General features: G+C 72.4%; 52 protein-coding genes and 3 pseudogenes (1 of these 55 running past the window's edge). 28 read left to right on the top strand and 27 right to left on the bottom strand.

Features of this window, described 5'->3' with window-relative positions:
• Together ABZW11_RS34090 and ABZW11_RS34085 are read right to left on the bottom strand one after the other, a co-directional pair.
• Positions 1–522: the start of a polysaccharide lyase family 8 super-sandwich domain-containing protein gene (locus ABZW11_RS34090; protein WP_355426288.1), read on the bottom strand. 2,004 nt of this gene lie to the left of the window's left edge; only the first 522 of its 2,526 coding nucleotides appear in the window; its start codon is at positions 520–522; its stop codon lies beyond the left edge, outside the window.
• Between the two features lie 93 nt (positions 523–615).
• Positions 616–774 carry a hypothetical protein gene (locus ABZW11_RS34085; protein WP_355426285.1) on the bottom strand — a complete coding sequence of 53 codons (159 nt, stop codon included), beginning with the start codon at positions 772–774 and terminating at the stop codon, positions 616–618.
• Positions 775–1,047: 273 nt separating this feature from the next.
• On the opposite strand from ABZW11_RS34085, the gene ABZW11_RS34080 reads away from it, so the two are divergent.
• Both ABZW11_RS34080 and ABZW11_RS34075 read left to right on the top strand, forming a co-directional pair.
• The gene (locus ABZW11_RS34080; protein ID WP_355426282.1) at positions 1,048–2,568 is read left to right on the top strand and encodes an alpha/beta fold hydrolase; all 1,521 of its coding nucleotides are present in this window, start codon (positions 1,048–1,050) and stop codon (positions 2,566–2,568) included.
• Positions 2,569–2,593: 25 nt separating this feature from the next.
• A complete protein-coding gene (locus ABZW11_RS34075) occupies positions 2,594–3,379 on the top strand; it encodes a serine protease (protein WP_355426279.1) in 786 nt (261 codons plus the stop codon).
• A 5-nt stretch (positions 3,380–3,384) separates the two neighbouring features.
• Here the strand turns inward: ABZW11_RS34075 and ABZW11_RS34070 are convergent, their stop codons facing one another.
• Positions 3,385–3,720 carry a bacteriocin fulvocin C-related protein gene (locus tag ABZW11_RS34070; protein WP_355426276.1) on the bottom strand — a complete coding sequence of 112 codons (336 nt, stop codon included), beginning with the start codon at positions 3,718–3,720 and terminating at the stop codon, positions 3,385–3,387.
• A 93-nt stretch (positions 3,721–3,813) separates the two neighbouring features.
• On the opposite strand from ABZW11_RS34070, the gene ABZW11_RS34065 reads away from it, so the two are divergent.
• From ABZW11_RS34065 to ABZW11_RS34055, 3 genes are read left to right on the top strand one after another with little or no spacing between them, the layout of a single operon-like run.
• Positions 3,814–4,800: a BtrH N-terminal domain-containing protein gene (locus ABZW11_RS34065; protein ID WP_355426273.1), complete on the top strand. Its 987-nt coding sequence runs from the start codon at positions 3,814–3,816 to the stop codon at positions 4,798–4,800.
• Between the two features lie 57 nt (positions 4,801–4,857).
• Complete coding sequence (locus tag ABZW11_RS34060) at positions 4,858–5,451, top strand: WHG domain-containing protein (protein ID WP_355426271.1); 594 nt, start codon at positions 4,858–4,860, stop codon at positions 5,449–5,451.
• Positions 5,448–6,404 carry an alpha/beta hydrolase gene (locus ABZW11_RS34055; RefSeq protein WP_355426268.1) on the top strand — a complete coding sequence of 319 codons (957 nt, stop codon included), beginning with the start codon at positions 5,448–5,450 and terminating at the stop codon, positions 6,402–6,404. The genes ABZW11_RS34060 and ABZW11_RS34055 overlap by 4 nt, the downstream gene beginning before the upstream one ends.
• 6 nt (positions 6,405–6,410) lie before the next feature.
• On the opposite strand, the gene ABZW11_RS34050 is transcribed toward ABZW11_RS34055, so the two are convergent.
• The 3 genes from ABZW11_RS34050 to ABZW11_RS34040 all read right to left on the bottom strand — a co-directional run bounded on the left by ABZW11_RS34050 (position 6,411) and on the right by ABZW11_RS34040 (position 9,793).
• Positions 6,411–7,382: a threo-3-hydroxy-L-aspartate ammonia-lyase gene (locus ABZW11_RS34050; protein WP_355426265.1), complete on the bottom strand. Its 972-nt coding sequence runs from the start codon at positions 7,380–7,382 to the stop codon at positions 6,411–6,413.
• A 41-nt stretch (positions 7,383–7,423) separates the two neighbouring features.
• Positions 7,424–8,710 (bottom strand): MATE family efflux transporter, encoded by a 1,287-nt coding sequence (locus ABZW11_RS34045; protein ID WP_355426263.1) that lies wholly within the window; start codon positions 8,708–8,710, stop codon positions 7,424–7,426.
• Between the two features lie 123 nt (positions 8,711–8,833).
• Positions 8,834–9,793, bottom strand: a complete 960-nt coding sequence (locus ABZW11_RS34040; protein WP_355426260.1) for a DUF523 and DUF1722 domain-containing protein — start codon at positions 9,791–9,793, stop codon at positions 8,834–8,836.
• 82 nt (positions 9,794–9,875) lie between these two features.
• On the opposite strand from ABZW11_RS34040, the gene ABZW11_RS34035 reads away from it, so the two are divergent.
• Entirely contained in the window at positions 9,876–10,400 is a 525-nt protein-coding gene (locus ABZW11_RS34035) for a CGNR zinc finger domain-containing protein (protein WP_355426258.1), read from the top strand.
• On the opposite strand, the pseudogene ABZW11_RS34030 reads toward ABZW11_RS34035, so the two are convergent.
• A pseudogene (locus ABZW11_RS34030) lies at positions 10,393–10,521 on the bottom strand (hypothetical protein); the annotation flags it as partial. The gene ABZW11_RS34035 and the pseudogene ABZW11_RS34030 overlap by 8 nt on opposite strands.
• A gap of 226 nt (positions 10,522–10,747) precedes the next feature.
• On the opposite strand from ABZW11_RS34030, the gene ABZW11_RS34025 reads away from it, so the two are divergent.
• Entirely contained in the window at positions 10,748–11,662 is a 915-nt protein-coding gene (locus ABZW11_RS34025) for an alpha/beta hydrolase (RefSeq protein WP_355426255.1), read from the top strand.
• Here the strand turns inward: ABZW11_RS34025 and ABZW11_RS34020 are convergent.
• Both ABZW11_RS34020 and ABZW11_RS34015 read right to left on the bottom strand, forming a co-directional pair.
• Positions 11,626–11,769, bottom strand: coding sequence for a hypothetical protein (locus ABZW11_RS34020; RefSeq protein WP_355426252.1), 144 nt, complete (start codon positions 11,767–11,769; stop codon positions 11,626–11,628). The genes ABZW11_RS34025 and ABZW11_RS34020 overlap by 37 nt on opposite strands.
• Positions 11,770–11,780: 11 nt before the next feature.
• A complete protein-coding gene (locus ABZW11_RS34015; RefSeq protein WP_355426320.1) occupies positions 11,781–12,695 on the bottom strand; it encodes a phosphotransferase in 915 nt (304 codons plus the stop codon).
• A gap of 147 nt (positions 12,696–12,842) precedes the next feature.
• On the opposite strand from ABZW11_RS34015, the gene ABZW11_RS34010 reads away from it, so the two are divergent.
• Together ABZW11_RS34010 and ABZW11_RS34005 are read left to right on the top strand one after the other, a co-directional pair.
• Entirely contained in the window at positions 12,843–13,238 is a 396-nt protein-coding gene (locus ABZW11_RS34010; protein WP_355426250.1) for a hypothetical protein, read from the top strand.
• Positions 13,235–14,155, top strand: coding sequence for a histidine kinase (locus tag ABZW11_RS34005; protein WP_355426248.1), 921 nt, complete (start codon positions 13,235–13,237; stop codon positions 14,153–14,155). Before ABZW11_RS34010 ends, ABZW11_RS34005 begins: the two co-directional genes overlap by 4 nt.
• Positions 14,156–14,411: 256 nt before the next feature.
• Here the strand turns inward: ABZW11_RS34005 and ABZW11_RS34000 are convergent, their stop codons facing one another.
• From ABZW11_RS34000 to ABZW11_RS33955, 10 genes are all read right to left on the bottom strand, one after another.
• Positions 14,412–14,645: a DUF6289 family protein gene (locus ABZW11_RS34000; protein ID WP_355426246.1), complete on the bottom strand. Its 234-nt coding sequence runs from the start codon at positions 14,643–14,645 to the stop codon at positions 14,412–14,414.
• A gap of 196 nt (positions 14,646–14,841) precedes the next feature.
• Positions 14,842–18,165, bottom strand: coding sequence for a family 16 glycoside hydrolase (locus tag ABZW11_RS33995; protein WP_355426243.1), 3,324 nt, complete (start codon positions 18,163–18,165; stop codon positions 14,842–14,844).
• Positions 18,166–18,377: 212 nt separating this feature from the next.
• Positions 18,378–19,535, bottom strand: a complete 1,158-nt coding sequence (locus tag ABZW11_RS33990; protein ID WP_355426317.1) for an MFS transporter — start codon at positions 19,533–19,535, stop codon at positions 18,378–18,380.
• A complete protein-coding gene (locus ABZW11_RS33985; RefSeq protein WP_355426240.1) occupies positions 19,529–20,740 on the bottom strand; it encodes an ATP-grasp domain-containing protein in 1,212 nt (403 codons plus the stop codon). The genes ABZW11_RS33990 and ABZW11_RS33985 overlap by 7 nt, the downstream gene beginning before the upstream one ends.
• Positions 20,737–22,098, bottom strand: coding sequence for an FAD-linked oxidase C-terminal domain-containing protein (locus tag ABZW11_RS33980; protein ID WP_355426238.1), 1,362 nt, complete (start codon positions 22,096–22,098; stop codon positions 20,737–20,739). The genes ABZW11_RS33985 and ABZW11_RS33980 overlap by 4 nt, the downstream gene beginning before the upstream one ends.
• Positions 22,095–23,657 (bottom strand): phenylalanine aminomutase (D-beta-phenylalanine forming), encoded by a 1,563-nt coding sequence (locus ABZW11_RS33975; protein WP_355426236.1) that lies wholly within the window; start codon positions 23,655–23,657, stop codon positions 22,095–22,097. Before ABZW11_RS33975 ends, ABZW11_RS33980 begins: the two co-directional genes overlap by 4 nt.
• Positions 23,654–24,715: a TauD/TfdA family dioxygenase gene (locus tag ABZW11_RS33970; RefSeq protein WP_355426233.1), complete on the bottom strand. Its 1,062-nt coding sequence runs from the start codon at positions 24,713–24,715 to the stop codon at positions 23,654–23,656. Before ABZW11_RS33970 ends, ABZW11_RS33975 begins: the two co-directional genes overlap by 4 nt.
• Before the next feature lie 62 nt (positions 24,716–24,777).
• Positions 24,778–25,701, bottom strand: a complete 924-nt coding sequence (locus ABZW11_RS33965) for a hypothetical protein (RefSeq protein WP_355426230.1) — start codon at positions 25,699–25,701, stop codon at positions 24,778–24,780.
• Positions 25,694–26,362 (bottom strand): alanyl-tRNA editing protein, encoded by a 669-nt coding sequence (locus ABZW11_RS33960; protein ID WP_355426228.1) that lies wholly within the window; start codon positions 26,360–26,362, stop codon positions 25,694–25,696. The genes ABZW11_RS33965 and ABZW11_RS33960 overlap by 8 nt, the downstream gene beginning before the upstream one ends.
• Before the next feature lie 55 nt (positions 26,363–26,417).
• The gene (locus ABZW11_RS33955) at positions 26,418–26,729 is read right to left on the bottom strand and encodes a helix-turn-helix domain-containing protein (protein WP_355426225.1); all 312 of its coding nucleotides are present in this window, start codon (positions 26,727–26,729) and stop codon (positions 26,418–26,420) included.
• A 158-nt stretch (positions 26,730–26,887) separates the two neighbouring features.
• Here ABZW11_RS33955 and ABZW11_RS33950 point away from each other — a divergent pair, with 158 nt between their 5' ends.
• The 3 genes from ABZW11_RS33950 (at position 26,888) to pta (ending at position 30,684) form a co-directional block, all read left to right on the top strand.
• Entirely contained in the window at positions 26,888–27,322 is a 435-nt protein-coding gene (locus tag ABZW11_RS33950; RefSeq protein ID WP_355426222.1) for an STAS domain-containing protein, read from the top strand.
• A 136-nt stretch (positions 27,323–27,458) separates the two neighbouring features.
• Entirely contained in the window at positions 27,459–28,463 is a 1,005-nt protein-coding gene (locus tag ABZW11_RS33945) for a LacI family DNA-binding transcriptional regulator (RefSeq protein WP_355426220.1), read from the top strand.
• Between the two features lie 79 nt (positions 28,464–28,542).
• Complete coding sequence (gene pta, locus ABZW11_RS33940; protein ID WP_355426217.1) at positions 28,543–30,684, top strand: phosphate acetyltransferase; 2,142 nt, start codon at positions 28,543–28,545, stop codon at positions 30,682–30,684.
• Positions 30,685–30,733: 49 nt separating this feature from the next.
• On the opposite strand, the gene ABZW11_RS33935 is transcribed toward pta, so the two are convergent.
• Positions 30,734–31,900, bottom strand: coding sequence for an acetate kinase (locus ABZW11_RS33935; protein ID WP_355426214.1), 1,167 nt, complete (start codon positions 31,898–31,900; stop codon positions 30,734–30,736).
• A gap of 256 nt (positions 31,901–32,156) precedes the next feature.
• Here ABZW11_RS33935 and ABZW11_RS33930 point away from each other — a divergent pair, with 256 nt between their 5' ends.
• Complete coding sequence (locus ABZW11_RS33930) at positions 32,157–33,590, top strand: cellulase family glycosylhydrolase (protein WP_355426211.1); 1,434 nt, start codon at positions 32,157–32,159, stop codon at positions 33,588–33,590.
• A 94-nt stretch (positions 33,591–33,684) separates the two neighbouring features.
• Here ABZW11_RS33930 and ABZW11_RS33925 read toward each other — a convergent pair whose 3' ends face one another.
• Complete coding sequence (locus ABZW11_RS33925) at positions 33,685–34,281, bottom strand: helix-turn-helix domain-containing protein (RefSeq protein ID WP_355426208.1); 597 nt, start codon at positions 34,279–34,281, stop codon at positions 33,685–33,687.
• Positions 34,282–34,388: 107 nt separating this feature from the next.
• Here ABZW11_RS33925 and ABZW11_RS33920 point away from each other — a divergent pair, with 107 nt between their 5' ends.
• Both ABZW11_RS33920 and ABZW11_RS33915 read left to right on the top strand, forming a co-directional pair.
• Positions 34,389–34,817, top strand: a complete 429-nt coding sequence (locus tag ABZW11_RS33920; protein WP_355426205.1) for a hypothetical protein — start codon at positions 34,389–34,391, stop codon at positions 34,815–34,817.
• Positions 34,814–35,308: a nitroreductase family deazaflavin-dependent oxidoreductase gene (locus tag ABZW11_RS33915; RefSeq protein ID WP_355426203.1), complete on the top strand. Its 495-nt coding sequence runs from the start codon at positions 34,814–34,816 to the stop codon at positions 35,306–35,308. The genes ABZW11_RS33920 and ABZW11_RS33915 overlap by 4 nt, the downstream gene beginning before the upstream one ends.
• A 46-nt stretch (positions 35,309–35,354) precedes the next feature.
• Here the strand turns inward: ABZW11_RS33915 and ABZW11_RS33910 are convergent, their stop codons facing one another.
• Positions 35,355–35,948, bottom strand: a complete 594-nt coding sequence (locus ABZW11_RS33910; protein WP_355426200.1) for a hypothetical protein — start codon at positions 35,946–35,948, stop codon at positions 35,355–35,357.
• A 115-nt stretch (positions 35,949–36,063) separates the two neighbouring features.
• Here ABZW11_RS33910 and ABZW11_RS33905 point away from each other — a divergent pair.
• The 5 genes and pseudogenes from ABZW11_RS33905 to ABZW11_RS33885 form a co-directional block, all read left to right on the top strand.
• Positions 36,064–36,219, top strand: a pseudogene (locus ABZW11_RS33905) (response regulator); the annotation flags it as partial.
• 11 nt (positions 36,220–36,230) lie between these two features.
• A complete protein-coding gene (locus tag ABZW11_RS33900; protein ID WP_355426197.1) occupies positions 36,231–36,737 on the top strand; it encodes an ATP-binding protein in 507 nt (168 codons plus the stop codon).
• 15 nt (positions 36,738–36,752) lie between these two features.
• Positions 36,753–36,968: pseudogene (locus ABZW11_RS33895) on the top strand (cytochrome ubiquinol oxidase subunit I); the annotation flags it as partial.
• 22 nt (positions 36,969–36,990) lie between these two features.
• Positions 36,991–37,287, top strand: a complete 297-nt coding sequence (locus ABZW11_RS33890) for a DUF3040 domain-containing protein (RefSeq protein ID WP_355426194.1) — start codon at positions 36,991–36,993, stop codon at positions 37,285–37,287.
• Between the two features lie 39 nt (positions 37,288–37,326).
• Entirely contained in the window at positions 37,327–37,635 is a 309-nt protein-coding gene (locus ABZW11_RS33885) for a MiAMP1 family antimicrobial peptide (protein ID WP_355426191.1), read from the top strand.
• A gap of 41 nt (positions 37,636–37,676) precedes the next feature.
• Here the strand turns inward: ABZW11_RS33885 and ABZW11_RS33880 are convergent, their stop codons facing one another.
• Complete coding sequence (locus tag ABZW11_RS33880) at positions 37,677–38,888, bottom strand: PP2C family protein-serine/threonine phosphatase (protein WP_355426188.1); 1,212 nt, start codon at positions 38,886–38,888, stop codon at positions 37,677–37,679.
• 180 nt (positions 38,889–39,068) lie between these two features.
• Between ABZW11_RS33880 and ABZW11_RS33875 the strand changes: the two genes are divergently transcribed.
• The 6 genes from ABZW11_RS33875 (at position 39,069) to ABZW11_RS33850 (ending at position 46,185) form a co-directional block, all read left to right on the top strand.
• Positions 39,069–40,073: a LacI family DNA-binding transcriptional regulator gene (locus ABZW11_RS33875; protein WP_355426185.1), complete on the top strand. Its 1,005-nt coding sequence runs from the start codon at positions 39,069–39,071 to the stop codon at positions 40,071–40,073.
• A gap of 17 nt (positions 40,074–40,090) precedes the next feature.
• Positions 40,091–41,659 (top strand): FAD-dependent oxidoreductase, encoded by a 1,569-nt coding sequence (locus ABZW11_RS33870; protein WP_355426183.1) that lies wholly within the window; start codon positions 40,091–40,093, stop codon positions 41,657–41,659.
• 12 nt (positions 41,660–41,671) lie between these two features.
• Positions 41,672–42,895 (top strand): sugar ABC transporter substrate-binding protein, encoded by a 1,224-nt coding sequence (locus ABZW11_RS33865; RefSeq protein ID WP_355426180.1) that lies wholly within the window; start codon positions 41,672–41,674, stop codon positions 42,893–42,895.
• A gap of 2 nt (positions 42,896–42,897) precedes the next feature.
• Complete coding sequence (locus ABZW11_RS33860; RefSeq protein ID WP_355426177.1) at positions 42,898–43,815, top strand: sugar ABC transporter permease; 918 nt, start codon at positions 42,898–42,900, stop codon at positions 43,813–43,815.
• A complete protein-coding gene (locus tag ABZW11_RS33855; RefSeq protein WP_355426174.1) occupies positions 43,805–44,623 on the top strand; it encodes a carbohydrate ABC transporter permease in 819 nt (272 codons plus the stop codon). The genes ABZW11_RS33860 and ABZW11_RS33855 overlap by 11 nt, the downstream gene beginning before the upstream one ends.
• A gap of 164 nt (positions 44,624–44,787) precedes the next feature.
• The gene (locus ABZW11_RS33850; protein WP_355426172.1) at positions 44,788–46,185 is read left to right on the top strand and encodes an acyltransferase; all 1,398 of its coding nucleotides are present in this window, start codon (positions 44,788–44,790) and stop codon (positions 46,183–46,185) included.
• Here the strand turns inward: ABZW11_RS33850 and ABZW11_RS33845 are convergent.
• On the bottom strand, positions 46,103–46,666 hold the full coding sequence (locus tag ABZW11_RS33845) for a TetR family transcriptional regulator (RefSeq protein ID WP_355426169.1): 564 nt from the start codon (positions 46,664–46,666) through the stop codon (positions 46,103–46,105). The two genes, ABZW11_RS33850 and ABZW11_RS33845, sit on opposite strands and share 83 nt — an antisense overlap.
• Positions 46,667–46,803: 137 nt before the next feature.
• Here ABZW11_RS33845 and ABZW11_RS33840 point away from each other — a divergent pair, with 137 nt between their 5' ends.
• Positions 46,804–47,847: an aldo/keto reductase gene (locus ABZW11_RS33840; RefSeq protein ID WP_355426166.1), complete on the top strand. Its 1,044-nt coding sequence runs from the start codon at positions 46,804–46,806 to the stop codon at positions 47,845–47,847.
• A 26-nt stretch (positions 47,848–47,873) separates the two neighbouring features.
• On the opposite strand, the gene ABZW11_RS33835 is transcribed toward ABZW11_RS33840, so the two are convergent.
• Positions 47,874–49,427: a pectate lyase gene (locus ABZW11_RS33835; protein WP_355426163.1), complete on the bottom strand. Its 1,554-nt coding sequence runs from the start codon at positions 49,425–49,427 to the stop codon at positions 47,874–47,876.
• Positions 49,428–49,864: 437 nt separating this feature from the next.
• On the opposite strand from ABZW11_RS33835, the gene ABZW11_RS33830 reads away from it, so the two are divergent.
• A complete protein-coding gene (locus tag ABZW11_RS33830) occupies positions 49,865–50,209 on the top strand; it encodes an STAS domain-containing protein (RefSeq protein ID WP_355426161.1) in 345 nt (114 codons plus the stop codon).
• Between the two features lie 66 nt (positions 50,210–50,275).
• Here the strand turns inward: ABZW11_RS33830 and ABZW11_RS33825 are convergent, their stop codons facing one another.
• On the bottom strand, positions 50,276–50,788 hold the full coding sequence (locus ABZW11_RS33825; RefSeq protein WP_355426158.1) for a hypothetical protein: 513 nt from the start codon (positions 50,786–50,788) through the stop codon (positions 50,276–50,278).
• On the bottom strand, positions 50,785–55,616 hold a 4,832-nt coding region (locus ABZW11_RS33820; protein WP_355426155.1), incomplete at its 5' end, for an NUDIX domain-containing protein. The genes ABZW11_RS33820 and ABZW11_RS33825, both read right to left, overlap by 4 nt.

Raw genomic sequence — 55,616 nt, 5'->3', positions numbered from 1 at the left:
GGTGGGGATGGCGATCTCCCAGTTGTGCCAGTTGCCGTAGTAGCCGGCCGACTGGTCGCCGAAGTACCGCTCGTGCAGCCAGGCCAGGCCGTCGGCGGTGCGCCGCGCGGCGGTGGCGTCGCCCTCCAGCGCGCTGCCGGGAGTGCGGGTGGCCAGCGCGATCTCGTACAGGTACTGGTAGGCCAGGCGGAGGTTGACGTCGTCGGTGCCGAGCGTCAGACCGGCGAACAGCTCGCCGTCGCCCGCCTGGTCCATGGCGGTCAGCCGCTGCCTGGCGGCGTTGACGATGGCGGTGAGCTTGCCCGCCACCTCGGGCCGGGCGTTGATTTCGGGGGTGCCGGCGAGGATGGCGACGGTGTTGGCGAGCAGGCGTCCGTGATCGACGGCCTGCACGGCTGCTGACGCGGCTTCTGACACGGCTCCTGACACGGCGGCTCGACCGGCTGTGGCGGCGCGGGCCGGGGCGGCCACGGCCAGCAGACCGGCGGCGGGGACGAGGGAGAGCACCTGACGGCGGGACATGTGCGGCACTGCTTACTCCAGGCCGTTAGGGGGATACGGCTGGGGCTCACCGTACATGATCGCCGATCGGCTTCACAGGAAGAGCCTCGCTCGTCACCACCAGTGCTGGAGCCCGAAGGCCGTCACGACGATCGCGAGCATCGCCATGAAGGTGATCACGATCGCGGCCGCCACGACCGACGCCCGGCGCAGCGCCCTGTTCACCCGCCGCTTGTGCCGGAGGGCGCGATGGACCGCTCGCTCAGCTCTCATCCGGGAGATGTCCGTACGATCCACAACGCCACTCTCTCGCCGGGCACCGGTCGCGCGCAAGCCTGGGCCGAGGGGCTCATGGCCTGGCGGATGGTTGCGCAGGCAACTATTCCGTCTTGTTGCTTGCGCAGCTAAATACAGGGATGTGATGCGAGCCCGCGCGGCGACCGATACACGATGGATGGGCAGGACGCCCAGGATGTGCCGAGTGCGCCGCACGGCGTGCCCCGCGTGCCGGGCGGCGCGCGGGCGGCACCACGGAAAGACACGACGATGCCCAGCACCAGAAACCTCGCCCACGCCGCGCTGGCGGGGGCGGCGGTCGCCTGCCTCACCGCCCCACCGGCGGCTGCCGGCACTGCTGCCGGTACTGCTGCCGGCTCGCCGCCAGCCGGTGTGAACGCCGCTCCTGGCCAGGGCGCGGAGGCGCTCACCTGGCGGCCGTGCGCCACGACGGCCAAGGACTGGCCGACGCCGGAGGACAGCAAGTCGGAATGTGCGCTGGTGACCGTTCCGATGGACTACGCGAAGCCGGACGGGCGGAAGATCAGGATCGCGGTGAGCCGGCTGAAGGCCGCAGACGCCGCGAAGCGGCGGGGCGTGCTCGTCATCAGCCCCGGCGGCCCCGGCATCTCCAACATCACGGCCCCGTCCAGCTACGCCGCCAACGGCCTGGCCCCGCTGGCCACCGACCACGACCTGATCGGGTTCGACCCGCGCGGCGTCGGCTACAGCGACAGGATCGACTGCGACGAGGGCACGTTCGAGCCGCCGGCGAACGCGTCGGCGAAGGCGCAGGCGAAGGCGCTCTTCGACCACATGGCCGCCGCCAACAAGCGGTGCACCGCCCTGGACCCTGCCTTCGCCAGGCAGCTCACCACCAGGAACATCGCCCGGGACGTCGACGCGATCAGGGCGGCGCTCGGCGTACCGAAGATCAGCTTCTACGGCGTCTCGTACGGCACCGCGGTCGGGCTCAACTACCGGTCGCTGTTCGACACCCGCGTCGAGCGGATGTGGCTGGACTCGGTGATGCCGCCGGTCATGGACCTCGCCGCGATGGACGCCGCCGTGGACGCGGTGGCCGAGCGCAACTTCGACGGCTTCGTCACCTGGCTGGCCGGGCACGACCCCGAGTACCACTTCGGCGCCACCCCGCAGCAGGCCCGCGAAGCCGTCTTCGCCCTGCGTGACAAGCTCACCAGGAAGCCGCGCCCGGCGGGCACGGGCGTCAGGCTGGACGGCGCGTGGGTCAGGAGCCTGCTCGGCCTCGACGCGACCGGCTGGGCCACCGCCGCCAGAGACCTGGCGACCGCGCGCGACGGCGGCGTTCCCCGCTCGGCGCGCCCGAGCTCCGGCACCGCCCCGGTGTACGGCTTCGATGACGCGCCGCTCGGCCTGAACTCCACCCAGTACAACGGGGTCTTCTGCAACGAGGGCACCGGCGGGCGCGACTTCGACCGGCTGTGGGCCGACGTGGAGGCCAGGCGGCGCACGTACCCGGCGACCGGGGGCGGCATCCAGTTCGGCAGCTGGTGCGCCGGCTGGCCGTGGCCCGCGCAGCCGTGGCGGCCGGTCAGGGGCGCGAGCCCGCTGCAGGTGTCAGGCCACGTCAACGAGGCCACCACGCCGTACGCGTGGGCCATGGACACGGTCAAGGCGGCCGGCGGCGCCCTGCTCACCGTCCAGGACGACGCGCACGCCTCGCTGGCCAAGCTGCCGTGCGCGGACAAGGCCGTCGAGTTCTTCCGCACCGGCCGCACCGCCACGGGCACCTGCCCCGGCATGCAGTGACCCCTCTCATAGAACGGACTCCCCGATGCGCATCCTCATGCTCCTCGCCGCCCTCCTCTCACCGGTGCCGGGCCTGGCCGGCGCCGCCGAGGTGAACGGCTGCTCGGGCGCCCTCGTACGCACCCAGACCAGCACCCCTGACGACCCCGCACTCGTCCTGACGAACGGGCACTGCTACGAAGGCGCCTGGCCGGTGCCCGGCGAAGTGCTGGTGGACCGGCCGTCCCACCGCCTGATCCGGCTGCTCGACGACGCCGGGCGACCGGCCGCCGCCGTGCACGCGCAAAGGGCCGCGTACGTCACGATGACCGGCACCGACGTCGCCCTCTACCGGCTCGGCACCACGTACCGGCGGCTGGAGCACGACCATCAGGTCCGCCCGCTCACCCTCGCGGCCGCCCGCCCCGCGCCAGGCACCCGGATCAAGGTGCTCTCCGGCGGTCTCAAGAAGGTCTTCACCTGCGCGATCGACCGGCTCGCCTACCGGGTGCTCGAGTCGGGATACGTCACCGAGGACGTGCTGCGCTACACCAAGGCGTGCCGGACCGGGCCGGGCAGCTCCGGCTCCCCGGTCGTGGACGTCAAGAGCGGCCAGGTCATCGGCATCAACAACACCAGCAACCGCGACGGCGGCGCCTGCACCCAGGACAACCCGTGCGAGATGGACCGCGACGGCGTCATCACCAAGCACAAGTCCATCGCGTACGGCACGCAGACGTATTGGCTGACCACCTGCCTCACCACCGGCAACCGCCTCGACCTCGACCGGCCGGGCTGCCTGCTGCCGAGGCCCGATCCGCAGCGCGCCTGAGCCGGTCAGGCGATGGAGCAGGCGTCGCCGTCGGGCGGCCCGAGGCCGGCCAGCAGCAGGAGGGCGGTGTCCTTGCCGAAGGCGGCGATCGCCGCCTCGCCCACCCGCTCGAGGCCGGGGGTGGGCGGGCTGCCCGGCTCGAACGTCGACGCGTCACGGATCAGCGCCTCGGCATCGTCCAGCACGCGGCGCTGCTCCGCCGTCAGCTCGGGGTTGCCGGCGCGGAAGCGGAGCAGCTGCTCAAGCCAGAGATCGCTGCGCTCCTGCGCGGACAGGTCCTGATAGAGCCGCCGCCTCTCGGCCATGGGGCGGGCGATGAACGCGTCGTACGTCTCGTCCATGGGGCTCCTGCCGCTCGGGACGGGTGGACTCTCCCCCCAGGGGAGACCTCATGCTACTCCTCAGCCCCACCACGCTCTGAGGAGATTTCGAGCATGACCATCGTGACCGGCGTCGAGCCCCGCGGCCTGCACCACTGCGAGACCACCGCGCTCGGGGTGCTGCTCCGCCACGAAGGGCTCGACCTGCCGGAGCCGCTGCTGTTCGGGCTCGGCGCCGGCCTGTCGTTCGTCTACTGGGACAGCAAGGCGATGCCGGTGCCGTTCGTCGGGGGCCGGGTCAAGCCGTTCGAGCTGACCAGGAACCTGGCCGCCAGGCTGGACCTGACGCTGACCGTCCAGGAGACCTCCTCACCGCGCCGGGCCTGGGCGAACGTGGCCGCGCCCCTTGACGCGGGCCGTCCCGTCGGCCTGCAGCTCGACTGCTACCACCTCGACTACTTCCGCTCGAAGGTGCACTTCGGCGGGCACGTCGTCGCCGTGTACGGCTACGACGACCACGACGCCTACCTGGTGGACACCGCACAGCAGGGCGGCGACGTGCGTACCGGGCTTTCCAGCCTCGCCCTGGCCCGTGCGGAACGCGGCCCCATGACCGCCAGGAACCGCTCCTTCACCCTCGCCCTGCCCGCGCACCCGGTCCGCTGGCAGGAGCACCTGGTTCCCGCCGTCAGGGACTGCGCCGCCGCCTTCCTCGCCGCACCCATCGCGAACCTCGGCCACCGCGGCATCGCCAAGGCCGCCGCGAAGGTGCCTGCCTGGTGGGACCGCGCCGAGGACCCGCGCCGCGACCTGCCGCAGGCCGCTCACCTCATGGAGCGGGGCGGTACCGGCGGCGGCCTGTTCCGCGTGCTCTACCGGGACTTCCTCGCCGCCTGCGCCGAGCTGGTGGGGGGTGCGGAGCTGCGTACAGGTCACCGGCTGTACGCCGAGGCCGCCGGCCTCTGGACCGACGTGTCCGCGCTGATCGCCAAGGCGGGGGAGGGCGGTGACCCCGGCCATCTCGCCCAGGCCGGGGCGCTCCTGCGCGACCTGTCCCGCATCGAACGCGAGGCCATGGAGTCACTGGTTACCCTTTCCTAGGGATATTAGGTATAACCTAGTGCAGTAAGTCCTCTGCCTAGGAAAGGTCGTCCAGCTATGGCACGTGCCGGGCTGACCGTGGAACGCGTGACGCTCACCGCCGCGGAACTGGCCGACGAGGTCGGGCTCGACCACGTCACCATGTCGGCGGTGGCGCGCCGGCTCGGCGTCAAGGACGCCAGCCTCTACGCACATGTACGCAACCTGGAGGACCTGCGCGGGCGGATCGCGCTGCTGGGCGCGGACGAGAAGACCATCCGCATCGCCGAGGCCACCGCGGGGCGGGCCGGCAAGGACGCGCTCGTCGCGTACGCCGACGCCTGGCGGTCCTACGCCCACGACCACCCGGGCCGCTACACCGCGACCCAGGTCCCGATCCCCATCGACCCCGAGCTGGCCGCCAAGGCGGCGGGGCCGCGGCGGGCGGTCGAGCTGACGTACAGCATGCTGCGGGCGTACCGGCTGGCGGAGCCGGACCTGACCGACGCCGTCCGCCTGATCCGCAGCGCGCTGCACGGCTTCGTCAGCATCGAGGCCGCAGGCGGCTTCGCCCACAACCGCCCAGCCACCGACTCCTGGCCCCGCTGCATCGAGGCCCTGCACAACGCCCTCGAACACTGGCCACCGCGCAAAGAGGAAACCCCCACATGACCACCCCCGACCGACCGCGGGTAGAAGGCACAACCCCGCCCACGCCACGACACGCGAACAGCACCACCCCGACGACGGGGCGGTTGCGCGTGGACGGCGCCACCCTGCACTACGAGGTGCGCGGCAGCGGGCCGCTCGTGTTGCTGATCCCCGGCGGGACGGGCGGCGCCGCCTCCTTCGACGCCGTCGCCGACCGGCTCGCCGCCGACTGCACGGTCGCCTCCTACGACCCGCGCGGCCTGGCCCGCAGCCCGCTCGACGACCCCGACGCGCCCCAGCGGGTCGAGCGGCACGCCGAGGACGCATACCGGCTACTGGACCTGCTCTCCCCGGACGCCCCCGCCCGCGTGGCAGGCTGCAGCTCCGGCGCGATCACCGCCCTCCACCTGCTCACCACCCACCCCGAGCGAGTGCAAAGAGTGGTGGCCCATGAGCCCCCGCTGGTAGAGGTCCTCCCAGACGCCCCCGAACACCGAGCCCTCCTCATCAGGGTCCAGGACACCCTGCAGAGGGAGGGCCTGATGCCCGCGGCGGCCATCTTCGCCGCCGGCCTCCAAGCCAAGCCCACCCCGCAGACGCCGACGCCTGGCGCCAGTGCGCAGGGCGGCCGCTCCACCCCTCCCACTCCCTCGGCCGCGCCGGTGGAGGCGGGTGGGTTGCCGCCCGAAGCGGCAGCCAGGGTGGAGCGGACTATGGGCGATATGCCGTACTTTCTCGGGCGGATCGTGCCGAGTTTCATGGGTTACGTGCCCGACCTCGATCGGCTTCAGGCCCTGTCCGAGCGGCTGGTGCTCGCGGGTGGCGCCGAGTCGCGGGGGGAGGTGCCCTACCGGCCGGCGGCGGTCATGGCGGAGCGGTTCGGCACGGAGCTGGTGCACTTTCCCGGTGGGCATACCGGGCTCAGCACGCACCCCGGCGAGTTCGGTGAGCTGCTGGCCGAGCTGCTGCGGTGACCGACGTCAGCTCGCGCTGAGCAGGTCGGTGAAGCGTTGTGCGTCGACGTTGCCGCCTGAGGCGATGAGGCCCACGCGGCGGGGTGCGGCGTCCAGGCGGCCGGAGAGCAGGGCGGCGAGCGGGGTGGCGCCGCTGGGCTCGATGACGACCTTCAGGTACTCGAACGCGAACCGCATCGCCTCCACGATCTCCGCGTCGCTCACCAGGACGATTCCGTCGGCAAGCCGCCGGTTGATCGCGAACGTCAGCTCGCCCGGCGTCGGCAGCGCCTGCCCGTCGGCGATCGTCCTGGGCACGGGGATGGTGACGCGCTCCCCGGCCTCCAGCGAGCGCTTGGTGTCGTCGCCGTTCTCCGGCTCGACGCCGATGACCCGGATGGCCGGATGCGCTGAAGTGGCGGCTATCGCGGTGCCGGCCAGCAGCCCGCCGCCGCCGACGGGCACGAGCAGGGCGTCCAGCTCGCCGCTCTCGGCCAGCAGCTCAAGGGCGGCGGTGCCCTGACCGGCGATGACGTCGGGATGGTCGTAGGGAGGGATGAGGGCCAGGCCGCGCTCGTCGGCCAGGGCGCGGGCGAGCGCGGTGCGGTCTTCGGTGTAGCGGTCGTACGTGACGACCTCGGCCCCGTAACCGGCCGCTGCCGCGCGCTTGGAGCGGGGCGCGTCCTCGGGCATGAGGATGACGGCCGAGGTGCCGAGCTCGCGCGCGGCCAGCGCGACGGCCTGGGCGTGGTTGCCCGAGGAGTAGGCGGCGACGCCCCGCGCCCGCTGCTCGGGGGAGAGCAGCGCGATGGCGTTGTACGCGCCGCGGAACTTGAACGCCCCGACGCGCTGGAGGTTCTCACACTTGACGAACACCTCGGCCCCGGCGCGCTCGTCGAGTATGCGGGAGGTGAGCACGGGCGTGCGGTGCGCGATGCCGTCGAGCCGGGCGGCGGCGGCGCGGACGTCGTCGATCGTGACGGACGTGGCGGTGTCCATGAGGTTCCTCGGGCGCGCGTGGATCTGCTTGATCTCCGATCCTAGGCGGCGGCGGGCTTGAGAGCGGCGCTGTGCCGGACGAAGCCGGTGATCTGCAGCGCCCAGGTGAGCGCGGCGGCCGCGATCATGGCGCCCCACACCCCGGCCAGCCCCCAGGCCGTGGCCGCCGGGACCATGGCGAGCGCGAGCAGGCCGTAACCGGTGCCGACCGCGGCCAGCTGCCAGGAGGAGCGCTTAAGCCCGACCAGCCCGTACGCGGTGACGATCGCGCAGTTGCTCACCAGTGAGAACGTCACGAGCAGCGGCGCCAGCCCAAGAGCGAGGGAGAACACGGCGGCGTCCTGCGTGAACAGCCGCAGCACCACGTCACCCGCGACGAGCACCACCACCGCGCCCGCGGCCACCCCGCCCGCCGCGACCGTGACGGCGGCGAGGATCAGCCGCCTGGCCGCGCGAGGGGACGACGCCCGCGCGACCTCCGGCGTCACCGCCTGCGCGGCGGCGAAGGCCGCGAGCCCCAGCAATCCGTCCAGGGACAGCAGGATCGCGTGCGCGGCGGCCTGGTGCACGCCGGTGCGCGCGGCGGCGTACGCGACCCCGCCCATCACCGTGAACTTGACGATCAGCGTGGCGGACAGGGGCAGGCCGACCCTGGCCATGCGCAGGATCCGCCGCCCGCGCGGCCGTCCCGGCCACCACGACTGCCCGGCCAGCTCGGGCAGCCGCAGCAGCAGCACGTTCGAGATCACGACCTGGACGGCGGTGGCGGTGACCATCGCGACGCCGGTGCCCTGGACGCCGTACGCGGGCACGAGCGCGAGCAGCAGGACGACCTGCGCCGCCGTACCGGAAAGGCCGGACCACAGCACCTTCCTGCTGTGCCGCAGCGCGATCAGCATGCCGCCCGCGCCGCTGCCCGCCGCCGACAGCAGCACCTGCCCGGCGAGGAGCGCGGGCAGCGCGCCCAGCTCGGCGATCGCCGCCTCGGGCGCCCCGCCGGCCCGCGCGATGAGGGGCACGGCCAGCACCACGCCGGCGCCCGCCGTCCCGAGGGCGAGCGTGAGCCAGCGGGCGTCCTTCAGGACGGCGAGCGCCTCGGCGGGACGGTCACGGCAGGCGGCAACGAACGGCGACATCCCGCGCAGACCGCCCGCCACGGCGGCCGTCACCGGGCTGAGCACGGCGCTCGCCAGCGTGAACGCGGCCAGCTCGGCGGTCGCCTGGCGGCCGAGCAGGGAGGTGCCGAGGAGTTGCGCGACGACGCCGGCGCTCATGGACAGCAGCAACGGCAGCGCCGCGCTCAGGACGACGCGAAGAGAAGAGGACATGAAAAGCAGAATCCCGGGCGGGCGACCGCTCGGGACATGATCATTCTATCGCATCCGCACCTCACACGACGTGGTTACGCGCGGCAGCGCTCCTCGGGGTGGGGCTGGAGGTGCGTCTGCGCCTCATACGACGTGGTTGCGCAGGCGGAGGTCCTCGGGGTAGGGCTGGAAGTACGTCTGCTCCGCCACGTACGTGGCCGCCGCGCCGCGCGCGTGGTGGAGCAGGAGGGCGAGCGGCACGCTCAGTGCCACCCGGCGTGCCTGGTAGGAGGCGATGACCTCGGCCACGTCGGCGCGGCGCACCGGATCGAGCCCGTCGCCGATCATGCCGAGGCAGTGCTGCAGCACGTTGACGTGCCGCCCGACCGTCGTCGGCGCCGCCATGGCGGTGCGGAACGCGATGCTGTAGGCGGCGGCCACCTCGTCGCGCGGCCGGGTGCCCGCCTGGGCGGCCAGGCGGCCGGTCTCGCGGTAGCCCTCGGTGGTGTGGGCCAGCAGCTGCATCTTGTGCCGGGCCTGGAAGGCCATCAGGTCGCGGGGCTGCCATGGGCTCTCCAGCAGCTCGCGCAGCCGGGCGTGGGCGAAGATCCGCTCGGTGAACGCCTCCCGCCGTACGGCGTCGTTGAGCCGGCCGTCGTCCTCCACGGGCAGCAGCGGGTGCGCCTCGATCACCGCGTCGGCGAACATGCCGCGCTGCTGCCTGGTCACCGCGTTCTCGCCGGCGTAGAGCGGGATGCCGTGGATGCCGCAGCTCGGGCTCTTGGCCTTGAACACGTACCCGTCGGCGGCCAGCTCCGCGGTGCGCTCGGCGGCCAGCTCGGCCATGGCGGGGGTGAGGTCGCGGCGGCTGCGGCGGGTCATCAGCCGGGGGCCTTCAGGGGAGCGTTCGAGGCGCAGCGCCTCGCGGGGCGCGCCGAGGCCGATCGCCATCTCGGGACAGAGCGGCAGCCAGTCCACGAACGGCGCGAGCTCGTCGGTGAGGTAGCGGCTGCGGCTGTGGCCGCCGTTGTGCCGTACCGGCTCGCCGAGCAGGCAGCTCGACACCGCCACCCGGGGCCTGCCGCATCGCTGACCTTCCTCCATGCTGGTCAGCTGCCCAGGAGCGCAGGTCGCACGCCTGCCCTTCGTAACCTGAAGATCGGCTTTTCGGGGTTACACTGGAGGAATGCCCGCCGTTCCCGTCCTCGACGTGAGACACGTGGTCGCGTTCGTCAACGAGTACGCCGACCCGCCGCGCGAGGCCGCGGGAGAGCAGGAGACACCGTATCCCGACGCGCACGATCTCCTGGCCTGGCCCCCCGGGCTCGCGCTGCCCGCGACCGGCGGCCGCGTCGCGGCGGCGAACGCCGTCTTCCCCGTCTTCGCCGCGGCGCGCCACGGCCGGGCCCTGGAGGAGCTGAACGCCCTGCTCCGCGCCGTGCGCCCGCTGCCCGTGGCGGCCCCCGACGGCCTGCGCTGGGCGGTCGGCGACGCCGCCGACCTGCTGGCCGCCGCGCTGGCCACCTGCCTGCTCGCCTGGCTCATGACGCACGAGCAGGCCCGGCTGGGCACCTGCCACGCCTCCCGGTGCGTCGACGTCTACACCGACGCGTCCCCGGCGGGCCAGCGCCGCTTCTGCTCCGCCACCTGCCTCAACCGGCACAAGGTGGCCGCCTACAGGAAGCGCGCGTCCGCCCGCAAGGTCACTTGACCTTGAGCGCCGACCGGCCGGCGTAGCGGGCCTCGGTGCCGAGCTCCTCCTCGATGCGGACGAGCTGGTTGTACTTGGCGATCCGCTCGGAGCGCGACAGGGAGCCGGTCTTGATCTGGCCGCCCCCGACGCCCGCGCCACCGTCGTCATCGTCGCCGACGCCCACCGGACGATCCGCCACGTGCTCTGCCCGGTCACCGACGCCACCGCCGCGCTGAAGGAGGCGCTCCGGCTGGCGGCCGGCGTGACCAGCCGCTTCGCCCGCTGAGCCGTTCGCCGGAATGCGATCACCGCGCGGCGTGTTGCGCGATGCGTCCCCGAAGGACGCACCGGATGAGAGGTCACCAATGAGCCGTCAGCAGCGCCAGGACCTGGACGACATGCTGCGCAACGCGCCCAAGACGGCGGGCGGCACCGTCGAGCGGGCCCGTACGGACTTCGCCACGCTCTTCGACGTGCCCGCCCCCGACGGCGTCACCGTCCGCGACACCATGCTCGGTGGCCGCCCCGCCCTGGAGCTCACGCCCGCCGGCGCGGACGGGGACACGGTGGTGCTGTTCCTGCACGGCGGCGGATACGTCGTCGGCTCCCCGCGTACGCACGCCGCCCTGGCCGGCGAACTGGCCCGCCGCGCCCGCACCAGAATCGTCTCGCTCGACTACCGGCTCGCCCCCGAGCACCGGTTCCCCGCGGCGGTCGACGACGGCCTGGCCGCCTACCGCGAGCTGCTGGAACGAGGCACCAGCCCGTCCGCGATCGCGCTGGCCGGCGACTCGGCGGGCGGCGGGCTGTCGGTCGCCACCCTGCTCGCGGCCCGCGAGGCGGGGCTGCCGATGCCGGCGGGCGCCGTGCTGTTCTCGCCATGGGCCGACCTGACGCTCACCGGGGCCAGCATGGAGGGCAAGCTGGGCGCCGACCCGGTCTTCGTCCGGGCCGACATCGAGGGCTACCGCACGCACTACCTCGGCGCAGGCGACCCGGCCGCGCCGCTGGCCAGCCCCGCGCTCGCCGACCTCACCGGCCTGCCGCCGCTGCTCGTCCAGGCCGGGTCGAACGAGCTGCTGCTGGACGACTCGGTACGCCTGGCCGCCGGGGCGGGCGCGGCCGGCGTGGACGTCACGCTGCGCGTCTGGGGCGGACTCCCGCACGTCTTCCAGCACCACACGGCGCTGGTGGAGGAGGCGGGACAGGCGCTCGACGACGCGGCGCTCTTCCTCGCCCACGCCTACCGCACGGCCGCCGCGGAACCGGCGACCGCCTGAGCCGGGCGGGTGCGCCAGCGGCAGCCGACGCCGATGACGTCGCGGCGGCCGTTGCGGTCGGGCTTGCCGCCGCCGGTGTGATCGGCGTGGCCGGCGCGGACGCTCACGGAAGGACGCGTCAGGCGCCCGCGCGGCGGAGGCGTTCGGCGGCCTGGGTGGCGACGGCGTCGCCGGAGACCGGCCGCTGGCCGTACAGGGCCTCGTAGCGGGCGTTGTGCGACGCCGTCCACAGGCTGGCCGCCCACGCGACCTCCAGCTCCACGTCCGTGAACACCCGTCCCCTGGCCTCCTGATACGCCTCCAGGAAGGCCGCCGAGCTCGCGACCGGCGCCAGCGTCGGCTGACCCGAGCTGGCGAACGCCCCGCTCGCCGCCCCCACCAGCGCCGCCTCCGGCTGCCAGGCCAGGCTGTCCCAGTCGTGCACCGTCCACAACCGCCCGTCACGCCAGCGCAGGTTCTGCGCCTCGAAGTCGGCGTGACCGAGCACGCGCGGCAGCCCGGCCGCCAGGATGCGCCTGCGCGCCCGCCCCGCAGTCTCGACGACGTGCACGGGCACCCGGCTCTGATCCTGCTCGTCCAGGTAGGGGATGGCCGGCCAGGTGCCGGCGCCGGCGTGGTCCCAGCGCGCCCAGCGCGGGCTCGGCAGCGGCGGCTCCACGCTCACCTCGGCCAGCTCCGCCATCAGCCGGGCGAAAATCACCGCGCAGCGCACGGCCACCTCCGGCGAGTCGCCTGCGAGCACCTCGCCACCCGGCCTGAACTCCTCGGCGTGCACGGCCAGCGACCCCACCTCGGTCACCGGCGTCAGCGGGCGCGCGCACGGGAACCCGCGCTCGGCCAGCCGGGCCTGCGCCGTCACGCACGACACCGCCCTGCCGCCGTCGGCACGCGCCTTGACCACCACGTCCGCACCGCCGGCCAGCCGCAGGCCGAACACCATCGAGGTCTGCTGCAACCGGAACAACACGCCCTCGGGCTCGCTGCCGAGCCGGCGCAGACACCAGGCCGGCAACCAGTCCGGCAGATCGTTCATAGACACGGGGAAGACTCTGCCAAAAGCGCTGTCCCCCATGCGAGCTACCCCCGAATGTCCTCCGTACGGTGACGATCGCCGCCCCCTCGATCTCTAGCGTTCTCCTCGTGGCCACAGCGGCCGCTCGGATCTCGTCAGGGAGTCATCATGCGACTGGTCAAGCAGCTCGTGGCCGTAGCGGCCGTGGCCTTCGCGGGCAACGCGCTCGCGGGAGCGATGTCGGGGAACGCGTTCTTCACGCTGTTCTTCGGGCTGGGCATGGCGGTGCTCGCCGTGTACGTGTACGGCCGGGTGGTGCGCTGGACCGAGAAGCGGGAGCCGGTCGAGGTCGCGCTGGAGGGAGCCCGGGGCGCGCTCGGACGCGGGGTGCTGATCGGCGTCGCGATGTTCGTCGCCGTCATCCTCAACGGTCACGAGGGGGGCCCGTACGCGGTGGTGTTCGGGCTGCTGCTGACCGGTGTGTTCCTGTACGTGGCGCGCAAGCGCGGCAACCTGGTCCCGCGCCGCCGGCGTACCGGCGAGACCCTCGTGCGGACCCCGTGAGCGAGGTCCGGCGCAGTCGCTCACCGTGGCGCGAGAAGGAGATCGTGGTGCTCTGCCTGATGCTGGCCGGCGCGTGGGGGCTCAGGGGCTGGCTCCGCCCCCACCGGCCCACCAGCGACAGGCCCACCAGCGACAGGCCCACCGTCCCCGCCCAGCGTCGCCCCGACACCGACCGGCACACCGGGAACGTTCGGCGCGCCGGCTCTGACACACCCCGGCCCGCCGAAGGGGCCGCATCCGTCGGCGAAGGGGATCCTGAGGCCGTTCCCGCCGCCGAGCGGGCCCGCATCGTCCGCGACCTGCACGACGTCGTGACCCACAACGTGGCGGCGATGATCGTGCAGGCGGAGGCGGCCCGCTACCTGACCGGCGCCCCCGACCGCCTCGACGCCACCCTGACCACCGTCACCGACACCGGCAGGCGCGCCATCGCCGACCTCCGCCACCTGCTCCACCTCCTCACCCCCGTCCCCGGCGGCCCCCTGGACGCCGCCGGGCCCGCCGCCACGGAGACGCCCTGCGCCGGTGACCTGCACGCGCTGGTCGCGGAGATGCGGCTGGCGGGGCAGCCGGTGGAGTTCGCCGAGGCGGGACAGGCGGAGCCGGCGTCCAGGGCCGCCGAGATCGTCGCGTACCGGGTCGTCCAGGCGGCCCTGACCGACGCGCTGCGGCACGCGCCGGGCAGCCGTACCGTGGTCGAGGTGCGGCACGCCGAGGGCGAGATCACCGTGCAGGTGCGCACCGACGGCGCGGTCTTCCACGCCGCCACCGGCGGCGACCTCGCGGAGGTGCGGGCGCGGGTGGAGGCGCTGGGCGGCGAGTTCCACCAGGAACGCCACCAGGACGGCACCTTCCTCATCCGCACCCTCATCCCGGCCGGCGCCCTTCGCGACCGGAGCGACCCGGCCGGCGGGTGACGCGAATGCGGCGGTGCGGGAGTGCGGACCCGCACCGCGTCGCGGTTCACCGGACGGTCACGCGACGGTGCCCGTCTGATACCGCACGTGAACGAAGTCGACATTGAGCGGGTTGGGCCCTCGTCATCCTGGACGATCTCGCCCACCCGGACGCCGGCCACGTCCGAGCACAGGTGGCCGGCACCGCGCCGGGCGGGTTGTACTGGCCGCACCGGTGACCGGGGCCGCCCTGGGAGTGACGGCCCCGGTCAGCGGGTCAGCAGGGGCTCTCGTAGAAGTCGATGTAGCCGCTGCGGACGCCCCACATGTCCACCGCTCCGTTGCAGTCCTCGTACTTCTCCCCGACCACGGTGGTGCGGGTGGAGTCGCTGTAGTAGATGGTGGCGCACGCGTGGTCGAACTTGCAGGCGCGGGCTTCGGCGGGGCTCGCGGTCACGACGGTGACGGCGGCCACGGCGAGCACGGTGGCGGGCAGCAGACGGCGGATCATGATGCCTCCGGAGGGGGTGGGGGGACGCTGCTTCGATGGTCGGCTCCCACAGCCGCTCGATCAAGAGCCCACCCGCCCCGACAAGCCCCGCCCCGACAAGCCCCGTCCCGACAAGCCCCGCCCCGCCTGACCCCGGCCGCCGAGGCGGCGGGGTGAGTGAGCCGCCCGGCCGGCTGGGACCGGGCGGCTTCTGCGGTCAGGTGATGGGTTGGAGCCAGATGTTGCGGAAGCGGGGGTTCTCGCCGGGGTCGCCGTGGTCCTGGAGGCGGATGCCGGCGGTGGCCGCGTTCTCCGGGATGCTGTCGCCGGTGCCGCCGTCGACGGCGACGTCGTCGTGCACCACCGTGCCGTTCCAGACGACGGTCACCCGCGCGTCGTCCACCTTGACGCCCGCGCTGGTGAACCGGGCCGCGCGGAACGTGATGTCGTACGTCTGCCACGTCCCGGGCGCGGTCGCCATGTTGCGGTCGGGCGCCCGCTTGGAGTAGATAGAGCCGGCTCCGTCGGCGGCCGGCGTGGTGTCGCCGTACGACTCCAGCACCTGCACCTCGTACCGTTCCTGGAGGTAGACGCCGCTGTTTCCGCGCTGCTGCCCGGTCACCTCGGGCGGATAGTCCGGCTCGTACCACTCGACGTGCAGCGTGAAGTCGCCGAACGCGCGCCGGGTGCGGATGTCGCCCCCGTACGACTCCATCGACCCGTTCGCGACCGGCCACGTCGCAGCCCCGCCTGACCGGCGCTCCCACGCCGCCAGGCTCGACCCGTCGAACAGCGTGATCCGCTCGGCCTTCGCGACCGTGACGTGGTCAAGACCGAAACCGCCGCCGTCGCCGGTGTCGTAGCGGTAGGTGACGGTGTTCGCGCCGCGTCGAAGGGGCAGCGCGTCGGTCTGCACCTCCCAGGCGTCCCGTCCGCCGGTGGCCGCCAGCCGTACCTGACGGATCTTCTTGCCGTTGACGTGCACGCTCACCGACGTGCCCGCCTCGGCCGCATAGCGCAGCCCGACGTTGTACGTGCCCGCCGCCTCGGCCCGCACGGAGAACGACGTGCTCGCGCCGGGTGCGGTGTACCCGTCGACGTAACCGGTGCCGGTGAAGCCCTGGTGGGCGGTGCCGACGGTGGCGCCGCCGCGCAGCGTGGCCCGCTCCGCCTCCAGCACCGGCCGGGCCGCCACGGTGATCGCGTCGAGGTTGACGTTGCCGAGGTCGCCGGAGTCGTACCGGTAGGCGATGGTGTTGACGCCCGCCTTGAGCGCCACCGGCTCCACCCGGGTCGCCCACAGGTCCCACGTGCCCGTGGACGGCAGCGGCACCTGCCTGACCTTGGTCCCGTTGACGTACACGCTGAGCGACTTGGTGCCGGGCGCGGGGTCGGGGCCGTTGGAGTAGCGCAGCCCCACGTGGTACGTGCCAGCCTCGCCCACCTGCACGGCGAAGCGCGTCGTGGCGCCCTGGGTCCAGTAGCCGTCCACGAACCCGGCACCCGAGGAGGAGGGGTGGTCGGTGTTCAGCTTCGCGCCGCCGCTCTGAGCCGCGCTCTCCGCCTCGTACACCGTCTCGGAGGAGGCGCCGCCGGGCAGCGAGTTGAGCGTGTACCAGGCTTCGGTGCTCCACAAAGGCTCCCCTGACGCCGAGGCGAACGGGCGCGGCGAGCGCAGGTGCACCACCCGGCCCGGCTTCAGCCCCGCGACCTTCAACGTGACCTTCTTGCCCTTCACCGTGGCCGAGGTGACGGTCAGCGGCTCCTCGTCCACCTTGGGCCCGCCGTAGGTGACGGCAGGGACGTAACGCCACTGGGTGAGCTGGTAGCGGCCCTCAAGGGAGCCGACCGGCAGCGGCTGGGTGTACTCCAGCTCGAAGCCGCCCTCGATCGCCTTCATCTTGAGGAGGTCGAACGCCTTCTCCGCGCCCGGCGTCAGCTTCTGCAGCCCGTACGTGAGCTTGCCCGGCTGCCCCCAGTTGCCGCCCGCACCCAGGCCGCCGGCGTAGATGGCCCCGTCAGGCCCGAGGCTGATCCGGTTGACCCCCGCCTCAAGCCCCTGCGTGAACCGGAACACCGCGCCCTGGTAGGCCCCGTTCACCTTCTCCAGGTACGCCCGCTGGATCCCGCCGTACGTGACGTCGCCGAACAGCAGCTGCCCCGCGTACCTGCCGCGCTTCATCAGCAGCGGCGTGCTGGGGGAGTTGGCGATCTCGTTGTGCGGCAGCCACAGCACCGGCGGGCTCACCGCACCCGCGTCGAACGGCCCCTCCGGCGTCGTGTAGTGGTTGAAGAAGCGGCCCTTCTCGACGTGCACCAGCTTCGAGGCGGGCAGCCAGCCGCCCTGGTTGTCCAGCACGAACAGGTCGTCGCCCGGCCCCCAGCCGATGCCGTTCGGGGTGCGCAGGCCGCCCGCGAGATAGTCGAGTTCGCCCGTCCTCTTGTCGATCTTGACGGTGACGCCACGGCCGGGGGCCGGCTGCGGGACGGTGGTGGCGCCGCCGTAGTCGATGGCCACCGACAGGTTGAGGTAGAAGTGGCCGCCCCGGTAGAGCAGGCCGAAGGCGAACTCGTGGAAGTTCCCGCCGAACGGCCAGGTCGCCACTGTCCTGAGGTTGTCGGCGACGTCGTCCCCGTTCGTGTCGTTCAGCTCCACCAGGCGGGACTTCTCCGACACGTACAGCTTGCCGTCCGCGTACGCGATGCCCATGGGCTCCTGCAGCCCCTCGGCGATCTTCTTGTACGTCACCCGCGCCGGCGAGGTCGCGCCGGTCACGCCGCTCAGCAGGTACACCTCGCCGAGCCTGGTCTCCGAGCCGCCCCACGTGGTGATCGCCAGCCGGTCATCGGGCAGCCACGCCATCGCGGTCACCTGCGGCTCGAACCCGGCAGGGCGCAGGTCGGTGAGCGTGTGGTCGGGGTGCACGTCCTGCAGCGGCAGCCCGTCGCCGGGGGAGTCCGCGCCGCTCTCGCACTCCTTGCGGCCGGGCGAGGTGACCCGGACGACGTCGGCGTCCGTGCTCAGCGCCTCGGCCGGCACCAGCGTGAACGCCTGCGCGCCCGGCGGCTTCCACTCCAGCTTGAGCTGCTGGCCGTACAGGTGCTCGAAGTGGTCGATGCGCAGCGGGTGGTGCCCGGCGGTCAGCGTGATCGTGCCGTCCACCGACGTGGGCGCGTGCCGGCCGTCGTTGACGATCACGACGGTGTCGCCGATGCGCAGCCGGGAGCCGTCGTCGCTGGTCAGCCGGAACTCGTACGTGCCCGCGGCCGGGGCCGACAGGTTGCCGGTGACCTCGGTGACGAACATGTCGGTGAGCCCGAAGTCGGCGTCGGACGTCCAGTCGACGGCCGGCATCAGCTTGTCCACGTTGGGCGTCTGGCCGGGCTTGAGCGTGCACAGCTTCGACAGCTCGATCTGGACGTCGTACGTGCGCAGCGTGACGCCGGGCACCTGCGGCGGCAGGTCGGCCCGCGCACCCGCGGGGACGGCCAGGGAGAGCGCGGTGATCAGGACAGCGGATAAGAGGGGTAACCTCCGCATGACTCATCCCATCTCGAGAGGGCGCCGTGGTGCGGCGCTGGTGGGGGTGCGGCACACCGCCGGGCCGGCCGTCAGCGGATGCCGGGTCTCGTGAGCTGGTAAGTACGGGGGGATAACGCTGTTCTGCGCCGTAATATAAGGCGAGATTTTCGACTTGCCCATACTCTTTCGCCGAAAATCGATAAAAGTCGGCACGCGGCTCGTTCGAACCGCTAGACCCCCGCCTCGCTCGGCCGTCTCGCCCGTGCCCCCAGGCCCGGGGTGATCAGGGCCAGGCCGGCGGCGAGCAGGCAGGCGCCCGCGGCCCCCGCAAAGGACAGCGCGCCGAGCCCGGCCCCGATGAGCGCGAGCCCGGCCACCCCGGCCAGCGACTCCGACACCCCCCACACGAAGGTGAGCACCCCCATGGCGTGCGCGGGCCGGCCGGCCAGGCGGACCGCGATGCTCTGGTAGAGCGGCCCGTACACCATCTCGCCCAGCGTCACCAGGAACACCGCCGCCACCGCGGGCAGGGGCCCGGTCGCGGCGAGCGGCAGCAGCGCGGTCCCCGCGGCGGTGACCAGGTTGGCGGCGCTCACCAGCGTGCGCTCGCCGAACCTGGCGCAGACCCAGGTGAGCGGCACCTGGCAGACGACGATGACGAGGCTGCTCAGCGCGAGCAGCCGCCCCACGCCCGTCGTGCCGATCTCCGGCTCGGCGTGCGCGGGGAACACGCCGTGCAGCTGGGCGTAGGCGAGCAGGGTGAGGAAGTTCAGCACGAGGAAGGCCGGCCAGGTACGCGAACCGGCCCCGGCCTCCTTCTCCTCCTCGCCGGCCGCGGAGGCCGGCCGGTCGCGGGGCAGCAGCGCGGCCAGCGCGGCCGTCAGCACGGCGAACGGGACGGGCGCGAGCGCGTACCAGGAGGGCGAGGCCGAGATCACCATCGACGACAGCAGCGGCGCGATGCCCGCCCCGATGTTGAGCGCCACGTTCTCCCAGGAGAACGCCCGCGTGGTGGCGTTCGGCGGCACCTGGTTGGCGATGAAGCTGACCTGCGCCAGCGTGGCCACCGAGTTGGCCAGCCCGAACAGCGCGCCGGCGGCGGCCCAGAGCACGACGTTCGCCGGCCCGGCGCCGCCGAGCAGGTGCAGCACGCCCGCCATGGCGATCACCGCGGCCTGGCTGACGATGATCACGTTACGCTTGTGGTGGCGGTGCACCAGGGGAGCCCACAGCAGCGCGCCCACCCGGTTGGCGATCACCGCGGCGCCGGCCACCACGCCGACGCCGGCCTCGTCGAGCACGCCGAGCCGCAGCAGCCAGACCGCGAGGAACGGATACAGCACGCCCCAGGAGCACCAGCTCGTGAGCCGGATCGCGTAGATCAGCACGGCCGGCAAAAGGCGGGACGATCGCCCTCGTCGGTGTGGATGACGACCTGCTCGATGGCCCGCTCGGCGTCGGCGGTCAGGCCGGTGAGCATGCCGACCCAGGCGTAGTCCGACTCCCCGACGGGCGGCACCCGCTGCCCGGCCACGGCGAACTGGGTGTGCGGGGCGTCCGGGGGAGCGGTGACCGCGCGGACCACGCCGCCGTCGCGCAGGCCGTACCAGAAGCTGGTGGTCTCCCGCGTCTCGCCGGCCGGCCGGTACGGTGGCGCCTCATCGGCGGCGCCGAGCGAGAGCAGCAGCGCGTGCGCCGCCACCGCGCCGGGCTCGACCTGGTGGGCGAGCGCGATCTGCTCGACGATGGCGGCGCCCCCGAGGCGGCCTGCGTTGGCGTCGATCAGATGCGCTCGCCCTGCTCCGGCCAGGAACTCGGCGTGCACGTAGCCGTCCCGCAGCCCGCCGCGCTCCGCCAGCTCGCGGACGGCCCGCACGCACTGCTCGCGTACGGCGGGCTCAAGGGTGTGCGCGGCCGGGAACAGGTTGCTCACCTCGGTCGCCCCGATCCGCGTGCGCCGGGAGAACCCGATCACGGTCAGCCCGCCCGCGCGCAGGAACCCCTCCAGGCTGATCAGGTCACCCTCGACGATCTGCTGCAGCAGCCACGGCTGGTCGAGCGCGCCGGGCACGCCCGAGTCGGCCACGGCGGCGGCCACCTCCTCGGTCGAGGCCGCCGCGCGCACCCCGAGCGCGCCCGTGCACAGGGACGGCTTGACCAGCACCGGCCCAGGAGCGCGCTCGGCCAGGCCGGGCGGCAGCTCGCGGGGCTGGAACACCGCCGTCCACGGGCTGTGCTCCGGCACCAGGGCCGCCACCCGCGACTTGTCGGCCAGCGCGGCGAAGGCCGGCGGCGGGCAGGCGAGGCCCAGTTTGCCCGCCACCCGCCGCACGACGGGGAACGTCTCGTCGAACGGGCTGGTGATCGCCTCGGCCCCGTCGAGCACGCCGGGCCGATCGGTCAGGGCGCGCAGCACGTCCTCGGCGTCGGCGATGTCGGCGGGCAGGCAGACGCACGTCTCCAGCGCCCGCCGCGACGGGCCGGTGTAGGCGGCCGGGTCGGCCACGAACACCGGCTCGTGCCCCGCCGCGCGCAGCGCACCGGGCAGGTACTTGGCCGCGACGCATCCGACGCCGACCACGATGATCTTCATGTCAGGACCTTTCCCGGGTTCATGATCCCGGCCGGGTCCAGCGCCTGCTTGATCGCGCGCATCACGCCGAGCGCGTCGCCGTGCTCGACCGGCATCATGGCGGCCTTGCCCTGGCCGATGCCGTGCTCGCCGGTGCAGGTGCCGCCCATGCCGATGGCGCGCAGGTGCAGCCGCTCGGTCAGCGCCGCGGCCCGGCCGGTCATGTCCGCGTCGTCGGGATCCACCATGATCAGCAGGTGGAAGTTGCCGTCGCCGACGTGCCCGACGATGGGCGCGTCCACGCCGCTGTCCGCGATGTCGCGCTCGGTCGCGGTGACGCACTCGGCCAGCCGCGAGATGGGCACGCACACGTCCGTCGGGATGCCGCGCCTGCCGGGGTGGAGGGCGTGGATGGCCCACCAGGCGTCGTGCCTGGCCCGCCACAGCCTGGCCCGCTCGCCGGCGTCGGTGCTCCAGGCGTAGCCGGTGCCGCCGTGCTCCTTGACCAGGTCGCCGAACGCCCGCGCCCGGCCGCCCACCTCGTCCTCGCCGCCGTGCAGCTCGACGAACAGGTGCACGGTCTCCGGCAGGCCGAGCCCCGAGTAGGCGTTGCAGGCGCGCACCGTGACCGGGTTGAGCAGCTCGATGCGGGCCGGCTCCAGCCCCAGCCGGATCGCCGCCGTCACCGTGTCCACCGCGCCGGCCAGGTCGTCGAACGTGCACACCCCGCTCGCCACGCGCTCCGGCACGGGATGCAGCCGCACGGTCAGCTCGGTGATCACACCCAGCGTGCCCTCCGCGCCGACGAACAGCCGGGCCAGGTCGTAGCCCGCCGCCGACTTCGCCGCGCGGGCGCCCGCCCTGATCACCCGGCCGTCGGCCAGCACGACCTCCAGGTCCCGTACGTTCTCCCGCATCGTGCCGTAGCGCACCGTGGTGGTGCCGGAGGCCCGGGTGGAGGCCATGCCGCCGAGGCTGGCGTCCGCGCCCGGGTCCACGCTGAAGAACACGCCGTGCTCACGCAGCCGCCTGTTGAGCGCCTTCCTGGTCACGCCGGGCTGCACGGTCGCGGTCAGGTCGTCCGCGTCGATGGCCACGATCTCGTTCATGCCGGACAGGTCCAGGCAGACGCCGCCGTACGGGGCGTTGACCTGGCCTTCGAGCGAGGTGCCCGCGCCGTACGGGATGACCGGCGTCCCGTGCTCGGCGCACAGGCGCACCGCCGCGACCACATCGTCGCGGGAGCGCGCGAAGACCACCGCGTCGGGCGGCTGGGCCGGCAACCAGGTCAGCGAGCCGCAGTGCTGCTCCCGTACGCTCGCGGCGGTGCCGACCCGGTCGCCGAACAGCTCGCGCAGCCCGTCGATGACCGGGCTCACCGGCCGGCCACGAGGACCTGCGGGCCGATCAGGTCGGCGGCCAGCGCCTCGATGTAGTCGGTGATCGTCTCGTCCCTGTCGAGGAACGGCACGATCTGCCTGACCCGCTCATACAGCGGGCGGGTGGCCGAGGCCAGCCCGCCGGCGCCCCTGATGTCGGCCGCCTGGCAGGCGCACAGCAGCTCGAAGGCCACCACGTAGGCGGCGTTCGTCAGCACCTCGCGGGCCCGGCGGGCGGCCACGAAGCCGAAGGAGACGATGTCCTGGAAGTCGGCGGTGCTCGACAGCGACTGCACCGACATCGGCACCGACAGCGTCCTGGTCTCGGCCGTGAGCGAGGCCGTCATGAACTGGCCGCCCATCAGGCCGAGCCGCAGCCCCGGGTCGCGGTCGCAGAGGAACGCGGGCAGGCCGTTGCTGTTGCTCTTGTCCAGGAACCGGTCCACGCGGCGGTTGGCCAGGTTCGTCAGCGTGGTGAGCGCGATGTTCAGCTGGTCCATGGCCATGGCGACGTACTGGCCGTGGAAGTGGCCGTTGTGGAAGACCTCGTGCTCGTCGGGCAGCACGATCGGATTGTCGTTGGAGGAGTTCAGCTCGTTCTCCAGCGTCTTGCCGACGGTGTCCAGGCAGTCGACGACCGGGCCGAGGATCTGCGGGGTGCAGCGGATGGAGTAGGCGTCCTCGATCGGCATCGAGCCGGCCTTGGCGGTGCCGTCCATCTCGCCGGCCAGCGTCAGCTCGGTGTCGCGCTCGTTGACCGCGAGCCGCGAGTCGGCCAGCGCCTCCCACAGCCGGGCCGCCACCGCCGCCTGGCCCCGGTGCGGTTTGACGCCGTGCACGCGCGGGTCGAACGGCTTGGTCATGCCCGCGAGCCCCTCGACCGACAGCGCCGACGCCAGCTGGTACGTCTCCACCAGCCGCCTGGCCCGCTCGTACACCAGGGCGCCCAGGCCCACCATGCCGGAGGTGCCGTTGACCAGCGCCAGCCCCTCTTTGAAGCTGAGCGCCATCGGCTCGATCCCGGCCCGCGCCAGCGCCTCGGCGCCCGGCAGCTGCTCGCCGTCGTAGAACGCCTTCCACTGCCCGGCGCAGACCAGCGCGATGGCCGCCAGCGGCCCGAGGTCGCCGCTGGTGCCCAGCGAGCCCTTCTCCGGCACGCACGGCACGATGCCGGCGTTGCAGACCTGGATGAGCTTGTCGAGGTTGGCGGGGGAGATGGCCGAGTTGCCGCGCGCCAGCGAGACGATCCGCGCCAGCATGACGGCACGGACGGTCGTCGCGTCGAGGTAGGAGCCGACGTTGGTGGCGACGGCGTTGAGCAGGTTCTCCTGGAGCCTGCGGGCCATCGAGACCGGCACGAGGTGGTCGACGAAGCCGCCCACGCTGGTGTTGACGCCGTAGATGACGCGCTCGTCGGCGACGAACTTCTCCAGCACGCTCCTGGAGGCGTGCACCCGGGCGCGGACCGCCTGGGACAGCTCGACGGGCTCGCCGCCGGCCGCGACGCGGGCGAGCTGGTCGAGCCGGACGGGCACGTCCTGCTGCAGCACGAAGGTCACTGTGCCTCCCCTTGGCCGTTCCTGGCGGTCTGCTCGGGCCGGTCGGCGAGGGCGACGAGGATGCGGCGCTCGCCCTGGAACGCGGTGCGCCCGTGGGCCACCAGCAGGTTGTCGATCAGCAGCAGGTCGGTGGCCTGCAGCGCGACGCCGCGTTCGAGCTCGCGCAGCACCCGGTAGACGTGCAGCGCGTCGTCGTCGCCGACCGGGTCGCCGTTGCCGAGGTACATGCGGTCGAGCAGCTCGGGGTTCTCGCGCGCCGCGCGTTCCTGCTCGGCCCGCTCGGGCTCCCTGCCGTCCTCGGCCGCCCAGCGCATCATGCAGGACGGGTTGAAGAAGTGCGCCTGGTTGCACCACACGGAGACCCCGGTGACCGGGTGCTCGCGCACGGCGGGCACGACCTCCTGGTAGAGCCGGACCGCGTCGTCGCGGATCCACTCCGTCTCCCAGCCGCGCTCGGCCGCGACGCGGTCCACCTCCGCGCGGTCGGTGGTGCCGAACACCTCCGTCCACGGCTTCTTCACGCCCGGCTTGAGATGCACGGTCTCGGGCGACAGCAGCGTGCGGCCGAGCCGCAGGCCGTGCCGGTCGAGGCGTTCGCGCACGCCCCGATCGACGCGGTCGAGCGCGGCGCGCATGTCGCCCCAGGTGGACAGCCCGCCGTGGTCGGCCGGACGCTCGCAGGAGAAGGCGAGGTAGGCGGGCAGCGTCCGGGTGTAGGCCATCTCCTGGTGCAGGATGATCGACCAGTCGGGCGGCACGTACGTCGCCGTCATGATCTTGCCGTGCACCTGTTCGCGCGGCGAGGTGCCGCCCACGTAGTCGCGCAAAGCGGGCAGCACCTCCGCGACCACGGCGTTGAAGTCCTTCGCGGCGCGCACGGACCTCAGCCCGCGCACGCGCAGCGCGCCGTCACGGTGCAGGTGGTCAAGGACGGCGCCGGCGTTCTCCTTGACCAGCTCCCGCGCCTGCTCGGTCGTGGCGGCAGCGGCGGGTTCGACGGTCCAGGTGGCTAAGCCGTCCTCGACGGTGATGGGCAGGTCGGACACACGAGTGGTCATGCGTGATCCCCTCTTGGCGATTGGCCCCCTCCGAGGGAATGTAAAACCGCCAGAAGAAAAAATCAACGCCCAGAAGAATCGCGCCCGTCGTACTCCTGCCTGCCCGAGAACGTCACCGAGAAGAAGTAGGGGGTGGCGCTGGGGTTGTCGAGCTGCCCGCCCGCCCTGGAGGTCACCTCGACCTCGGTGAGCAGATCCGTCAGGCGCCGCTGCACGCGATCGAGCGCCTCCTCGGGCAGCGCCACCATGGCCGAGTAGCAGAACGTGCCGCCCGGCGGGAACATCTCGCCCGACCCCTGCCGCTCCACCGACCGCGCCACCTCGTGCAGCTGGAAGCGGTTCTTCAGCGCGATGCCGTTCTCGTCGCGCGGCATGCGCAGCACGGGGGCGCGGCGACGGTAGCAGACCTTGCCGTCGCTCTCGTGAACGTCGGAGATGCGGGCCAGGAACTCCTTCACGCGCGGGCCGTAGCCCACGCCGAGCCGCTCGCAGACCCGCGTGACCTGCGCCTCGCTGGCCTCGCTCACCATGTAGACGAAGGTCATCACCGGCAGCAGGTCGAAGTCGCGCTGGAAGGAGCCGGTGACGGCCGAGTCGGCGACGAACTCCCGCTCGAACCGCGCCAGCGCCAGCGCGCGCCGGCCCATCTCGGCCTGGTCGGCGTTGCGCCGGTTGATCTCCGCGAGGCTGCCCTCGGCGACCAGGGTGCGCCGCCCGAACAGCAGCTCGTGGATCTCCGCCGGCAGCACGTCGCGGAAGTAGTGCCAGAAGTAGTCGGCCGTCTCGACAGGACCGAGGCCGAGCGCGGCGTGCAGGGTGATCGCGGCCTCCATGCTGAGCAGCTTGCGGCCGGCTTCGACGTCCCTGTAGTAGTTCGCGGTGAAGGGGATCACCAGGTCGCGCAGGAAGTCCGCGACCGTGTCACTGCCTCGTTCGATCCGCAGCCGGTAGAGGTACGAGCCGAACGTCGTGCCGTTGTCAGCCATGGGCGAGCCCGAACGAGACCAGGGTCTTGCCGCGCTTGATCCGCATGCTCGCGGTGATGTCGCCGACCTCGGAGGAGTCGCGCGGGTGCAGCCCGCCGCAGGCCACGGTGTCGCCGGCGCAGTGCCACGAGCGCATGCCGGGGCCGCGCTCCTCATCGGCCCTGGTGACGATCGGGTGGCCCTGCGCGGTGTGCGCGTTGGCCGCCTTGACCGCGCGCTCCAGATGGTCGGGGCCGAAGCGGTCGGCGAAGGCGTAGTGGCACTCGCCGCCGCTCTCCGACAGCGGGGCCCGCACGGGGTAGGGCAGGCTCGCACCCAGCTCGCGCTCCAGCGCCACGTGCAGGAAGTGCGCCGCCGAGTGCAGCCGCATCTGGTGGTAGCGGAACGGCCAGTCGAGCTCCTGGCGCACCGGGCCCGGCTCCGGCGGCTCGTGGCCGGCGGCGAGGTAGTGGCGGATCTCGTCGTCGGCCTTACGCGTGTCGACGACGGTGAGCACGTGGCCGCCGGCGAGGCGCAGCAGGCCGCGGTCGCCCTTCTGGCCGCCGCCCTGGGGGTAGAAGAGCGGGCCGGTGAGCACGACGTAGACCCCTCGGTCGTCCACGCCGGACCGCACCGCGGAGGTGTCGGCCTCCGTGCGGTACGGATCTTCGAAATACACCATCACCCGAGTATAGGGGTCTGGCAGTGTTATTTCTCTTTCGCGGGAAGAACCGGCGTCACTTCGCGCCTGGGTCCGGCAGGTCGTGCTGGGTGAACATGTCGATGAGCAGGCGCACCGGCAGGCCGGCCTCCGTCGGGTAGCGGAAGTGCGCGTCGAGGTTGAGCTTGTACTGGTTGCGCCGGCCCACGCGCTCGATGGTGACGTATCCGGCCTGGTGCAGGTCGGAGACGATGCCCTGCACGGCGCGCTCGGTGATGCCGATCCCGGTCGCGATGTCGCGCACCCGGGCCTGGGGATCGCGGGCGATTTCCACCAGCACGCGGGCGTGATGGGTCAGGAAGGTCCACTGACGGTTGGACGTGTTCAAGAAAGCTTCCCTTCTGCCGACGCGAGCCGCTCGCGGCGCGGGTGGCCGAGAGCCTCCATACATGATCACACGAAAGCTGCTTCCGGTATTAGGTTTCGGGCAATATACTTCAGAGAAGAGATAGCGAACCAGCCCCCATCCATGTCCCTGAGGAAGCCATGCGCGTACACATCGCTTGCCAGCCTGGCGGCGGCCGGGAGTCCGCCGCATCACCCCTGACCTTGGGATACCACACATTGGATGCCGGCGTGCTGATCACTGCGAACGGCGAGGTGGACATCACCAATGCCGCCCGCCTCGAGACCTATGTGCGCCGCCGGATGCTCTCGGGCAGACCGGTGGTGCTCGACCTGACCCTGCTGACGTTCATGGACAGCAACGGCGTGCGCGTCATCGAGCGCCTGCACGCAGCCTGCGCCGAGACGGGCTCCACCTTCCACCTCTCGGGCGTGCACGGCATCCCGGCCAGGTTGCTGCAGATCACCGGCCTGTGGGACGTGCTCGACATCCACGCCAGTGCCGCCGACGCCGTCTGCGCCGCGCAGGCCGGCCCGCTCACCGCGCAGCCCTGGACCTCCGGGGCGGCCAACTGATCATCGTCGCCCTCTCCCCGGCCGCTCCACGGTCGTCCGCCTGACGCGGATGCGCCGGTGACGCTTACACCGTTACGGTGAAGGCCGCGGTATCGAGTGACCCGCGCACACGGGCACCGCGGAAGAGGAGACGACGATGACGAGCACGACCAGACCGGCCACCCTGGCCACCGTCGCCGCCGCGGCAGGTGTGTCCGTGGCGACGGTGTCGAAGGTGCTCAACGACCGCGGCGACGTCGCCCCGGCCACCCGCGCCATGGTGCGGCGGCTGCTGGCCGAGCACGGTTACGTGCCGCGCCAGGCCCGCGCCCGGCGGGGCGCCACGGTGGAGCTGCAGCTCGAAGGCGCGTTGTGCGCCTACTCCGCCGAGATCGTCATGGGGGCCATGCAGGAGGCGGCCACGTCCGGCGTGGCGCTCGTCGTGACCAGCACCGACCACATGGCCGACGGCCTGTCCTGGGCCCGCGGCCTGGTCGACGCCGGCCGGCACGCCGTCATCACCCTCGTCGCCGAGCCCAGCCCCGCCCAGCTCGACGTGCTGCTGCGAGCCGGACTGCCGGTCATCGTGATCGACCCCATGAACGTGCCCGCCAGCCCCGTCACCAGCATCGGCCCGACCAACTTCGCCGGCGGCATGTCCGCCACCCAGCACCTGCTCTCCCTCGGCCACCGCCGCATCGCCTACCTCGGCGGGCCCGCGGGCGCCGCGTCCAACCAGGCCCGCATGCACGGCTACCGTGCCGCCATGGAGGCCGCGGGCGTGCCCGTGCCGCCCGACTACGTGCGTGCGGCCGGCTTCTGCTACGCCGACGGGCTGCGCGAGGGCGCCGAGCTGCTCGACCTGCCCGAGCCGCCGACCGCCGTGTTCGCCGCCAGCGACGAGAGCGCGCTCGGCGCCATCCAGGTCGCCAGGGGCAGGGGGCTGCGCATCCCCGAGGATCTGAGCGTGGTCGGCTTCGACGACACGCAGATCGCCGCCATGCACGCCCCGGCGCTGACCACCGTACGCCAGCCGCTGCGCGAGATGGGCTCCGTCGCGCTGCGCACGGCCCTGCGGCTGGCGGCCGGCGAGCGCATCGAGTCCCGCCACCTCGAACTCGCCACCGAACTGGTCATCCGCGACTCCAGCCGCGCCGCCTGACCCCTCTCGTTCGCAACGCCGTACGCAGTGGTGGAGGCCTCCCCAGCTACCTCGGGCGCGCCGCCGCTAACCTCGGGACATGACACGTTCGGTGTACGTCGCGGCGGGCGAGGCGGAGAGCAACAAGGGGACCGTCGCCCTGGGCCTGGTCGAGCTGCTGTCCCGGCAGGTGGGCACCGTGGGGGTGTTCAGGCCGGTGGTGCGGGCGGGCCGCGAGGACGGCCTGATCGCGACCGTGCGCAGCAGGTTCCAGCTCGCGATCCCGTACGAGGCGTGCGCCGGCGTCACCTACGACGAGGTGCACGCCGACGCCGAGCGCGCGGCCGGCGACATCGTGGCCCGCTACCGCGCGCTCGCCGGGCAGTGCGACGCGATCGTGGTGATCGGCACCGACTACACCGACGTGGGGGCGCCGACGGAGTTCGGCTTCAACGCCCGGCTGGCCGCCGACCTCGGCACGCCGGTGATCAACGTGGTGAGCGGCAGAGGCCGTACGGCCGCGCAGGTCTCGGCCGCCGTCGAGCTGTCGTCCAGGGAGCTCGCCCACCACCACGCGGGCGAGCTGGCCGTCGTGGTCACCCGCGCCGAGCCGGGAGCGCTCGCACCGGCGTACCCGCCGCCGGCGGGAGCGCTCGCGCCCGCCCCGGCGACGGCGGCGGAAGGGCTCGTGCCGGCCCACCCGACGCCCGTGTTCGTGCTGCCCGAGGAGCCGTCGCTGCGCGCGCCGACCGTGGCCGACCTGATGGACGCCTGCGACGGCCGGTTCTTCCTCGGCGAGCGCGACGGCCTGGGCCGCGAGGCCAGCGCGCTCATGGTGGGCGCCATGTCGCTGCCCAACATCCTGCTGCGCTGCACCGAGGGCGCCGCCGTGATCATCCCGTCCGACCGGGCCGCCGCGCTGCTGCCCGGCCTCATCGCCGCGCACACCGCGCCCAGCTTCCCCGCGCTGTCGGCGGTGGTGCTCACCGGCGGCACCGACCTGCCCGCGCCGGTCGACCGGCTGCTGCACGACATGGCGGTCCCGCTGCCGGTGATCGCCACCGATCACGACACGTTCGACACCGCCACCCGGCTGTCGGCGGTGGAGGGCCGCTTCACACCCGAGGCCACCGGGAAGATCGACACCGCGCTGCGGCTGTTCGCCGCGCACGTGGACGGCCGGCTGCTGCTGGAGCGCCTCGACATCGCCAAGACCGACGTCGTCACGCCGCTCATGTTCGAGTACGAGCTGCTCGACCGCGCCCGCGCCCGCCGCCGGCACATCGTGCTGCCGGAAGGGGAGGAGCCGCGCATCCTGCGCGCCGCCGACATCCTGCTGCGGCGCGGCGTGGCCGACCTGACCCTGCTCGGCGACGCGGAACGCATCCGTACGCAGGCCGCCCAGCTCGGGCTCGACCTCGACGCGGCCCACGTGCTCAGCCCGTTCGACGCGGAGCTGCGCGAGCGGTTCGCCCGCGCGTACGCCGCCGTGCGCGCCCATCGCGGCATGACCGTCGAGCTGGCCCGCGACACCGTCACCGACGTGTCCTACTTCGGCACGCTCATGGTGCACACCGGCATGGCCGACGGCATGGTGTCGGGCGCCGCGCACACCACCGCCCACACCATCAGGCCGGCGTTCGAGATCCTCCGCCTCGGGCTGGTGTCGAGCGTGTTCTTCATGTGCCTGGCCGACCGGGTGCTGGTCTACGGCGACTGCGCGGTCAACCCCGACCCGACGGCCGAGCAGCTCGCCGACATCGCGATCTCCTCGGCGGGCACGGCGGCGATGTTCGGGGTCGATCCGCGGGTCGCCATGCTGTCGTACTCGACCGGCGTCTCCGGCGCCGGCGCCGACGTGGACAAGGTGCGCGCCGCCACCGAGCTGGTCCGCGAGCGGCGCCCCGACCTGGAGGTGGAGGGCCCGATCCAGTACGACGCCGCCGTGGACCCCGCGGTGGCGCTGGCCAAGATGCCCGGCAGCACGGTCGCCGGCCGCGCCACCGTCTTCGTCGTGCCCGACCTCAACACCGGCAACAACCTCTACAAGGCGGTGCAGCGCAGCGCGGGCGCGGTCGCGGTGGGCCCGGTGCTCCAGGGGCTGCGCAAGCCGGTCAACGACCTGTCACGCGGCGCCACGGTCGCCGACATCGTCACGACGGTCGCGGTGACGGCGGCCCAGGCCGAGGACGGCCCGGCTCCCCAGGACCAGGCACCACAGGAGGCGGCGGCCCGCTCATGAGGCGGCGGCCCGCTCATGAGGCGGCGGCCCCGGCTCCCGGGCCTTCGCTTCATGAGGCGGTCACCAGGGCCAGGGTCTGGCGGGCGATCTCGCCTTCCTCGTCCGTCGGGATGACCAGCACGGCCACGTCGGCTCCGTCGGGTGAGATGGCGCGCTCCTCGTGGGCGGCGGCCTCGTTGCGGGCCGGGTCCAGGGTGATGCCGAGGCGGGTGAGGCCGGTCAGGGATTCGGCGCGGGTGGCGGGGTCGTTCTCGCCGACGCCGCCGGTGAAGACGACGGCGTCCACGCGGCCGAGCAGCGCGTAGTACGCGCCGACGTACTTGCGGATGCGGCGGGTGTAGACGGCGAGGGCCAGGAGCGCGTCCTCGTCGCCGGACCTGGCGCGTACCTCGCGCATGTCGCTGGACCCGGCGAGGGCGAGCAGGCCGCCGCGGTGGCTGAGTGCGTGCTCCACCTGCTCGGCGTCCAGCCCCTCCGCGCGGGCGAGGTAGCCCGCCAGTGCGGGGTCCACGTCGCCGGAGCGGGTGCCCATGACCAGGCCCTCCAGCGGGGTCAGGCCCATGGAGGTGTCGACGCTGCGCCCGCCCTCGACGGCCGTGGCACTGGCGCCGTTGCCGAGGTGCAGCACGATGAGGTTCGGATCGTCGCGGCCGAGCAGGGCGGCGGCGCGGCGGGAGACGTACGCGCAGGAAGTGCCGTGGAAGCCGAAGCGCCGCACGCCCCACTCCCGCGGCACCGCGTACGTGTACGCCTCAGGCGGCAACGTCCGGTGGAACGCCGTGTCGAACACCGCCACCTGCGGCACCTCGGGGAACACCTTCTGGGCGAGCCGGATCCCGGACAGGTTGACCGGATTGTGCAGCGGCGCGAGCGGCGCCAGCTCCTCGATGGCCGCGATCACCTCGTCATCGACCAGCACGGCATCGCCGAACCGGGTGCCGCCGTGCACCACCCGATGCCCGACCGCGACGGGGTCCAGCTCGGGCCCCGCCGAGGAGAACGCGGCCAGCACCGCCGCCAGCCCCTCTCCGTGGTCGGGAAAGGGCTGCTCGCGCACATGAGGAGGCCCGTCGCCCGCGCGGTGCGTCAGCCGCCCCCGCTCCTGTCCGATGCGCTCGACCAGCCCCCGCGCCGAGCGGGCACGGGTGCCGGGGTCGATCAGCTCGTACTTGATGGAGGAAGAGCCGGTGTTGAGGACGAGAACGGGTGCGGACATGCCCCTGAGCCTCTCACCCCTTCAGCCCCGGCCGCGACGCCCGGCGCCCGTCTGCGTCCCGGGCGCCCCCGGACCCGCCTTCGACGGGCGGGGCGGCGGCATCGCCGTCCCCTCCTCCTCCTGGGGACGCCCGCCCTCGCTCTCCGGAACCCCAAGCTCTGGAGGTTGTCTGGGATTTGGGCCTTGTGTGAGGGAGGGTGTCAACTTATGCTGCGCCGCAAGTTAAGAAACTTTCCTAACCTGAACGGAGTCGTTCGTGAGGAGAAGCGCACGTGCGGGCATCGTCGCGGTCCTGTCCGCGCTGACGCTGCCGCTCTCAGCGCCGTCAGGCGCGGCGACGGCGGCCGACCCCCTGGTGTCGCAGGGCAAGACCGCGACGGCCTCCTCCGTCGAGGCCACCGGCCTGGAGCCGGGCAAGGCGGTGGACGGCAGCACCGCCACGCGGTGGGCCAGCGCCGAGGGCGCGGACCCGCAGTGGATCCGGGTCGATCTCGGTCAGGCGCACACCGTCTCCCGGGTACGCCTGGTCTGGGAGACCGCCCACGCCACCGCGTACCGGGTCCAGACCTCGCCCGACGGATCCAGCTGGAGCGACGTCTACGCCACCACGACGGGCGACGGCGGGACCGACGACCTCACGGTCAGCGGCACCGGCCGCTACGTCCGCGTCTACGGCACGCAACGCGGCACCCCCTGGGGCTACTCGCTGTGGGAGCTGGAGGTGTACGGCGCGCCCACGGGCGGCGGAGGCGGCGGCACCCCGGTCCAGGCCAACGGCCGGCTGCACGTGTGCGGCATCAAGCTCTGCAACGAGCACGGCAAGCAGATCCAGCTGCGCGGCATGAGCAGCCACGGCATCCAGTGGTACCCGCAGTGCCTCAACGACGCCTCGCTCGACGCGCTGGCCGGCGACTGGAAGGCCGACGTGCTGCGCATCTCGATGTACATCCAGGAGGACGGGTACGAGACCAACCCCCGCCTGTTCACCGACCGGGTGCATGCACTGATCGAGTCGGCCACGGCCCGCGGCATGTACGCGATCGTCGACTGGCACATGCTCGACCCCGGCGACCCGATGTACAACCTGGGCCGCGCGAAGACGTTCTTCACGGAGATCGCCCAGCGCCACAACGGCAAGAGGAACGTGCTCTACGAGATCGCGAACGAGCCGAACGGCGACGCCGTCACCTGGAACGTCATCCGTGACTACGCCCACCAGCTCATCCCGGTGATCAGGCAGCAGGACCCGGACGCGCCGATCCTGGTCGGCACCCGCGCGTGGTCGTCGCTCGGCGTCTCGGCCGGCGCGAACGAGAACGAGATCGTCAACAACCCGGTGAACGCGTCCAACATCATGTACACGTTCCACTTCTACGCGGCCACGCACGGCACGGATTATCTGACCACCCTGTCCCGCGCCGCCGACCGTCTGCCCATCTTCGTGACGGAGTTCGGCACGCAGAGCGCCTCCGGCGACGGGGCGAACAACTTCTCCAGGTCCCAGCAGTACCTCGACCTGCTGGCCCAGAAGAAGATCAGCTGGGTGAACTGGAACTTCTCCGACGACTTCCGTACGGGCGCGGTCTTCACCACCGGCACCTGTCCGAACGGCCCGTTCGCCGGGACGAGCAGGCTCAAGGAGGCCGGCGTCTGGATCCGCGACCGCATCCGCACCCCCGACGACTTCTGATCGGCAATTCTCCGAACGGATCGAGCTCTTCTTGGCGTATGCCGTTCACGGCTACTGTTGCCGCGCCGTGGCGAAATGGTTCGCGGCGGTTTTCTCACTGATGTGAAGAAGTGTCGAGTACGCCGCGCAGGGGGCGCAGGCCGTCTTCGACGTACGCGGCGATGGGGCGCTCGCCGCCGTCGAGGTACCACTGCTCCAGCGCGGCGAAGTAACCGAACGCGAGGGCGTTGGCGATCACCCGGGCCTGCGTCTCGTTGACCCCGCCCCGCTCGGCGATGATCGGGGTGAGGCGCTGCCCGGCCCGGTCGAGGGTGGCGCAGACGGCCATGCGGACGGACGGCTCGGCGAAGAAGTAGCGGACCCGCCGCCACGGGCCCTTGCCGGCCTGCGGGCCGTCGCCCGGCGGGGACTCGTACGCGCGGACGGCCCGCACCAGGCTGCCGACCGGGTCGGCCGGGTCGAAGATCCCGGCGAGCGCCTCGGGGCTCATCGCGTCGAACTCGATGTCGGTGACCACGATGCCCTCCTTCGTGCCGAAGATCCGGTAGACCGACGACGGCGAGACCTCGGCGGCCGCGGCGATCTCCTCGATGGTGACGGCGGCGAAGCCGCGCTCGTCGAACAGGTCGAGGGCACGTTCCTGGATGGCGCGCATGGCTTTGAGGCGCCAGCGCTTGCGAAGCCCGCTCATGGCGAACACCGTATCAGCAAGTCACTGTCTCAAGGAATTGACTGTCTGGGTGAAGCTTGCTTACAGTCACTTTCTCCAGACAGTCACTTTCTGAAAGGGGTCACGTCATGACCACGCCACGCGGCCGGACCGTCCCGGCGCTGCTGTACACCGGCGCGGCGCTCACCGCCGTCGCCGCCCTGTTCCCGTTCGTGGACAAGGCCGTGCTCGCCGGCCACGTCAGCGCCGGCTACCCCTCCTACGCGCCCGGCGAGATCGACGCCGCCGTCACCGCGTACCTGATCATCCTCGGCGCCGTCGGCCTCCTGGGGCTGGCGGGCTGGCTGGGCACGGTCTGGGCGGTCCGCGCCGGCAAGCGGTGGGCGCCCTGGCTGGCCGGCGGGCTGCTGGTGAGCGCGATCCTCATCGCGGTCGCCGCGCTGACCATCAAGGACACCTCGGGCGACGTCGGTCTGGCGCCGCTGCTCGGCTGGCTGCTGGTGCTGCCGTGCATACCGGGGGCCGCGGCGGTCGCGCTGTGGAGAAAGGCGCGATGACCGGTACGCGTTTGGCGCGGGCGGCCGGGGCGCTCAAGCGGGCGATGTACCGGGGCGGTCGGCCCAACGCGTTCATGCGGCTCGTGAACAGGCTGGACGCCCTCGCGTACGGGGCCGGGTGGTTGTCGCCGCGCCAGGCCGCCGTGCTGAAGGTGGCGGGGCGGCGCAGCGGGGCCGTCACGTCCGTCCCCGTCGCGGTCGCCCGCCACGGCGGCCGGGAGTTCCTCGTCTCGATGCTCGGGCCCGAGGCGAGCTGGGTGCGCAATGTGCGCGCCGCCGGGGGCGTGGCCGTGCTGCGCCGAAGGGGCCGCGAGCAGCCGGTCGTCCTGCGCGAGGTGCCGGTCGGGCAGCGCGCCGAGATCCTGCGCCGGTACGTCGCCGTCGCCCCCGGCGCCCGCCCCCACGTCGGCCTGGGCCCGAGGGCGCCGATCGCGGACTTCCGCCGCGTCGAGGAGCGCCACCCCGTTTTCGGCATCTGCCCCCGCTCGTGAGGGGCCGCGGGTCCGCCCCCGCCCCTGAGGGGCGGGGGCCCGGGGGTCACATGGGGGCGGGGGCGAGGTGGCGGCCGCCGCCGAACGCCTTCACGCGGCAGTCGTTCTGGATCTTCTCGATGTCCACGTCGTCGCCGGGGACGCTGCCGTATCGCCAGCCGATCGCGTTCGGGTCAGAGCCGGGGGCCGGGGTCAGGTGCACGTCGAAGCCGTGCGCCTTCAGGCAGGCGACCTCCTTCCTGACGCTCTTGGCGTAGTGCGGGTTCGTCTTGGGGCTGAGCTCGGGCGGCAGCAGCGGCTCCTTGCTCCTGCACGCCTGCCGCGCGGCCCGCTCCGCCCGGTCGTTCCACGGGCCCTTGCTCGGCATGCCGTGCTCCTTGAGGCAGGCGGCGTAGGCGAGGCGATGTCTGCGGACCTCGGCGGCGGTGCTGTCCAGGCGGAGCTGCGGCCGCTGCTCCTCCGGGGAGGCGGCAGGGGCGGGAGCGGCACTCGCCTTGGCGGTCGCGGGAGCCGGAGCGGGGGAGGGGGCGTTGGCCGGGCCGGTGGCGGCCGAGGCGGCGCCGCAGGCGGTCAGGAGGCCGCAGGAGAGCGCGGCGACGGCGAGCGCCGCCGCGTCGCGGCGATCACGGAAGGTTCTCATGCCGCAGCAGGATGGTTCCCTGATGTCAGGAACTTGTCAGGAACCTTTAGCGCTCGGATGAGGAACCGGGATCCGGTGGGGAGGCAGCCCGCCGGCCCGCCTACGATCGCCCACTATGGGTGCATACGTCCTGGTGGCCGAGGATGACGTGAAGCAGGCGGAGCTGATCCGCCGCTATCTCGAACGGGAGGGCCACGCCGTCGCCACCGTGCACGACGGCCGCGCCGCGCTGGACGAAGCACGTACGCGGACCCCCGACCTGCTCGTGCTCAGGACCTCGCCATGGCCGAGGCGGGCGAGCTGCGGCTGCGCCGCGAGCCGGTCGAGGTGGCCGACCTGCTGGCCCAGGTCGCGACCGCGCACCGGGCGGGCGCGGAGCAGGCGGGCGTCACGCTGCGCACCCGCGCGGACGGTGACCTCCGCGCCTTCGCCGACCCCGTACGGCTCCGCCAGGCCGCGGGCAACCTGGTGTCCAACGCCGTCCGCCACACCCCGCACGGCGGCGCCGTCACCCTGCACGCCCGCCGCGACGGCGACCACGTGCGCATCGACGTCGCCGACACCGGCACCGGCATCGCCCCCGACGACCTGCCCCTGGTCTTCGAGCGCTTCTGGCGGGTCGAGAAGTCGCGCAACCGCCGCACCGGCGGCAGCGGACTCGGCCTGCCCATCGCCCGCAAGCTCGTCGAGGCCCACGGTGGCACGCTCACCGCCACCAGCACGCCGGGCAGGGGCTCGATCTTCACGATCCGCCTGCCCGCCGTGGTTCGCGGCGAAGAACAGGGGTAGATCGTGGCCTGGCGTTTCCTCTACAACGTCTGGCATACCCCCCGAAAGGGCATGAAAGTCTCTGTGGATGATCCGTGGGGCTTCGGCAGCTTCCTTCAAGGGGCCAGCTCGTGCCCGCCGCCCCGGCACACCTTCGTCCGCCTGCCGCCCATCCGTTCCGAGCGGCCGGCGTTCGACCCGCACTACCTTCACACCTCCGGCGGCGAGCGCGGCCCCGCCGAAGACGACTGACCACGCAGGGCGGTGATGAGCGATGCACCTGTCGGACCGGGAACGGCGGATCCTCGCCGAGATCGAGCTCGACCTGCGCAGGAGCGATCCCGCCTTCGCCCGCCGCATCGACGCGCTCAGCGCCGCCGCCCGCCGCAAGGGCTTCGGGTCGCGCGGCAGCCGCAGGGAGATCGCGGGCCTGCTGGCCGCGGTCGCCGTCCTGACCACGGTCATGGTGTTCGTGGTGATCCTCGCCGGGCATGCCGCGCCCCCGCCCGCCGGGCCGCAGCTGCCGCCCGTGTCCCAGGTGGAAAACCCCTTGGATGAACGCGGACAGTAGTCTTACTCTTACTTTCGGTAGCCGAAAGGAAGGGTTTCCATGAGGAAGTTCATCGTCACCTCCGCGTTCACCGCCGCCATCGTCGTGGGCGGCGCGGGCGCCGCCTACGCCTCCCAGTACGTCGCCTACGAGGGCCCCGGCTTCACCGGCAGGAGCGTCGTCATCGACCGGTGCGGCGTGTCCAACATCCCCTACCACGGCTCGTACAAGTGGTACGGCGACGGCCAGAGCGGACGCATGTACAACCAGCCCAACGCCCAGGGCGTCGCCCACTTCACGCTCGCCTCCAACAGGAACGCCGAGCAGCGCACCCCGGTGGGCTGGAAGAGCATCTTCATCGTCTGCTGACGTCCTGCTCCCCGCGATGAGCCCGGCTGGCCCGGCCGGGCTCATCGGCGTTCCGTACGGACGTCGGCGCCGGCGTGCGTGCGCCGGGTCCGGTCGTCAGGGCCGTGCCAGTCGAGGCACATGACGCTCGCGTCGTCTTTCAGATGCCCGCCGCAGAGCTCGGACACCGTGGCGGCCAGTGTCCGCACCACCTCGCGCGGATGGTCGTCGGCCGTGGCGCGGATGAGCGCGGGCAGGTCGAGCTTCTCCGCCGCGCGTTCCTGCATGCCGTCGGTGTACAGCACCAGGCGGTCGCCGGGACGCAGCGCGAGGTCCTGAACGCGATGCTCGACGGGAAAGGGGAAGCCGAACGGCGGGTCGATCTCCAGTGTCACCTCCTCCACCTCGCCGTCGCGCAGCAGCAGCGGCCACGGGTGGCCGGCGTTGACGAGCCGCAGCCGGCCGTCGCCCAGCGACAGGCGCAGCAACTGGCCGGTGGTGAGGGCGCCCGGCATGTGCTCCAGCAGGGCCTCGTGCGTGTGGCGGGCCTGCTCGGCCAGGCTGCGAAAGGCGCGGCGCGCCTTGCGGGAGGCGCTGACGATCAGCGTGGCCATGAGCGCGGAGTCCACCTCGTGGCCCATGGCGTCGGTGATCGACAGGTGCAGCGTGTCATGGTCGAGCGTGTAGTCGTAGCTGTCGCCGCCCACGCTGTCGGCCGGCACCAGCACGGCGGCCAGCACGAACTGCGCCGCCTCGCAGGTGGGGGAGGACGGCAGGAGCTGCTGCTGGATCTCCGCGGCCAGGTTGACCGCCCTGGTGCGCTGGCCCCAGAGGTAGAGGTCGGTGAAGCGGCGGTCGGTGACGACGATGTAGGCCAGCGCGTGGGCGGCCTGGCTGACCTGCTCCAGGACCTCGGGCCCTGCCTCGGGCAGGGTCAGCTCCAGCAGGCCGATGGCGTCGCCGCGGTTGGTGACGGGCGCGATCACCCGGTACGCGTCGTCTTCGGGGATCAGCGTCAGCCGCTGGGTGCGCAGCGCCTCCTCGTACGGGCTGTCCGCGAGAGGGATGTGCTCGGCGCCGCGGTCCCGGCGCGCGGCGATGGTCTCGGTGATGCGCACCACCTGGCGGCCCACCAGGTCGAGGAAGAGGAACGACACGCTCGACGCCGTGAACCGCTCACGCAGGTCCGCTGCCACTACGGCGATCGACTTGACGGGAGCGGCGTTCTCCGCCGCCGTGAGGATCTCCGCCAGGGGGAGCGGTACCTGCGTCATGAATGCCTCCTTGATCTGTACACCGTCCTTCCCGTCCATGGGATGGGCACCCACGAGCGACCGGCTCGCTCGCCGCAAGAATCCGCTAATACGAATTATTAGTGGGTTATCACCTCTTGACGCCGTGATCGGTGAGGTTCCAGACTCGTCGCTAATGCGCATTACCCGAGGAGTACGACCGTGGCCCGACGCCTGACCCAGCAGGACATCGCCCGCATGGCGGGAGTGAGCCAGACCACCGTGTCACTGGTGCTCAACAACCGCGCGGACAGCGAGGTGCGCATCTCCCCCGAGACCCGCCAGCGGGTGCTGCGCGTGATCAGGGAGACCGGCTACATCGCCGACCCGGCCGCCCGAAGGCTCGCCGAAGGACGCAACCGCATCCTCGGCGTCTTCACCTACGAGGCGGTCTTCCCCGCCACCAGCGCCGACTTCTACCACCCGTTCCTGGTCGGCATCGAGGAGTGCGCCGAGGAGGTCGGCTGTGACCTGCTGCTGTTCACCAGCGCGCGGGTCACCGGGCAGCGGCGGCGCATCTTCAACGAGGACAGCCGGGTCCGGCTCGCCGACGGGTGCGTGCTGCTCGGCCGTACGGTCGACCGCGACGACCTGGCCAGGCTGATCGCCGACCAGATCCCGTTCGTGTCCGTCGGCCGGCGCGACGACGCGGGCGGGCCGGTGCCGTACGTCGGCGCCGACTACGTGGCCGCGACCCGCGCGCTGGTGGAGCGGGCGGCGCGGCTGGGCCATCGCAGGCTCGTCTACGTCGGCACGGGGGAGGGCGCCGAGTCCACGGCCGACCGGTTCACCGGCTTCCAGGCCGCGGTGACCGGCCTCGGCGTGGAGTCCGTCCAGGTGCGCCCCGACCGGCCCGGACTCCTGGAGGCCGTACGCGCCACCGGGGCCGGCGCCGCCTTCTTCGAGGAGCAGGCCGACGCCGTCGTCTTCATGCAGGCGGCGGCCGAAGGCGGCCTCGCGGTCCCCGAAGACCTGTCCGTGGTCACGCTCGGCTCGGCCACCCGCCCCGTCCGCACCGACACCGACTTCGCCGGCTTCCTCATCCCCCGCCGCGAGATGGGCCGCAGGGCCGTCGAGCTGCTGACCAAGGTGCTCGAAACCGGCGGCACCCCCCAGGAACTCCTGCCCTGCGAGCTGATCGAGGGCTCCACACTGATCGGAAGGTAACCCCTCACGTGGTCGAGATGAAAGCAGACGCGGTCGTGGTCGGCGGCGGGCTGGGCGGCGTGGCCGCCGCGCTGGCCCTGCTGCGGGCGGGCCGCACGGTGCTGCTGTCGGAGGAGTACGCCTGGCTGGGCGGCCAGCTCACCAGCCAGGCCGTGCCGCCCGACGAGCACTCCTGGGTGGAGCGCTTCGGCGTCACCGCCAGTTACCGGGCGCTGCGCGACGGCATCCGGCAGTACTACCGCGACCACTACCCGCTCACCCCGGCCGCCAGGGCCAAGCGGGAGCTGAACCCCGGCGGCGGCCATGTGAGCAGGCTCTGCCACGAGCCGCGCGTCGCGGTCGCGGTGATCGAGGCCATGCTGGCCCCCTACCGGGGGTCGGGGCGGCTGCGGGTGCTGCAGCCGTACCGGCCGGTCGCCGCCTCCTACGACGGCGACCGGGTCAGCGCGGTGCTGCTCAGCGGCGAGGGCCGCGAGGTGTGGGCGAGCGCGCCGTACATCCTGGACGCCACCGAGACCGGCGAGCTGCTGCCGCTGACCGGCACCGAGTACGTCACCGGCTTCGAGTCGCAGGCCGAGACCGGCGAGCCCAGCGCGCCCGCCGAGGCGCAGCCGCTCAACATGCAGGCGGTCTCGGTGTGCTTCGCGATGGATCACGTGGACGGCGACCACACGATCGACAAGCCGGAGTCGTACGGCTTCTGGCGGGAGTACCAGCCGCCCTTCTGGGGCGACCGGCTGCTGTCGTGGCGTTGCCCGCACCCGCGCACGCTGGAGATCGTGGAGCGCGCCTTCACCCCCAACCCCGACGACGACCCGCTGCTCGTCGAGGCCGACCAGCGGGTCAACCCGGGCGACGCCAACCTGTGGACGTTCCGGCGGATCGCCGCGCGCAGGACGTTCGCCGAGGGCGCCTACGCCAGCGACATCACGCTGGTGAACTGGCCGATGATCGACTACCTGGAGGGCCCGGTCATCGACGTGCCGGACGCCGAGCGGCACCTGAAGGCGGCCCGCGAGCTGTCCCTGTCGGTGCTCTACTGGATGCAGACCGAGGCCGGCTTCCCCGGGTTGCGGCTGCGCGGCGACGTCACCGGCAGCGCCGACGGGCTCGCCCAGGCCCCCTACATCCGCGAGTCGCGCCGTATCAAGGCCCTCTACACCGTGGTGGAGCAGGACCTGTCGTACGCCGTGCGCGGTGACAAGGGCGCGGTCACCTATCCCGACTCGGTCGGCGTCGGCATGTACCGCATCGACCTGCATCCCTCGACCGGCGGCGACAACTACATCGACGTCGCCAGCTCCCCGTTCGAGATCCCGCTGGGCGCGCTGATCCCGCGCCGCATGACGAACCTGCTGCCCGCCTCCAAGAACATCGGCACCACCCACATCACCAACGGCGCCTACCGGCTGCACCCGGTCGAGTGGAACATCGGCGAGGCCGCGGGCGCCCTGGCGGCGTTCTGCCTCGACCGGGGGACCACGCCGCACGCCGTACGAGAGAGCGAGCCCCTGCTCGCCGACTTCCAGCACAGGCTCACCCGGGACGGCGTCGAGCTGCGCTGGCCCGCTGTCACCGCGTATTAGGGAGACCCCACCATGAGGGCAATGATCCCCGCCGTCGCCTTGTTGACCCTGGCCGCCGCCTGCGGGAGCGGCGGGGAACAGGCGGCGGCGCCGGCCGGCCCCGCGACGCTGCGCATGTCGATCTGGACGGCCAACGAGGACCACCTCAAGCTGTTCAACGAGATCGCCGCCGGCTACACCAAGGCGAAGGTCACGTTCGAGTCGATCCCGATAGACAGCTACACCACCACGCTCACGACGCAGATCGCCGGCGGCAAGGCGCCCGATCTGGCCTGGATCCTGGAGGGCTCGGCCCCCGACTTCGTGGAGTCCGGCGCGCTCGCGCCGCTCACCAGCAAGATCCAAAACGTCGGCGAGCTGGTGCCCGCCGCGACCCGGCTGTGGCAGAAGGACGGCGAGCTGTACGCCTACCCGTTCTCCACCTCGCCCTTCGGCGTGTTCGTCAACACCGACCTGCTGCGCGAGGCGGGCAGGAAAGTGCCCGCCAAGGGCTGGACCTGGCAGGAGGCCATGGACGCGGCCTCCGCCGTGGCAGCGAAGGGCAAGGCGGGGCTGGTCGTCGGCGACTGGGACTACAAGAACTGGACGAACCTGGCTTCCCTGTGGGAGGGCTGGGGCGCCGAGGCGTGGAGCGACGACGGCACGACCTGCGGCTTCAACCAGCCGCCCATGGTCGAGGCGATGACGTTCCTGCACAAGTCGATCTTCACGGCCAAGGCGCTGCCGGGACCCGGCACCACGGTCGACTTCTACTCCGGCGACGCCGCCATGATCATCACCCAGATCTCCCGGGCCGGCCTGCTGAAGGACGCGACGTTCGACTGGACGCTGCTGCCGCTGCCGCACGGCCCCGCCGGCGAGTACTCCGTGATCGGCCAGGCCGGCATCGGCGTCATCAAGAAGTCGCCGAACGCCGAGGTGGCCACCGACTTCCTCGGCTACTTCACCAACCCGGAGAACTCCGCCAAGCTCGCCCGGTTCTTCCCGCCCGCCCGTTCCTCGCTGCTCAACGTGGACACGCTGGCCACGTCGAACCCGCTGCTCAAGCCCGAGCAGTTGCAGGCGGTCGTCATCGACGGCATCCCCAACGGGGTGGTCAAACCCAGCCACAAGGGCCAGGAGGAGCTCATCCAGACCGGCCGCGCCGCGCTCGACGCGCTGTGGCAGCCCGGCGCCGACCCCAAGACGGTGCTCGACGGGGTGTGCGCGAAGATCCAGCCCCTGCTGGGGTCGTGAGGATGGCCGTGCTCACCGCAGGCAGCGCCGAGCCGCGCACCGCCGGCCGCTTCTGGACCGTACGGCGCCGCGACTACCTGGTCGGCTACCTGCTCATCACCCCGCAACTCGTCGGCAGCGTGCTGTTCGTGCTGCTGCCGCTCGCGCTCGTCGGCTGGTTCAGCCTCAACGAGTGGAACGTCCTGGCCGGTACGTTCGAGTACGTCGGCCTGGACAACTACGCCAAGCTGGCCGCCGACCCGCAGCTGCGCGACTCGCTGACCGCGACCGCGATCTTCTCCGTCGGCCTGGTCGTGCTCAACCTGACGCTGGCGCTGCTGCTCGCGGTGCTGCTCAACCAGCGGCTGCGCGGCACCGTGGTGTTCCGCGCGCTGTTCTTCTCGCCGGTGCTGGTGTCGCTGGTGGCCTGGACGATCGTCTGGCAGTTCCTGCTGCAGCCGTCCGGCGGCATCAACGCCGTGTTCGGCGGCGGCCCCAACTGGCTGCGCCAATCGGGCACCGCCATGCTGTCGGTGATCGTCGTCCAGGTGATCAAGAACGTCGGCCTCAACATGGTGCTCTTCCTCGCCGCGCTCCAGGGCGTGCCGAAGCAGCTCTACGAAGCCGCCCAGCTCGACGGCGCCGGCGCGTGGACCAGGTTCCGCCGCATCACGGTGCCGCTCATCAGCCCCACGATCCTGCTCACCTCGATCATCACCGTCGTGGGCTCGCTGCAGGTGTTCGCGCAGATCGCCGTGCTCACTCAGGGCGGCCCGGGCACCTCGACCACCGTCCTCGTCTACTACCTCTACCAGCAGGCCTTCCCGTTCCATCACTTCGGGTACGGCGCGACGATCTCCGTGCTGCTGTTCCTCATCGTCGGGGCGCTGACCCTCGTGCAGTGGCGCATGCGGAGGAAGTGGGTCTACCTTGAGACTTAAGCTCATCCTGTACGCCGTCCTCTGCGTCCTGTGCGTGCCGTTCGTCTTCCCGACCTGGTGGATGATCACCACGTCGATGAAGCCCATCAGCGAGGTCTTCGACTTCTCCCTCATCCCCCAGGTGTGGGACCTGTCCAGCTACGCCCGCGTCTTCGAGATGCAGCCGTTCGGGCAGCAGTACCTCAACAGCCTCTACATCTCCCTCGTCGTCACCGCCGGCACGATGGCGGTTGCCGCGATGTCCGGCTACGCCTTCGCCCGCATCCGCTTCCCCGGCCAGAACGTGCTGTTCGTCGTGGTGCTGGTGGGCCTGCTCATCCCGAGCGAGGTCACGATCGTGCCGTTGTTCCAGATGTTCAACCGGCTCGGCCTGATCAACACCCACTGGCCGCTCATCATCGTGCCGATCCTGGGCGCGCCGAGCGTGCTGGCCACGTTCATCATGCGGCAGTTCTTCCTCACCCTGCCGGGCGAGCTGGAGGAGGCCGCCAGGGTGGACGGCCTGGGCCGTTTCGGCACCTTCTACCGGGTCGCGCTGCCGCTGGCGAAGCCCGCGCTCGGCGCCGTCGCCATCTTCACGTTCCTGCACTCGTGGAACCTCTACCTGGAGCCGATCGTGTACCTGTCGACGCCCGACATGTTCACCCTGCCCCAGGCGCTCACCCAGTTCGTCGACGCCTATGGAGGGCCGCTGTGGAACGTGCAGCTCGCCGCCGCCTCGATGACCGCCGTGCCGATCCTGATCGTCTTCGTCCTGGCCCAGCGCCAGTTCATCGAAGGGCTTGCGCACACCGGGCTCAAGGGGTGATCACTGACGCGCTCCCCTCGTGACGTCGTCGCGCCGGCATCGACCACAACCGTCAGTCCCAGGTGAGCCGCTGTTCCAGCAGGGCCTGCTGGGCCGGGTTGGTGGTCAGGTGCAGGGCCCGCTCGTCGGCGTCCCCGGCCTCGGTGGGCGCCAGGTGCGGCGTGGTGGGTGATCTCGTCGGCGTGCTCGGCGAACCACCGCCCCACCGCCTCGTACGCGGCCCGCTGCTCCAGCTCGCCCATGGCCTCCAGCTCCTCGGCGAACTCCTCGGTCTCCACGAACATCAGAGCGGCGGTTCCGATACTTTGATCCTCATGTCCCCTGCTTTATCCGTCACCTCTCGCACCGCGTCAGCGGCCCCCGCCCGGCTCGCCTGGCTGGACGCCCTGCGGGGGCTCGGCGCTCTCGCGGTGGTGGGGGAGCACCTGTGCACCTGGGCCATGCCGTGGCTGCGGCCCACCGCGTTCAATCTCGGCGTCTATGGCGTGCTGGTGTTCTTCCTGGTCAGCGGCTACATCATCCCCGCCTCGCTGGAGCGGCACGGTGACGTGCGGGCCTTCTGGATCGGCCGGTTCTTCCGCCTCTATCCGCTCTACCTGGCGATGATCGCGCTGGTGCTCGTGCTCGCCTGGTGGATCCCCGTACGGGCCGAGGTGCCGCGCGACCTGTCCTCCGTGGCCGCGCACGCCACCATGCTCATGGACGCCGTGGGCACCGCGGGCGTGCTGAACACCATGTGGACGCTGTCGTACGAGATGGTGTTCTACCTGCTGGCCGCCGCGCTGTTCACGGCGGGCGTGCGGGACAGGTGGGGGCTGCTACCCGGCCTGTTCGCGGTGCTCGGCCTGGCCGCGGGGCTGGCCATGATCGCGCCGCCGCTGTCGGGCGGGTGGCTGTCCTGGGTGACGTTCGGGTTGTACGCGGTCGGGCTCGCGTGCGTGGTGTCGGGGCGGGGCCGTACGGTGGCGGCCTGCGCGCTGGGCGTGATGGCGCTCGCGCTGGTGCTGCTGAGCAGCCGCGTCCCCTGGTTCGGTGCGGCGATCCTGGCGGTGATGTTCGCCGGCACGGCCGTGCACCGGTGGGAACGCGGCGCGGGCCCGCTCTGGCCGGTCGCCGCCACCGGCCTGCTGGTGGCCGCGCTGCCGCTGTGGGCGCGCAACGCCGGCTGGTGGTGGGTGCAGCCGAAGGTGTGGGGCCTGACGATCCTGCTGGCCGTGCTCACCTTCGCCGCCGCCATGGCCTGCCGGTCCCGTACGCTGCCCGCCGCGCTCACCTGGCTCGGCACGATCAGCTACTCCCTCTACCTCGTGCACCTGCCGCTGCTGCTGATCCTCATGCGGGTGGTGGGCGAGCTGCGCGCCGCGCCGGCGGCTGCCCAGCTCGGCGCGGGCGCGCTCTTCCTGGCGCTGCTGCTGCCGCTCAGCTGGCTCAGCCACCGCTGCATCGAACTCCCCATGCAACTCGTCGGCCGCCGCCTGGTCAAGGGGCGAGACCGTCCATCAGCAGGTCGAGCAGGCGTTCCGCCTGGTCCCGCTGGCGGGGGTCGCCGGCCGCGAGGGTGACGCCGGCCAGCGCCATGAGGATGTCGCCCGCCGGTACGTCCTCCCGCAGCACCCCCTGATCGGTCCCGGCGCGGCGCAACCCCTCGACCGCGGCAGTGAGCTGCTCGCGGGTCTGCGAGCCGAGCTCCGCGTCGCCGCGCAGCAGCGTCTTGAGCGTGTCGGCCATGCCCTGCTTGGTGACCAGGTGGTCGAGGACCTCCGACATCCACGCTCGCAGGGCACGGTCGGCCGGCAGCTCGGCGAGCAGGGCGGCGGGGCGGTGGGCGAGCCTGGCCGTCTCATAGCGGTAGGTGGCGTCGACCAGCAGTTCGCGGGTGGGGAAGCGCCGGTAGAGGGTGGCGATCCCGACGCCGGCGTCCCTCGCGATCTGCTTCAGGGTGGCGGCGGCGCCGTCGCGCGCGAAGGCCGAGGCCGCCGCGGCGAGCAGCTTGTCCTCGTTGGCCCGCGCGTCGGCCCGCATCGGCCGGCCGGACTCAGGCATGGAGTCGTCCTTCTTCCGAGTTGCTATGTGGAGCCGGGTCCGCTTAGTCTCCAAATAAGCGGACCCGACTCCGCTTATCCGCGACGGTAGCAGACGCCCCGCCGTGCCATCACTCGATCACGAAAGGCGGTCCCGCCATGCGCTACCGCACGCTCGGAAGCACAGGAGTCCAGGTCAGTACGTTGTCCCTGGGCGCGATGATGTTCGGCCGGTGGGGTAACCCCGACCACGACGCCTCGATCGGCGTCATCCGTACGGCACTCGACGCCGGCGTCAACCTCATCGACACCGCCGACGTCTACTCGGACGGCGAGTCCGAGGTCATCGTCGGCAAGGCGATCGCCGGGCGGCGCGACGACGTCGTCCTGGCGACCAAGGTGTCCAGCCCCATGGGCCCCGGACGCAACGAGCGTGGCGCGTCCCGGCGCTGGATCATCCGGGCCTGCGAGGAGAGCCTGCGCCGTCTCGGCACCGACCACATCGACCTCTACCAGGTGCACCGGCCCGACCCGGCCACCGACATCGACGAGACGCTCGGCGCGCTCACCGACCTCGTCCGTGCCGGCAAGATCCGTTATGCCGGATCGTCGACGTTCACGCCCTCGGCCGTCGTCGAGGCGCAGTGGACGGCCGAGCGGCGGGGCCGTGAGCGGTTCGTCTGCGAGCAGCCGCCGTACTCGCTGCTCGTCCGCGGCGTCGAGGCCGACGTGCTGCCCACCTGCGAGACGTACCGGATGGGGGTGCTCGCCTGGAGCCCGCTGGCCGGAGGCTGGCTGACCGGGCGGTGGCGGCGGGACGCGGCGCAGGCGTCCAGCCACCGCACCCGGACGATGCCGTTCGGTCACACCCTGGCCCACTACGACCTGTCCGTCCCCGCCAACCAGGCCAAGCTCGACGCCGCCACCGCGCTGGCCGGCATCGCCGACGAGGCCGGCCTGACGCTGATCCAGCTCGCCCTGGCGTTCGTCACCACGCACCCGGCGGTCACCGCGGCGATCATCGGCCCGCGTACCGCGGAGCATCTGCACGACCAGCTCCAGGCCGCGGACGTCGTGCTGGCGTCCGACGTGCTCGACCGGATCGACCAGGTCGTGGCACCGGGCACCGACGTCAACCCGCACGACGCGAGCTACGGCGCCGCCGTCCTCGCCGATCCCCGGCGCCGCCGCCGCGCCGCCTGACCAAGGGGCGGCGCGGCGGCTCCCGGTCAGGAGGAGTAGGTCTCGTACTCGGCGACCCTGGGGGTGCCGTTCGAGCCGGTGATCCGGAACGTCACCTTTTTCAGCGACGTCGGCGTGAAGCTGATCGTGCCCGCCCCGGTGCCGGACTTCAGCACGGCCCCGTTGTCGGCGTTGAGCAGCTGCCACGACCCGATGGCGCCGGTCGCGCCGGACGCCTCGCGGATCACGACCCGGCCGACCGTCGTCGCCGAGCCCCACTTGATCGAGATGTCGCCGGTCGAGCCGGACGGCGACCAGTACGTGCTCATGCTCCCGTCACGCACGTCGCCGTAGCTCGTGCCGCCGGCCTTGCTGGAGCCGTCGGAGCCCGCGCCGAGGCTGAGGTTCGTGCCGCCGGGCGGGTCCGTGGGCGGGTCCGTGGGGTCGGTGGGCGGGTCGGTCGGGTCGGTCGGCGGGTGGGTCGGGGTGCAGTTGCCGTTCGACACCTGCAGGCCCTTGTTGGCGCCCGCCGTCCGGTTCACGATGTCGGGCACGCAGCTCGCGCCGTCGAGGGTGTAGGAGTAGGGGACGCTCACGCTGGTGTTGGACTGCGGGTTCGGGCCGGCCGGGTTGTGCTCGGCGTCGCGGCCGCCCCAGGTCACGTTGTCGAAGATGTTGCCGCTGACCTGCCAGTAGCCGGCCTCGTCGGTGTAGAAGGTGCCGAGGACGTCCTTGGAGTCCTCGAAGTAGTTGTTGTCCACCTTCGCCCGGGCGCCGGCCCGCGAGTTGATGCCGGACTCATGCAGGTTCCGGTAGTGGTTGTTGTACATGTGGGCGATGCCGCCGCGCAGCAGGGGCGTACGCGAGTCGATGTTGCTGTACAGGTTGTGGTGGAAGGTGACGTTCCCGTTGGAGCGGTCGCTCTCGCTGGAGCCGATCAGCCCGCCGCGGCCAGAGTTGCGCAGGATGCTGTACGACAGCGTCACGTACTGCGTGTTGTTCTTCATGTCGAACAGGCCGTCGAAGCCCTCCGACTCGCCGCCCGACGCCTCCAGCGTGACGTGGTCGACCCACACGTTGCGGACGTCGCTCTCCATGCCGATCGCGTCGCCGCCGTTGGAGGTGGGCGAGCCCGACTTCTTGACGTTCCTGACCGTGACGTTCTGGATGATGATGTTGCTCGCCTCGCGGATGTGGATGCCGAGCTGGTCGAAGACGGCGCCGTTGCCGACCCCGATGATCGTGACGTTGCTGATCTGCTTGAGCTCGATCACGCCGGCCGCGGTGTTGCAGCTGTTGCCGGACACCTTGCTGGTGTTGCCGTGGTTGATCGTGCCCTCGACCTGGATGGTGATCGGGGTGCTGCTGCTGGCCCGGCTGCAGAGGGCTTGGTGGATCGCGGTGCCCGTGGTGGCTCGTACGGTCTGGCCGCCCGCGCCGCCGGTGGTCCCGCCGTTGGCGGAGGCGAAGCCGGTGGCGTTGCCGGCCGCCGCGGCCGGTGCGGCCGCCGCCTGCAACATCGGCACGGCCGCGCCGACCGCCGCGGCCGTGACCGCCGCGGCGAGTGCCGCGCCGACGCGTAACACGACTGCTCGTCTCATGCTCGTCCCATCTTCGTCGTCGGATGCCGGGCTGCTGTCGGCAGCCGGGTCCTTGCCGGTCCGGCGCGTACGGGATGACCCGCACGCCGGATTCCCCCCAGCGAGTGCGCACCGCTCACATGAGTGACCACGTCCGTGTCCGTGAGTAGCGCCACCGTAGGAAAGCGCTTTCCCTCTGTCAATGCGCCGTGAAACTTTCATCCAGCCGGTACGGGCGGCGTCACGCCCGTTCCGGCCAGCCCTTTCGTCAAATTTCCTGCATGCCATCCGCCTCGATTCCTTGGCTGGGACGGCATCGGGAAAGCAGCGGGATACATTGGGAGGACCGAGGACTTTCGGGCGCCGGCGCCTCCCGCCGGCGTCGCCCCAGTCCGACTCACCGGTGGCGCTGACCAGGGGCGACGCCCATGTCCTGGCCGGCCGAGGGGGGAGTTCTCATGAAGGTCATCGACACCGCCCCGCTCGGCGTGGCGGGCCCCGGGCAGCCGACCATCCTGCGCCTCTACGGCGAGATCGACCTGTTCACCAGTGCGGACCTGCGCGAGCAACTGCTGGGCGCGCTGCACTACAGCACCAGCCTGCTCGTGCTCGACCTGTCCGAGGTGTCGTTCTGCGACGCCGCCGGACTGGCCGTCCTGGTCGACGTGCAGCAGCGCGCCCGCCCCATGGGCATCACCCTGGCGCTGGCGTCGCCCCGCCCGTTCATGTCGCGGCTGCTGCGCATCACCGGTCTCGACCGGGCCCTGCCCATGGTGGCCGGCACGCCGCCGAACGACGCCTGACCTCTCGGGCCGGCGCCGCCCGTTCCGCCTTGGTCGTCGACGTTCAGCGCGCTGACCCCGCCTTGGTCAGGTCGCCGAGCGCGCCCCCACCGTGATCACGCCCGCCGCGTGCAGGCTGGTGAGCAGCGTCCAGTCGTCGGCCGGGTCGAGCCAGACCTGCGACTCCTCCGGGCCCGACGGCCGCGGCAACGTCCCCTCAGGTCGGTAGTAGGACGTGATCAGCACGAGCGGCACCGGCGCCGTCCACTCCGCGGGCGTCGGCGGCTCGTGCCGGCCGCCCAGCAGCGCCGCGCGTTCCTCCGGCCCGCACTCGCCCAGCCGTCCTGCCGCCAGCTCCGCCTGCAACCGCACCTGCACGTCCAGCGCGAGACGGATCCGCGCCACCGCCCGCTCGCTGTCATCGCCCAGCGCGCCGTAGCCGGGGATGAGCATCGCGACCAGCTCGGCCGGCTCGTCGGCGTAACCGCGCAGGGCGCCGGCGGCGTGGATCATCTCGTAGCGGTACGGCGTGCCGTCGGGGTGGCGCGGCGCGGCCGGCAGCTGCCGCGCGGCGGAGACGTTCCGCACGATCACGCTCATACCCGGACCTCCGGAGGCGGTGGCGGCTTCCAGCGCTCGGGCCAGCGCGTCGCCGCGAACAGGGCGGCGAGCTGCTCCTTGTCAGCGGTGCGCCAGAAGATCTCGTCCATCAGCATGCGGAAGGACAGGCTGCCCGCCTCGGTGAGGTCGGGTGCGGAGCCCATGGAGCGCAGCCCGGCGTGGGTCCCGGGCTCCTCGCGCACGCCCGCGTTCGGCGGCAGGTCGAGCGCCGCCGTGCGGAAGGCGGCCTCCACCACGGCCAGCGACACCTTCACTTGCGCCTGGATGACGGCCGGGTCGAGCGAGCCGTCCCACATGCGGAACTCGATATGGCCCTTGGTGTCCTCGGTCATCCCGCCCATGTTCACGGCCGAGTGGTGGGGGTGATCCTGGCGCACCGCGCCGATCGAGCTGTAGCCGTGGGCAGGCAGTGGGTCGAACCGGCACCACGCCTGGCCCCGGTGGCTCTCCGTCGCCGGATTGTGTCCGAGCCGGTAGAGCGTGTCGCCATGGTTTCTGACGTATTCGGCCACGCTGACGTAGTTCGCCAGGTGGTGATCGTAATCACGGGTGCTCACGTGCACGTGCCCGCCGGTGTTGACCGTGGCGCTGCCGCCCCAGCCCCGGATGATATCGCAGGCCAGGAGGATGTTCATCCACGTCGCGGGCTCGTCGTACAGGATCGGTGAGACCAGCTCGCCGGATACCGACCTGTCCAGCTCCAGCCGCCAAAGACCGCGCCCGCCCCTCTCACCCGAGTGGTATCCGGCCCGGGAGGACGCGTGATACGGGTGCACATCGCCGTCAACGGTCAGACCGGCGGCGTGCAGGTCCCGGGCGATGTTCTCCAGATCGGCCCGGCTGCTGAAGCCGGGCAGCTCGAACTCGATCTCCAAACCGAACCCGCGCCCGCCGCCGCGGGCACCCAGCCCTGCGGTGGCGTCGTCGTACATCAAAGGGATCACCGGTTCGTCGCTGCCCGCGCGCCGCACCGCCGCCTCGTACGCCCGCAGGTAAGCGGGAAAGTCCTGGGTGAACGACACCTCCGGTGCATCCGGCCAGCGCCGCCACGCCTCGACCCGGGCCTGCAACGAGTCGACGTACTCCCGGACCGTCGGAGTGAGCGCCCGATCCAGGTCGGAGCCGGGCTCCATGTAGCCGCGCATCCCGTGATCGCCGAGGTAGTCCTCATATGCCCGAGCGTGCTGCGCCGCCGCGGCGTTCCTGGCCTCCCGTACGTCCGCGGGTGACATGCCGTGCAGGCCGGGCGCGTCCGCACGGGGGGCGGGCGGCATGAGCGGCTCCGGCCGGCTCAGCGCGTCGACCACGTCATGGCGGCCGACCGGGCCGAACAGGTCGAACCCGTTCCGCGCGGCCTCGGCCGCGCGTGCCGCCAGGTCCGCCACGTCGTATCCGGAACCGCTCTCGTCGGCCAGCCGGCGCAGCGGGTCGAAGCGCCAGATCGGCGTCGTCGGGTGCGGGCCCGCGAGCTCAGCAAGCCTGGCCGCGGCGCGTACCTCGCCGTCCCGTGTGAGCGGCAGGCCGTGCTCGGTGACGAGCCGCAGGCCGTCCCAAAGGTAGGGATCACGCTGCCGATGTGTTGTCAGCATCTCGGTCAGGTCGGTGACGTCCGGCGTGCCGGCCACGTCAGCGCCGTGCTCCTGCGCGTCCAGAGCCAGGCGGAGCAGATGCTCGACCGAGCCCGCCTGGTCGGTCTGGCGGGCCAGCTCCCGCAGCGGCATCGTCTCGGCTCGCGATCCATGGGGCGCGTGCGGGACGAGACCCATCAGGACGCCGAGCATGCGGCTCGCGGGGCCGTCCAGGTGCGGCAGGCCGTACCTCACCTGGCCCTGCAGGCCGTACCACCGCGCGGGGTCCTCCTGGTGGAACCGGCGTAGAGCGTCGTGGAAGCCCCCGGGCCCGGGCGTCGCCGGCGGCAGGAGGCCCTCGGCCTGTGCGGCCCGCACGATCGGATACAGCTCCTCGAGATCGCTCATGCCGTATCTCTGGCGCACGGGGTCGATGAACGCCCCGCTGACGGCTCCGTTCTCGGGCGTTCCCATCATCTCGGCCAGGAGCCCGGCCGCGCGTGCCTGCTCCGGCGTCGCGGACGGCATCAGATAGTCGTACTCGTGCCCGAGCCAGCGGTGACGGTCGGCGGGGTAGGCGCGGTCGAGCACGTCGGCCAGCTCGGCCTCGTCGCGGGCCGTCTCGGGCGCCATGCCCTGCCGCTGGGCGTCCCGGTAGAGCGCGACCAGCGGATCGACGGCCAGGACGCTGTCGAAGAATTGTTCAGCCAGGCCCTGGATGGCCCGGTTCGGCTCATCCGTTCCGACAATTCTCCCCATCGCGCCTACGGCCTCCGCCGTCGCGTCGTCGTGGTTCTCCACGTACATACGCCGTATGAGATCCCGGCCGCTTGCGACCAGGGCGGGATCCAGCGGGGCGGGGGTGTCGTCGGCCTGGCCGTTGAGCAGCCGCTCGACGCGCGAAGGGGCGTCGAGCGGGTCACCGGGGGCGTTGTGGGAGCCGGTCCTGTCGGCGCCGGGCGGGTCGTCGGGGACGCCGCGCGTGCCGTCCGGGTTCCAGCGGTGGACGATGGCCGCCGCCTCGGCGACGTTGCGTGGGCGCGGGTCGGCGATCGGTGAGAACCCGTCGCTGAGCGCCGGGGCCCAGGCGCCGTGCGGCGGCCCGGGCGCGGGCCCCGGCTGCGGCCTGCCCGCCGCCGGCGCGGCGGCGGTGGAGGCCGGGGCGTCCTCCGCGGCGACGCGTTCCAGCGCCGTACGGACCTCCGGCCAGGACGCGGCGAAGTCCGGGTGCAGGTTCAGCTGCGCCACCTCGCGCAACGGCACCCATCTCACGTCGATGGACTCGGGGGAGGCCGGCCACGCCTCGGCCCTGTGGGGCAGCTCGGCGATCACCGTGTCGTACGCCCAGCCGCCGTGGTCGTCGTGGTGGACCGAGCGCACCTGGACGTCGTCCAGGTTCAGCCGCACCTCCTCGCCCGCTCCCCGCAACGCGGCGGTGACGGGCGCCTCACCGCTGTCGCGCGCCTCGCCGACCGGCCCCCACAGCCCGCCGTGGTGCGTCTCCAGCGAGCGCAGCTGCATGAGCACGTGCACCTCGCCGCCAGGCCCGCGGTGGTACAGCAGCAGCCCGGCCCCCTCGGTGCCCCTGTGCCGGTGCCCCTGGGCGCACTCCGTGGAGGCGTCGCCCGCCCACCTCGTACCCAGGCCGCGCAGCAGGCCGGCGAGCGCCGGGTCGGCCGGGACGACGTGCGCCGGCCGCAGCACCGTGACGTCGCCCGGCCCCGCCATCACCACGAACTCGTGCAGCGGCAGCTGGCCCATCCCCGTCCACGGGGTCGCCAGCACGCGAGACGCCGGGACCACGGCGGCCATGACGGCACCGTCGCCCAGGCCCGTGTACCGCTTGGCCACGCCCGGCAGCGCCGTCCACGACTGCAGCGGCAGGCCGGGCGGAACCGGCACCACGTCCCCGGTCGAGGCCGCGGCCAAGGTCGGCATGCGGTGCGCCTCGTCGAAGGCCACGCCGCGATAGAGCACGAGCTCCTCGATGCCGTGCCGGCTCAGCTCGGCCTGGGTGTGCTCGTACTGGGTGCGCAGGAAGTCGCGCAGCGTCTCGCCGTGGCGGGCGTAGTCCCTGGCGCCCGTCTGACTCCTGGAAGGCCCGCCGTACGTCTTGAGGTCGAGGACCCCCTGCAGGCCGAACGCGTCCACCGCGGCCAGGTTCATCGCCAGCCGCGCCGGGAGCAGCTGGCCCCCGCCGCGGCCCCAGGACATCATCAGCTCTTCGACGCCCAGCCCGCGCACGATGGCGACCGCCTCAGGCGACGTGGCCGGCACCTCGCGCAGGATCCGGCGCCCGCTCACCTCGCCCGAGCCCCGCGTGAACGCCGGCAGGTCGTCGCCGGGGAGGACGTTCCAGGTCCGTGTCCTCCTGCTCGACGTGTGGAACTCGTAGTGCACCAGGACCATCCGGGGGTCGCCGAGCGCCTCCGCCAGGTGCGGCCTGCGGGCCACGGCCAGCAGGTCCTTCGTCGGCGTGGTCATCGTGTCCGTCAGCCGGCGCACGACCGCCTGATCGGCGCTCGACCAGGCGTGGAGGCTGATCGGCTCGTACGCGCCGTCCTGGCTGAGCAGGTTCGTCACCCGCTCGGACGGCCCCGTCACACCCAGCTCGGGCCCGGCCGGCACCGGCCGCACCCGCGCGGCCGTGTCCTGCCGGGGTGCGTGCCCGTTCTGGGCGGGGACGCGCTCGGGTTGCGCGGGCGGGTGGGCGTCCGGGGTCTGCGTGCGGGGGCTCTCGGTCCTCGGCGCGGGCGCGTGGTCCTGAGCGGGGAGGCCCGGCAGGTCGTGCGGCCGGGCAGGCGGGACGATCACGTCGGCCGGGCGGTCGCCGTTGACCTGGCGGGCGGGGGGCGGCGCGGTCGTGTCCGTGCGAGGCGGGGCGGCGACCGTCTGCTCGGTGGTCGTGGGGGCGTTCGGGTCCTGCTGGATCCTCGGCGCCGTGTGCGGGGTTCCGGGGGTGGTGTTCTGCCGGGTGTTCGGCGCGGAGTCGGCTGTGGCGTCGGCTGTGGCGTCGGCTGTGCTGTCGGCTGTGGTGTCGCGGACGGTACCGTCCGGCGTGGTGTCGCGTCCGGTGGGGCGCTGAGCGGGGGCCGCGTCGGCCTGGTCGGTGCGGGTCTCGGCCGTGCGCTGCTCGGTGGGCGTCTGTTCGGCCGGTTCCACGGGGTGGACGGCCGCGGCGACGGCAGGGACGGTCGCGGGCAGCGCCGAACTGGCGGGCAGGGCGCCGGGGGTGGCGG

It is taken from the genome of Nonomuraea sp. NPDC004580, from assembly GCF_040609855.1.
Lineage (GTDB): Bacteria > Actinomycetota > Actinomycetes > Streptosporangiales > Streptosporangiaceae > Nonomuraea > Nonomuraea salmonea.
Note: the sequence above shows the minus strand (reverse complement) of the source record. Positions and strands in the feature narration are given on the sequence as shown.

Bases quoted from the DNA above. Each gene is read 5' to 3' on its own strand.
- ABZW11_RS34085 (WP_355426285.1), bottom strand. From the start codon at position 774: ATGAGAGCTGAGCGAGCGGTCCATCGCGCCCTCCGGCACAAGCGGCGG.
- ABZW11_RS34080 (WP_355426282.1), top strand. From the start codon at position 1,048: ATGCCCAGCACCAGAAACCTCGCCCACGCCGCGCTGGCGGGGGCGGCG.
- ABZW11_RS34075 (WP_355426279.1), top strand. From the start codon at position 2,594: ATGCGCATCCTCATGCTCCTCGCCGCCCTCCTCTCACCGGTGCCGGGC.
- ABZW11_RS34070 (WP_355426276.1), bottom strand. From the start codon at position 3,720: ATGGACGAGACGTACGACGCGTTCATCGCCCGCCCCATGGCCGAGAGG.
- ABZW11_RS34065 (WP_355426273.1), top strand. From the start codon at position 3,814: ATGACCATCGTGACCGGCGTCGAGCCCCGCGGCCTGCACCACTGCGAG.
- ABZW11_RS34060 (WP_355426271.1), top strand. From the start codon at position 4,858: ATGGCACGTGCCGGGCTGACCGTGGAACGCGTGACGCTCACCGCCGCG.
- ABZW11_RS34055 (WP_355426268.1), top strand. From the start codon at position 5,448: ATGACCACCCCCGACCGACCGCGGGTAGAAGGCACAACCCCGCCCACG.
- ABZW11_RS34050 (WP_355426265.1), bottom strand. From the start codon at position 7,382: ATGGACACCGCCACGTCCGTCACGATCGACGACGTCCGCGCCGCCGCC.
- ABZW11_RS34045 (WP_355426263.1), bottom strand. From the start codon at position 8,710: ATGTCCTCTTCTCTTCGCGTCGTCCTGAGCGCGGCGCTGCCGTTGCTG.
- ABZW11_RS34040 (WP_355426260.1), bottom strand. From the start codon at position 9,793: ATGGAGGAAGGTCAGCGATGCGGCAGGCCCCGGGTGGCGGTGTCGAGC.
- ABZW11_RS34035 (WP_355426258.1), top strand. From the start codon at position 9,876: ATGCCCGCCGTTCCCGTCCTCGACGTGAGACACGTGGTCGCGTTCGTC.
- ABZW11_RS34025 (WP_355426255.1), top strand. From the start codon at position 10,748: ATGAGCCGTCAGCAGCGCCAGGACCTGGACGACATGCTGCGCAACGCG.
- ABZW11_RS34015 (WP_355426320.1), bottom strand. From the start codon at position 12,695: ATGAACGATCTGCCGGACTGGTTGCCGGCCTGGTGTCTGCGCCGGCTC.
- ABZW11_RS34010 (WP_355426250.1), top strand. From the start codon at position 12,843: ATGCGACTGGTCAAGCAGCTCGTGGCCGTAGCGGCCGTGGCCTTCGCG.
- ABZW11_RS34000 (WP_355426246.1), bottom strand. From the start codon at position 14,645: ATGATCCGCCGTCTGCTGCCCGCCACCGTGCTCGCCGTGGCCGCCGTC.
- ABZW11_RS33995 (WP_355426243.1), bottom strand. From the start codon at position 18,165: ATGCGGAGGTTACCCCTCTTATCCGCTGTCCTGATCACCGCGCTCTCC.
- ABZW11_RS33985 (WP_355426240.1), bottom strand. From the start codon at position 20,740: ATGAAGATCATCGTGGTCGGCGTCGGATGCGTCGCGGCCAAGTACCTG.
- ABZW11_RS33970 (WP_355426233.1), bottom strand. From the start codon at position 24,715: ATGACCACTCGTGTGTCCGACCTGCCCATCACCGTCGAGGACGGCTTA.
- ABZW11_RS33965 (WP_355426230.1), bottom strand. From the start codon at position 25,701: ATGGCTGACAACGGCACGACGTTCGGCTCGTACCTCTACCGGCTGCGG.
- ABZW11_RS33960 (WP_355426228.1), bottom strand. From the start codon at position 26,362: ATGGTGTATTTCGAAGATCCGTACCGCACGGAGGCCGACACCTCCGCG.
- ABZW11_RS33950 (WP_355426222.1), top strand. From the start codon at position 26,888: ATGCGCGTACACATCGCTTGCCAGCCTGGCGGCGGCCGGGAGTCCGCC.
- ABZW11_RS33945 (WP_355426220.1), top strand. From the start codon at position 27,459: ATGACGAGCACGACCAGACCGGCCACCCTGGCCACCGTCGCCGCCGCG.
- pta (WP_355426217.1), top strand. From the start codon at position 28,543: ATGACACGTTCGGTGTACGTCGCGGCGGGCGAGGCGGAGAGCAACAAG.
- ABZW11_RS33935 (WP_355426214.1), bottom strand. From the start codon at position 31,900: ATGTCCGCACCCGTTCTCGTCCTCAACACCGGCTCTTCCTCCATCAAG.
- ABZW11_RS33925 (WP_355426208.1), bottom strand. From the start codon at position 34,281: ATGAGCGGGCTTCGCAAGCGCTGGCGCCTCAAAGCCATGCGCGCCATC.
- ABZW11_RS33920 (WP_355426205.1), top strand. From the start codon at position 34,389: ATGACCACGCCACGCGGCCGGACCGTCCCGGCGCTGCTGTACACCGGC.
- ABZW11_RS33915 (WP_355426203.1), top strand. From the start codon at position 34,814: ATGACCGGTACGCGTTTGGCGCGGGCGGCCGGGGCGCTCAAGCGGGCG.
- ABZW11_RS33910 (WP_355426200.1), bottom strand. From the start codon at position 35,948: ATGAGAACCTTCCGTGATCGCCGCGACGCGGCGGCGCTCGCCGTCGCC.
- ABZW11_RS33900 (WP_355426197.1), top strand. From the start codon at position 36,231: ATGGCCGAGGCGGGCGAGCTGCGGCTGCGCCGCGAGCCGGTCGAGGTG.
- ABZW11_RS33890 (WP_355426194.1), top strand. From the start codon at position 36,991: ATGCACCTGTCGGACCGGGAACGGCGGATCCTCGCCGAGATCGAGCTC.
- ABZW11_RS33885 (WP_355426191.1), top strand. From the start codon at position 37,327: ATGAGGAAGTTCATCGTCACCTCCGCGTTCACCGCCGCCATCGTCGTG.
- ABZW11_RS33880 (WP_355426188.1), bottom strand. From the start codon at position 38,888: ATGACGCAGGTACCGCTCCCCCTGGCGGAGATCCTCACGGCGGCGGAG.
- ABZW11_RS33870 (WP_355426183.1), top strand. From the start codon at position 40,091: ATGAAAGCAGACGCGGTCGTGGTCGGCGGCGGGCTGGGCGGCGTGGCC.
- ABZW11_RS33865 (WP_355426180.1), top strand. From the start codon at position 41,672: ATGAGGGCAATGATCCCCGCCGTCGCCTTGTTGACCCTGGCCGCCGCC.
- ABZW11_RS33860 (WP_355426177.1), top strand. From the start codon at position 42,898: ATGGCCGTGCTCACCGCAGGCAGCGCCGAGCCGCGCACCGCCGGCCGC.
- ABZW11_RS33845 (WP_355426169.1), bottom strand. From the start codon at position 46,666: ATGCCTGAGTCCGGCCGGCCGATGCGGGCCGACGCGCGGGCCAACGAG.
- ABZW11_RS33840 (WP_355426166.1), top strand. From the start codon at position 46,804: ATGCGCTACCGCACGCTCGGAAGCACAGGAGTCCAGGTCAGTACGTTG.
- ABZW11_RS33835 (WP_355426163.1), bottom strand. From the start codon at position 49,427: ATGAGACGAGCAGTCGTGTTACGCGTCGGCGCGGCACTCGCCGCGGCG.
- ABZW11_RS33830 (WP_355426161.1), top strand. From the start codon at position 49,865: ATGAAGGTCATCGACACCGCCCCGCTCGGCGTGGCGGGCCCCGGGCAG.
- ABZW11_RS33825 (WP_355426158.1), bottom strand. From the start codon at position 50,788: ATGAGCGTGATCGTGCGGAACGTCTCCGCCGCGCGGCAGCTGCCGGCC.